At 59.1% G+C, this 57,671-nt stretch carries 43 protein-coding genes and 1 tRNA gene (1 of these 44 running past the window's edge); 15 read left to right on the forward strand and 29 right to left on the reverse strand.

What is annotated here, in order from left to right; translation table 11 throughout:
- Positions 1 to 157: 157 nt before the first annotated feature.
- The 9 genes from LAT62_RS04210 to LAT62_RS04250 form a co-directional block, all read right to left on the reverse strand.
- Positions 158 to 772 (reverse strand): sarcosine oxidase subunit gamma, encoded by a 615-nt coding sequence (locus LAT62_RS04210; RefSeq protein ID WP_293379436.1) that lies wholly within the window; start codon positions 770 to 772, stop codon positions 158 to 160.
- Positions 765 to 3,785, reverse strand: coding sequence for a sarcosine oxidase subunit alpha (locus tag LAT62_RS04215; protein ID WP_293379439.1), 3,021 nt, complete (start codon positions 3,783 to 3,785; stop codon positions 765 to 767). Before LAT62_RS04215 ends, LAT62_RS04210 begins: the two co-directional genes overlap by 8 nt.
- A 12-nt stretch (positions 3,786 to 3,797) precedes the next feature.
- Positions 3,798 to 4,079 (reverse strand): sarcosine oxidase subunit delta family protein, encoded by a 282-nt coding sequence (locus LAT62_RS04220; protein ID WP_293379442.1) that lies wholly within the window; start codon positions 4,077 to 4,079, stop codon positions 3,798 to 3,800.
- An 11-nt stretch (positions 4,080 to 4,090) separates the two neighbouring features.
- A complete protein-coding gene (locus tag LAT62_RS04225) occupies positions 4,091 to 5,344 on the reverse strand; it encodes a sarcosine oxidase subunit beta family protein (RefSeq protein ID WP_293379445.1) in 1,254 nt (417 codons plus the stop codon).
- Positions 5,345 to 5,495: 151 nt separating this feature from the next.
- Complete coding sequence (locus LAT62_RS04230) at positions 5,496 to 5,738, reverse strand: formate dehydrogenase subunit delta (protein WP_293379448.1); 243 nt, start codon at positions 5,736 to 5,738, stop codon at positions 5,496 to 5,498.
- Between the two features lie 67 nt (positions 5,739 to 5,805).
- Positions 5,806 to 6,624 carry a formate dehydrogenase accessory sulfurtransferase FdhD gene (fdhD, locus tag LAT62_RS04235; protein ID WP_293379451.1) on the reverse strand — a complete coding sequence of 273 codons (819 nt, stop codon included), beginning with the start codon at positions 6,622 to 6,624 and terminating at the stop codon, positions 5,806 to 5,808.
- Between the two features lie 7 nt (positions 6,625 to 6,631).
- The gene (gene fdhF, locus LAT62_RS04240; protein WP_293379454.1) at positions 6,632 to 9,535 is read right to left on the reverse strand and encodes a formate dehydrogenase subunit alpha; all 2,904 of its coding nucleotides are present in this window, start codon (positions 9,533 to 9,535) and stop codon (positions 6,632 to 6,634) included.
- 20 nt (positions 9,536 to 9,555) lie between these two features.
- Positions 9,556 to 11,148: an NADH-quinone oxidoreductase subunit NuoF gene (locus LAT62_RS04245; RefSeq protein WP_293379457.1), complete on the reverse strand. Its 1,593-nt coding sequence runs from the start codon at positions 11,146 to 11,148 to the stop codon at positions 9,556 to 9,558.
- Positions 11,141 to 11,653 carry a formate dehydrogenase subunit gamma gene (locus tag LAT62_RS04250; RefSeq protein WP_293379460.1) on the reverse strand — a complete coding sequence of 171 codons (513 nt, stop codon included), beginning with the start codon at positions 11,651 to 11,653 and terminating at the stop codon, positions 11,141 to 11,143. The genes LAT62_RS04245 and LAT62_RS04250 overlap by 8 nt, the downstream gene beginning before the upstream one ends.
- A 262-nt stretch (positions 11,654 to 11,915) precedes the next feature.
- Here LAT62_RS04250 and LAT62_RS04255 point away from each other — a divergent pair, with 262 nt between their 5' ends.
- Both LAT62_RS04255 and mgtE read left to right on the forward strand, forming a co-directional pair.
- On the forward strand, positions 11,916 to 13,724 hold the full coding sequence (locus tag LAT62_RS04255) for a glycerophosphodiester phosphodiesterase family protein (protein WP_293379463.1): 1,809 nt from the start codon (positions 11,916 to 11,918) through the stop codon (positions 13,722 to 13,724).
- 457 nt (positions 13,725 to 14,181) lie between these two features.
- Entirely contained in the window at positions 14,182 to 15,540 is a 1,359-nt protein-coding gene (gene mgtE / locus LAT62_RS04260; RefSeq protein ID WP_293379466.1) for a magnesium transporter, read from the forward strand.
- Between the two features lie 58 nt (positions 15,541 to 15,598).
- Here the strand turns inward: mgtE and LAT62_RS04265 are convergent, their stop codons facing one another.
- The gene (locus LAT62_RS04265; protein ID WP_293379469.1) at positions 15,599 to 16,366 is read right to left on the reverse strand and encodes a LytTR family DNA-binding domain-containing protein; all 768 of its coding nucleotides are present in this window, start codon (positions 16,364 to 16,366) and stop codon (positions 15,599 to 15,601) included.
- Positions 16,359 to 17,453 (reverse strand): sensor histidine kinase, encoded by a 1,095-nt coding sequence (locus LAT62_RS04270; RefSeq protein WP_293379472.1) that lies wholly within the window; start codon positions 17,451 to 17,453, stop codon positions 16,359 to 16,361. The genes LAT62_RS04265 and LAT62_RS04270 overlap by 8 nt, the downstream gene beginning before the upstream one ends.
- Before the next feature lie 232 nt (positions 17,454 to 17,685).
- Between LAT62_RS04270 and ilvC the strand changes: the two genes are divergently transcribed.
- Entirely contained in the window at positions 17,686 to 19,170 is a 1,485-nt protein-coding gene (ilvC, locus tag LAT62_RS04275; RefSeq protein WP_293379475.1) for a ketol-acid reductoisomerase, read from the forward strand.
- Between the two features lie 85 nt (positions 19,171 to 19,255).
- On the opposite strand, the gene LAT62_RS04280 is transcribed toward ilvC, so the two are convergent.
- The 3 genes from LAT62_RS04280 to LAT62_RS04290 form a co-directional block, all read right to left on the reverse strand.
- Entirely contained in the window at positions 19,256 to 20,500 is a 1,245-nt protein-coding gene (locus LAT62_RS04280; RefSeq protein WP_293379478.1) for an EAL and HDOD domain-containing protein, read from the reverse strand.
- 130 nt (positions 20,501 to 20,630) lie between these two features.
- Positions 20,631 to 21,128 (reverse strand): acetolactate synthase small subunit, encoded by a 498-nt coding sequence (gene ilvN, locus LAT62_RS04285; protein ID WP_293379481.1) that lies wholly within the window; start codon positions 21,126 to 21,128, stop codon positions 20,631 to 20,633.
- Positions 21,128 to 22,843 (reverse strand): acetolactate synthase 3 large subunit, encoded by a 1,716-nt coding sequence (locus LAT62_RS04290; RefSeq protein ID WP_293379559.1) that lies wholly within the window; start codon positions 22,841 to 22,843, stop codon positions 21,128 to 21,130. The genes ilvN and LAT62_RS04290 overlap by 1 nt, the downstream gene beginning before the upstream one ends.
- 530 nt (positions 22,844 to 23,373) lie before the next feature.
- Between LAT62_RS04290 and LAT62_RS04295 the strand changes: the two genes are divergently transcribed.
- Positions 23,374 to 23,844, forward strand: a complete 471-nt coding sequence (locus LAT62_RS04295; protein WP_293379483.1) for a TetR/AcrR family transcriptional regulator — start codon at positions 23,374 to 23,376, stop codon at positions 23,842 to 23,844.
- Here LAT62_RS04295 and LAT62_RS04300 read toward each other — a convergent pair.
- The 3 genes from LAT62_RS04300 to clpB all read right to left on the reverse strand — a co-directional run bounded on the left by LAT62_RS04300 (position 23,837) and on the right by clpB (position 28,948).
- Positions 23,837 to 25,072: a CaiB/BaiF CoA-transferase family protein gene (locus tag LAT62_RS04300; RefSeq protein ID WP_293379486.1), complete on the reverse strand. Its 1,236-nt coding sequence runs from the start codon at positions 25,070 to 25,072 to the stop codon at positions 23,837 to 23,839. The genes LAT62_RS04295 and LAT62_RS04300 overlap by 8 nt on opposite strands.
- A 5-nt stretch (positions 25,073 to 25,077) precedes the next feature.
- Positions 25,078 to 26,256, reverse strand: coding sequence for an acyl-CoA dehydrogenase (locus LAT62_RS04305; RefSeq protein ID WP_293379562.1), 1,179 nt, complete (start codon positions 26,254 to 26,256; stop codon positions 25,078 to 25,080).
- Positions 26,257 to 26,374: 118 nt separating this feature from the next.
- Positions 26,375 to 28,948 (reverse strand): ATP-dependent chaperone ClpB, encoded by a 2,574-nt coding sequence (gene clpB / locus LAT62_RS04310; protein WP_293379488.1) that lies wholly within the window; start codon positions 28,946 to 28,948, stop codon positions 26,375 to 26,377.
- Between the two features lie 534 nt (positions 28,949 to 29,482).
- On the opposite strand from clpB, the gene LAT62_RS04315 reads away from it, so the two are divergent.
- A complete protein-coding gene (locus LAT62_RS04315; RefSeq protein ID WP_293379491.1) occupies positions 29,483 to 30,877 on the forward strand; it encodes a pre-peptidase C-terminal domain-containing protein in 1,395 nt (464 codons plus the stop codon).
- 33 nt (positions 30,878 to 30,910) lie between these two features.
- On the opposite strand, the gene pgeF is transcribed toward LAT62_RS04315, so the two are convergent.
- Positions 30,911 to 31,675 carry a peptidoglycan editing factor PgeF gene (pgeF, locus tag LAT62_RS04320; protein ID WP_293379493.1) on the reverse strand — a complete coding sequence of 255 codons (765 nt, stop codon included), beginning with the start codon at positions 31,673 to 31,675 and terminating at the stop codon, positions 30,911 to 30,913.
- Positions 31,665 to 32,627 (reverse strand): 23S rRNA pseudouridine(1911/1915/1917) synthase RluD, encoded by a 963-nt coding sequence (rluD, locus tag LAT62_RS04325; protein ID WP_293379496.1) that lies wholly within the window; start codon positions 32,625 to 32,627, stop codon positions 31,665 to 31,667. The genes pgeF and rluD overlap by 11 nt, the downstream gene beginning before the upstream one ends.
- A 68-nt stretch (positions 32,628 to 32,695) precedes the next feature.
- Here rluD and LAT62_RS04330 point away from each other — a divergent pair, with 68 nt between their 5' ends.
- The 3 genes from LAT62_RS04330 (at position 32,696) to LAT62_RS04340 (ending at position 36,057) form a co-directional block, all read left to right on the forward strand.
- Positions 32,696 to 33,529 (forward strand): outer membrane protein assembly factor BamD, encoded by an 834-nt coding sequence (locus LAT62_RS04330; RefSeq protein ID WP_293379499.1) that lies wholly within the window; start codon positions 32,696 to 32,698, stop codon positions 33,527 to 33,529.
- 160 nt (positions 33,530 to 33,689) lie between these two features.
- Positions 33,690 to 34,283 (forward strand): cyclopropane-fatty-acyl-phospholipid synthase family protein, encoded by a 594-nt coding sequence (locus LAT62_RS04335; RefSeq protein WP_293379502.1) that lies wholly within the window; start codon positions 33,690 to 33,692, stop codon positions 34,281 to 34,283.
- Positions 34,284 to 34,374: 91 nt separating this feature from the next.
- Positions 34,375 to 36,057, forward strand: coding sequence for a L,D-transpeptidase family protein (locus tag LAT62_RS04340; RefSeq protein WP_293379505.1), 1,683 nt, complete (start codon positions 34,375 to 34,377; stop codon positions 36,055 to 36,057).
- A 28-nt stretch (positions 36,058 to 36,085) separates the two neighbouring features.
- Here LAT62_RS04340 and lpxD read toward each other — a convergent pair whose 3' ends face one another.
- Positions 36,086 to 37,117, reverse strand: a complete 1,032-nt coding sequence (lpxD, locus tag LAT62_RS04345) for a UDP-3-O-(3-hydroxymyristoyl)glucosamine N-acyltransferase (RefSeq protein WP_293379508.1) — start codon at positions 37,115 to 37,117, stop codon at positions 36,086 to 36,088.
- Positions 37,118 to 37,395: 278 nt separating this feature from the next.
- Positions 37,396 to 37,482: transfer RNA gene (locus LAT62_RS04350), tRNA-Leu, on the reverse strand.
- 302 nt (positions 37,483 to 37,784) lie between these two features.
- On the opposite strand from LAT62_RS04350, the gene LAT62_RS04355 reads away from it, so the two are divergent.
- Positions 37,785 to 39,605, forward strand: coding sequence for an EAL domain-containing protein (locus LAT62_RS04355; protein WP_293379511.1), 1,821 nt, complete (start codon positions 37,785 to 37,787; stop codon positions 39,603 to 39,605).
- 59 nt (positions 39,606 to 39,664) lie between these two features.
- On the opposite strand, the gene LAT62_RS04360 is transcribed toward LAT62_RS04355, so the two are convergent.
- The 6 genes from LAT62_RS04360 to LAT62_RS04385 all read right to left on the reverse strand — a co-directional run bounded on the left by LAT62_RS04360 (position 39,665) and on the right by LAT62_RS04385 (position 47,014).
- Complete coding sequence (locus tag LAT62_RS04360; protein WP_293379514.1) at positions 39,665 to 40,108, reverse strand: universal stress protein; 444 nt, start codon at positions 40,106 to 40,108, stop codon at positions 39,665 to 39,667.
- Positions 40,109 to 40,112: 4 nt separating this feature from the next.
- Positions 40,113 to 42,713: a TRAP transporter permease gene (locus LAT62_RS04365; protein ID WP_293379517.1), complete on the reverse strand. Its 2,601-nt coding sequence runs from the start codon at positions 42,711 to 42,713 to the stop codon at positions 40,113 to 40,115.
- A gap of 129 nt (positions 42,714 to 42,842) precedes the next feature.
- Positions 42,843 to 43,820: a TAXI family TRAP transporter solute-binding subunit gene (locus LAT62_RS04370; RefSeq protein ID WP_293379520.1), complete on the reverse strand. Its 978-nt coding sequence runs from the start codon at positions 43,818 to 43,820 to the stop codon at positions 42,843 to 42,845.
- A gap of 191 nt (positions 43,821 to 44,011) precedes the next feature.
- Entirely contained in the window at positions 44,012 to 44,548 is a 537-nt protein-coding gene (locus LAT62_RS04375; protein ID WP_293379523.1) for a DUF1566 domain-containing protein, read from the reverse strand.
- Positions 44,549 to 44,552: 4 nt separating this feature from the next.
- A complete protein-coding gene (locus LAT62_RS04380; RefSeq protein ID WP_293379526.1) occupies positions 44,553 to 45,545 on the reverse strand; it encodes a TAXI family TRAP transporter solute-binding subunit in 993 nt (330 codons plus the stop codon).
- 2 nt (positions 45,546 to 45,547) lie between these two features.
- Positions 45,548 to 47,014 (reverse strand): methyl-accepting chemotaxis protein, encoded by a 1,467-nt coding sequence (locus tag LAT62_RS04385; protein ID WP_293379529.1) that lies wholly within the window; start codon positions 47,012 to 47,014, stop codon positions 45,548 to 45,550.
- Positions 47,015 to 47,520: 506 nt separating this feature from the next.
- On the opposite strand from LAT62_RS04385, the gene LAT62_RS04390 reads away from it, so the two are divergent.
- The 5 genes from LAT62_RS04390 (at position 47,521) to LAT62_RS04410 (ending at position 53,254) form a co-directional block, all read left to right on the forward strand.
- Positions 47,521 to 48,807: an aminotransferase class I/II-fold pyridoxal phosphate-dependent enzyme gene (locus LAT62_RS04390; RefSeq protein WP_293379532.1), complete on the forward strand. Its 1,287-nt coding sequence runs from the start codon at positions 47,521 to 47,523 to the stop codon at positions 48,805 to 48,807.
- A gap of 241 nt (positions 48,808 to 49,048) precedes the next feature.
- Positions 49,049 to 50,065, forward strand: coding sequence for an amino acid ABC transporter substrate-binding protein (locus LAT62_RS04395; RefSeq protein WP_293379535.1), 1,017 nt, complete (start codon positions 49,049 to 49,051; stop codon positions 50,063 to 50,065).
- 126 nt (positions 50,066 to 50,191) lie between these two features.
- Entirely contained in the window at positions 50,192 to 51,379 is a 1,188-nt protein-coding gene (locus LAT62_RS04400; protein WP_293379538.1) for an amino acid ABC transporter permease, read from the forward strand.
- Positions 51,380 to 51,381: 2 nt separating this feature from the next.
- Positions 51,382 to 52,476 carry an amino acid ABC transporter permease gene (locus LAT62_RS04405; RefSeq protein ID WP_293379541.1) on the forward strand — a complete coding sequence of 365 codons (1,095 nt, stop codon included), beginning with the start codon at positions 51,382 to 51,384 and terminating at the stop codon, positions 52,474 to 52,476.
- 13 nt (positions 52,477 to 52,489) lie between these two features.
- Complete coding sequence (locus LAT62_RS04410) at positions 52,490 to 53,254, forward strand: amino acid ABC transporter ATP-binding protein (RefSeq protein ID WP_293379544.1); 765 nt, start codon at positions 52,490 to 52,492, stop codon at positions 53,252 to 53,254.
- 61 nt (positions 53,255 to 53,315) lie between these two features.
- On the opposite strand, the gene LAT62_RS04415 is transcribed toward LAT62_RS04410, so the two are convergent.
- Together LAT62_RS04415 and LAT62_RS04420 are read right to left on the reverse strand one after the other, a co-directional pair.
- Positions 53,316 to 55,664 (reverse strand): methyl-accepting chemotaxis protein, encoded by a 2,349-nt coding sequence (locus LAT62_RS04415; protein WP_293379547.1) that lies wholly within the window; start codon positions 55,662 to 55,664, stop codon positions 53,316 to 53,318.
- A 178-nt stretch (positions 55,665 to 55,842) separates the two neighbouring features.
- Complete coding sequence (locus LAT62_RS04420) at positions 55,843 to 56,814, reverse strand: phytanoyl-CoA dioxygenase family protein (RefSeq protein WP_293379550.1); 972 nt, start codon at positions 56,812 to 56,814, stop codon at positions 55,843 to 55,845.
- Between the two features lie 156 nt (positions 56,815 to 56,970).
- Here LAT62_RS04420 and LAT62_RS04425 point away from each other — a divergent pair, with 156 nt between their 5' ends.
- Positions 56,971 to 57,671, forward strand: the 5' portion of a protein-coding gene (locus LAT62_RS04425) for an AraC family transcriptional regulator (RefSeq protein WP_293379553.1). 208 nt of this gene lie beyond the right edge of the window; the window shows 701 of its 909 coding nt (coding positions 1–701); it begins with the start codon at positions 56,971 to 56,973; the stop codon falls past the right edge of the window.

The following is a 57,671-nucleotide window of genomic DNA, read 5'->3' on the forward strand; positions in this document are numbered from 1 at the left end:
CTGGTCCCGGTCGGGCGGGCCACAACTCGCTGTCGCTCAGACATCTGGCCCGCTGATCCTCCCGGGACTGGCGCTCGCGTCGGCGGCACCACAATAGGTTTGCTTGCCTGTTACTCATGCTCTCAAGGAACTTGCTGACATGCCAGTTGAGCGAGGGTCAGCGATACTCCCGCGAAGCATCCTCAACCCAGCGCCAGATATAGTCGGCAAAGCTGCGCCGGGCCAGTATCTCCCAGTCGTTCTGTCCGAGGCGTCGCACCACCGCCTGCGTCTTGCCGAACACAGTGGCCACCACCTTGCCCACCGGGAAATGATCGTCGTGGACATCATAGGGTATCGACTTCTTCAGCACCTGCACGGCCTGCGGGCCAGACAACTGAATCCGGGTCATACCGCCGGTATTGTTGGCCAGGGCAAAATGCCCGCTGTAGCACTCGCGCAGCTGCACCTCCAGAGCATAGGTCTGATCCGGCGGACACAGCACCCACCACTCGTCAGGTGACAGCCACAGCAGGCTGACGTCCTTCGCGGTGACAAAACTCAACGTCTTTGGCAGCGAGCACCCGAAAGTCGCCTTCACGGCGTCGGCAAACGCCTTGTCGGCAGCATTGCCGCGCAATATAAGCAGTCCGGTCAGATCATGCTCCCGATAGTGCACCTGGCCATCACCACCCGTGCGGGCAGTATGGTGCAGGGGCGTCCGGGGTGTGAGCGGCTCGCCCTGCTGCGGAATCTGATCGATGACCGCTACGCTATGCTGCACTTCAGACATTCTGGCGCTCTCCTTTCGGGTCCAGGAAGATGGTGCTGCAGATTTCCGCTTCAACCACGCGGCCATCCTCCAGTGGATAATAAACCGTATCGCCCATGCGCTCATGGCCGCCCTTGATGAAACCCAGCGCAATGCTGCGCCCCAGGAAGGCACTGTAATAGCTGGAGGTCACATGCCCCAGCATGGCCATGGGCTTGGGTTGATTGGGGTCGGCGACCGCATGCACCCCCTCGGGCAGCACAATGTTCGGGTCTTTCGTCTTCAACCCGACAAACTGCTTGCGGTTGGGTCGCACGCAGTCTTCGCGCTTCATGCCGCGACGCCCGATAAAGCTGAACGGCTTGTTCTCCCCCACGGCCCAGCCCATGCCCAGATCATAGGGGTGCACGGAGCCGTCGGTATCCTGACCGGCAATGATGAAGCCTTTCTCGGCACGCAGGATATGCATGGTTTCCGTGCCGTACGGGGTCAGATTGTACTTCTCGCCGTGCTCGAACAGACGCTCCCAGATGTACAACCCATAGTGTGCCGGCACATTGATTTCATACTGCAGTTCGCCGGTGAACGAGATCCGGAATACCCGGCAGGGCACGCCGCAGATGGTGCCCTGTCGCCAGTCCATGAAGCGGAAGGCCTCGCCGTCCAGATCAATGTCCTCGATCAGTTCTGCCAGCAACTTGCGGCTGTTGGGGCCAGCCACGCCCATGGTCGCCCAGTGGTCGGTTACTGAGTTGAAATAGACCTCGAGTTCCGGCCATTCGGTTTGATGATAGAGTTCCAGCCACTCCAGCACCCCGGCAGCACCGCCGGTGGTGGTGGTCATCAGAAAGTGGTTCTCACCCAGGCAAGATGTCACCCCGTCATCGAACACCATGCCGTCTTCACCACACATCAGACCGTAGCGGCACTTGCCCGGCGCCAGCTTGGCCCAGGCATTGCTGTAGATGCGGCCGATAAATTCCCGTGCATCCTTGCCCTGGATATCAATCTTGCCCAGAGTGGACGCATCCAGAATGCCGACGCTTTCGCGGGTCGCCAGGCATTCCCGATTGAGGGCTTCCTGCATGCTTTCGCCCGGTTTCGGATAGTACCAGGGACGTTTCCACTGGCCGACATTCTCGAATTCGGCGCCGTGCTGCTCATGCCAGGGCTGCATGGCGGTAAAGCGCTTCGGCTCGAACAGATCCCGACAGTGACGACCGGCAATGGCCCCGAAGGTAACCGGTGTATAGTTGGGTCGGAAAACGGTCGTACCTGTTTCGGGAATGGTCTGCCCCAGTGACCGGGCAGCGATCGCCATACCATTGATATTGCCCAGTTTGCCCTGATCGGTACCAAAGCCCATGGCGGTGTAGCGCTTCACATGCTCTATCGATTCGAAGCCCTCGCGGGTCGCCAGTTCGATACCGGCCGCCGTCACATCGTTCTGGTAGTCGACAAACTGCTTGGGGGCACGACTGCTGGGCTTCGGGTGCGGCACGGCAAACAGTGCCATGGGGGCGGTCTCTGCCAGCTCCGACACTGTCGGTACAGGCACGTCAGCACCGGAGAACCCGGCGTCGGTGGCGGCTTTCAGGCCGGCCGCAACGCCCTCTTTCAGGCAGTCCGTCAGGCTGTAGCTGCCGGCCACTGCGCCGGCGGTCAGCATCTGTTCACGCGATTTACCGGGCACAAAACCGATGATGTCGTCACGCCATTGCGGGCGCGCGCCGGTATGGCAGGACAGATGCACAGCCGGGCTCCAGCCGCCCGAGGTGGCCACCGTGTCACAGGTCAGCCACTGCAGGCTGCCGGTCGCCTGGGTGCCGTCTTCATTCAGCGGCACGATGGCCGCTGCCTTGACCCGCTTGCTGCCACGCACGTCGGTCACTGCGGCGCCCGTGATCAGGCGCAGACCGCGCTTGCGCGCCTCGTCCTGCCAGGCGCCCTGCGGGTTGGCCCGGCTGTCGACCAGCGCGACCACCTCATGGCCGGCATCCTGCCAGTCGAAGGCGGCCCGATAGCCGTAATCATTGGCCGTTGAAACCACCAGGCTGTGCCCCGGGGCAACCGCATAGCGGCGCAGGTAGGTCGACAGGGCCGCGGCGACGAAACAGCCCGGCACATCATTGTTGCCATATACCAGAGGCCGCTCGTGTGCGCCTGTTGCCAGCACCACCCAGCGCGCCCGCAACCTGTGCAGGCGCTGGCGGGTCATGCCGTCGGGCGCTCGATCACCTAGGTGGTCGGCACGACGTTCGTGTATGGTGAGAAAATTGTGGTCATGGTATCCATTGACCGTCGAGCGCGGCAGCAACTGGACATTTTCGCAGTCTGCCAGCTCATTGAGCACCCGAGTGACCCATACCGAGGCTGCCTCGCCGTCGATCTGGGCGGCACTGTCGAGCAGCGAGCCACCCAGCTCTTCCTGCTCGTCGGCCAGAATGACCCGGGCTCCGGTTCTGGCTGCCGCCAGGGCCGCGCCCAGACCGGCAGGACCGGCCCCCACCACCAGCACGTCGGCATGCTGATTGATGTGATCATACTGGTCGGCATCCGGCGCGCGCGGCGAGCGGCCCAGCCCGGCAGCACGCCGGATATGCTTCTCGTAAAACATCCACAGCGACTGTGGGTACATGAAAGTCTTGTAGTAGAAACCGGGAGGCATGAAGCGCCCGAACCAGCGTCCGACAAAGCCCATGGCATCAAGGTTGACGTTCGGCCAGCCATTGGTCGGCTGCGCCTCCAGGCCGTCATAGACAGCCTGCTGCGTCGCCCGTACATTGGGTATCTGGGTCGCTTCGGTGGCGCCCAGTTGCAGCACCGCATTGGGCTCATCAGCACCGGCCGCCATGATCCCGCGCGGCCGGCTGTACTTGAAGCTCCGCCCGACCACGTCGACACCATTGGCCAGCAGGGCCGAAGCCAGCGTATCGCCCTGATACCCCTGATAGCTTTTGCCGTCAAAGCGGAAAGCCAGTGGCTTGCTGCGATCAATGCGACCGCCGGTCTGAAGACGGTTTATCTGCGTCATGCTCATATCGCCTTATGCTGATACCGAGGGTTGCTCGCCAATCTTGTAGGACTCGTAAATCCGGTAACTCTGGGTATCACGCGTCACATTGAAGAATTTCCGGCAGCCCGCCGCATGCACCCAAAGTTCATGATGGACGCCGCGCGGATTCTTGCGGAAGAACAGATAGTCGCCCCACTCTTCATCAGTGCAGTTGTCCGGGTCTTCCGGCCGCGCGATATGGGCTTCACCCTTGGGATGAAATTCCTCTTCTTCGCGATATTCTTCGCAATACGGACAGTAGATATAGAACATTCACGACTCTCCTAGTGCGCAACCCCGGCTGCGCCATGTTCGTCAATCAGCGCGCCGTCATGGAAACGGAACATGGAAAACGGCTTTGCCAGCTCACTGGCTTCACCGCGCGCCAGCGTTTCCGCAAAGACATGGCCGGAACCCGGCGTAGCCTTGAAGCCTCCCGTACCCCAGCCGCAGTTGAAGAACAGATTCTCGACCGGCGTGGCTGAAATAATCGGACAGGCGTCCGGGCAGGTATCCACGATGCCGCCCCATTGCCGGTTCATGCGCACCCGGCTGAAGATCGGGAACATCTCGACAATGGCCTGCACGGTATGTTCGATGGTGGGGTAGGAGCCGCGCTGACCGTAGCCGTTGTAGCCGTCAATCCCGGCGCCGATGACCAGGTCGCCCTTGTCGGACTGGGAAATATAGCCATGTACTTGGTTGGACATAACCACGGTATCCAGTACCGGCTTGATGGGCTCCGAAACCAGCGCCTGCAACGGGTGAGATTCGATGGGCAACCGAAAGCCGGCCATCTTCGCCAGCACACCCGAGTTGCCGGCCACCACACAGCCGACCTTGCCCGCCTTGATGGTGCCATGCTGGCGGGTCTCGACACCGGTCACGGTGCCATCTTCTACCAGCAGATCGGTGACTTCACACTGTTGCAGCATGTCCACGCCCAGCGCATCAGCGGCGCGGGCGTAGCCCCAGGCCACGGCATCATGGCGCGCCACACCGGCGCGCGGCTGCCAGGATGAGCCCAGAATCGGATAGCGCGCATTGGGCGAGCAGTCCATCACCGGCACCAGTTCCTGCACCTGCTGCGTATCCAGCACCTCGCTGTCGATACCGTTCAGGCGGTTGGCGCTGACCCGGCGCTGGATATCGCGCATGTCCTGCAGGGTATGCCCCAGATTGAGCACACCGCGCTGCGAGAACATGACGTTGTAATTCAGTTCCTGCGACAGACCTTCCCAGAGTTTGAGCGCATGCTCATACAGATGGGCAGACTCGTCCCAAAGATAATTGGAGCGAACAATGGTGGTATTGCGGCCTGTATTGCCGCCGCCCAGATAGCCTTTTTCCAGCACTGCCACATTGGTAATGCCGTGGACACTGGCCAGATAGTAGGCAGTCGCCAGACCATGCCCGCCACCGCCAACAATGATAACGTCATAGCGCGGCTTGGGCTTCGGATTTCGCCACACGCGCTGCCAGTTTTCGTGGTGGCTCAGGGCGTGTTTGAGCAGCCCGAATCCGGAGTATTTCTGCATGCTGCACCTCTTCACAGTCGCGTCACCGATAGTAATGCCCGGGGAACACACCTATATGCTCGGTGACGACAGTGCGGGGTTGATTTGCGACAGCCTTCGGCTCAGCCGGGACACTAGCTTACAGAGGAGTCGGACAGGAGAAAAGCGACGCTCAGGAAGCGGTCATGTTCTGCTCAGCCTGCAGGGTTCGTACGGCCTCGAGCGCGGCGGGCTCCAGCCCTTCACCACCCTGCTCCAGATGGGCGACAATGTCTTTTTTCATCGGACGTGCCCAGAATTTTCGGATATGCCCCAGAACCACCTCTGACGAGGCCGCGACGTCTCCGTTGCAGGGATTGTTGATGGCGATCTGGTTGATCATCTTGATCAGTTGATCCAGTCTTGTGCCGCTCATGGCTGCACTCCTTTCGCGTTATTATGACGTTGACGGGGCAACAGCCGCCTTGCGGGCCGATAGCACTTCAACTGTAGATAACCTGGCGCGCAGGGCGGGCGAAACCGATCAGATTGAGCCTGCTCTGGCGGGCACTTTTGACCGCCATATGCGTTGCACCGGACACGGCAACAAGTGACGGCATGCCGGCACGCACTGCCTTGTAAACCAGCTCATAACTGGCGCGGCTCGAAACCAGAGCGAACCCATCGGCCAGTACCACGGGTTCTCGCGCCAGCGCGCCTATCAGCTTGTCCAGTGCATTGTGGCGGCCCACATCCTCACGGCTAAGCATAATATCACCGGTGCTGCTGCACCAGGCTGCCGCGTGGCAGGCACCCGATTCCTGCTGAATCGGCTGGCGCTCGGGCAGCGCCAGCAGCGCCCGCTCTACCACCTCGGGCTCGGGAGGTGCAGAACCCGCCAGCGGCTGCAATGACTGCAATACGGCGGCCAGAGAGTCCTTGCCACACAGGCCGCACCCGGTTGGCCCGGCCATGTGTCGATGCTGACGCTTCAGACGATCCAGGCGTGCCCCGTGTATATGGAGATCAACCGTGAAGCCTGCCTCTGTATCACCGGTTACGGCGATATCAAACACATCCTGCAGCGAATCGATAATGCCCTCACTGAGACTGAAACCTCGCCCCAGATCTTCCAGATCACAGGGGGTGGCCATCATGACCGCATGGCTGATGCCATTGTAGGTCAAGGCGACCGGGCATTCTTCGGCCACCAGGTCACCAGCCTGCGCACTCTGCCAGACCTGGTCACGTCGCCGCCGCTCGCTGGCCGGCACCCGAATGGTTCCGGCCGCCATCTCTTCCTCGACAGGCTGCACTGACATGGCGCCCTCAGGAGGCAGAGGCATCATCAGTGGCCTGCGCCAGGAACTGCTGCTGTTTCCTGCCGAACGTCTGAAAGCGCTGCTGCCATTCGGACGGCTGCGATACTTTCTCGAGTTGTACGGCCGTCACCTTGTACTCGGGACAGTTGGTCGCCCAGTCCGAATTGTCGGTGGTGATCACATTGGCACCGCTGCCCGGGTGATGGAAGGTGGTATACACCACGCCGGGCTGCAGACGATCGGTCATGCGGGCACGCAGCACAGTCTTGCCGGACCGACTGGTGATACCCACCCAGTCACCATTGCTGATGCCGCGTTCTTCGGCATCATGCGGATGCAGCTCCAGCACATCCTCGTCATGCCAGACCTGGTTGTCGGTGCGCCGCGTCTGCGCCCCGACATTGTACTGGCTGAGAATCCGGCCCGTGGTCAGCAACAGCGGGAAGCGCCGGTTGGACCGCTCTTCGGTTTCGATGAACTCGGTCAACCCGAAGCGTCCAAGTCCGATGGGGAAGGTCTCCTCATGCATGGTCGGAGTGCCGTCCGGGTGCTCTTCGTTGCAGGGCCACTGAATGCTGCCCAGCCGTTCGAGCTTCTCGTAGCTGACCCCGGTGAAGGTGGGCGCCAGCTGCGCGATTTCATCCATGATTTCGGAAGGATGGCTGTAATTCATCGGATACCCGAGGGCATTGGCCAGGTCCTGAGTCGCTTCCCAGTCTTCCTTGCCTGCCAGCGGCGGCATGACCTTGCGCACCCGGTTGATGCGGCGCTCTGCATTGGTGAAGGTACCGTTCTTTTCCAGGAACGAAGCCCCCGGCAGCAGCACATGAGCGAACTTGGCGGTTTCGTTGAGGAACAGATCCTGCACGATCAGGCATTCCAGCGAGGTCAGGGCCTGCTCGACATGCTGTGTGTTGGGGTCCGACTGGGCGATGTCTTCGCCCTGCACATAGAGCGCCTTGAAGCTGCCGTCGATGGCGGCATCGAACATGTTGGGAATCCGCAGACCCGGCTCGGGGTCTATCTCGACGCCCCAGACCTCGGCAAAGCGCTGTCTGATCTCGGGCACGCCAACATGCTGATAACCGGGCAGCTCATGCGGGAAAGACCCCATGTCGCAGGACCCCTGCACATTGTTCTGCCCGCGCAGCGGGTTCACGCCGACGCCTTCACGGCCGATATTGCCGGTCGCCATAGCCAGATTGGCGATGCCGATGACCATGGTGGAACCCTGGCTGTGCTCGGTGACGCCGAGGCCGTAATAGATGGCGCCGTTGCCGGCCTTGCCATACAGGCGGGCGGCTTGGCGAATGCTCTCGGCTGGCACTCCGGTGATCTCGGCCACATGCTCGGGTGAATTCTTCTCCTGCACAATGAAGTCGCGCCACTGCTGGTAGGCCTCCGGATCGCAGCGGCGGCTGACAAAGTCCTGATCCTCCAGGCCCTCAGTGACCACTACATGGCCCAGTGCATTGATCAGCGCCACATTGGTACCCGGGCGCAAAGGCAGATGAATGCCTTCACCCATGTGCGGTGTTTTCAGCAGGTCGATATAGCGCGGATCGGCGACAATCAGGCTCGCACCCTCACGCAATCGCTTGCGCAGCCGCGAGGCAAACACCGGGTGGGCATCGGTCGGGTTGGCGCCGATCACCACGATCACATCAGACTTCAGTACCGAATCGAACGTCTGGGTGCCGGCCGATTCGCCCAATGTGGCCTTCAGGCCATAACCAGTAGGTGAATGGCAGACCCGGGCGCAGGTATCGGTGTTGTTGTTGCCAAATGCAGTACGCACCAGCTTCTGCACCAGATAGGTCTCTTCGTTGGTGCAGCGCGAAGAGGTAATGCCGCCGACACTCTCGCGACCATACTTGGCCTGAATGGCCTTGATGCGATCGGCGGCGAACTGAATGGCTTCTTCCCAGCCCACCGGGCGCCAGGGCTGATCGATGCTGTCGCGAATCATCGGCTCGCGCAGACGATCCTTGTGCGTCGCATAGCCAAAGGCAAAGCGTCCCTTGACGCAGCTGTGGCCATGGTTGGCATCGCCGCCTTTCCAGGGGGTCATGCGCACCAGTTGATCACCCTTCATTTCGGCTTCAAAGGAGCAGCCCACACCGCAATAGGCACAGGTGGTCACGATGCTGTGATCGGGTTGTCCCTCGTCGATGATGCTCTTTTCCATCAATGTCGAGGTCGGGCAGGCCTGCACACAGGCCCCGCAGGAGACGCACTCGGAGTCCATGAAGGGCTCGTCCTGTCCGGCGGACACCTTGGAATCGAAGCCCCGCCCGTCAATGGTCAGCGCAAAGGTGCCCTGCACTTCTTCACAGGCGCGCACACAACGCGAACACACAATGCACTTGCTCGGATCAAAGCTGAAATAGGGGTTGGAGTGGTCCTTTTCCGCGTCCAGATGGTTTTCGCCACTGAAACCGTAACGGACTTCACGCAGACCAACCGCACCGGCCATGTCCTGCAGTTCGCAGTCGCCGTTGGCCGGACAGGTCAGGCAGTCCAGCGGGTGGTCGGATATATAGAGTTCCATGACATTGCGCCGCAGCTTGGCCAGGGCGGCATTCTGCGTGGTGACCACCATGTCTTCGGCCACCGGTGTGGTACAGGAGGCCGGCATGCCTCGGCGGCCCTCGATCTGCACAGAGCAGAGTCGACAGGAGCCGAAGGCTTCGAGGTTGTCGCTGGCACACAGCTTGGGAATATTGATACCCGCCAGAGCGGCGGCGCGCAGTACCGAGGTGCCCTCGGGCACCGTGATCGGCACACCGTCGATGGCCAGAGTGACCGACACATCGGACTCTACCAGCGGCGTGCCGTAGTCCTTCTGCCAGTCAATGCCGTTGCCACCGGCCTGGTACTGATCTGTCTTGGGGTCGAATTGCTGAATCATGGTGGTACCCCCTGCGCCGCTCATGCGGCACCTGCGGATGCATTGCTGGAGGGCTCGAAAGCCTCCGGAAAGTGCCTGACGGCACTGCGTACCGGATTGGGCGTCATGCCCCCCATGGCACATAAAGACCCGTATTCCATCGTATCACAGAGCTCATCCAGCAGCGCCAGATTGGACGTTCTGTTGACATTGTCGATAATTCGGTCGATGACCTCCACCCCGCGTACCGAGCCGATACGACAGGGGGTGCACTTGCCACAGGATTCCACAACGCAGAACTCCATGGCAAAGCGCGCCTGCTGGGCCATGTCCACCGTGTCATCAAAGACAACTATGCCACCATGACCGAGCACAGCGCCGGCTTCGGTGAAGGCCTCGTAATCCAGCGGCGTGTCCCACTGGGATTCCGGCATGTAAGCACCCAGCGGTCCGCCGGCCTGAATAGCTTTCATCGGCCGGCCGGTCAGCGTGCCGCCGCCAAAGTCCTCGACCAGCTCGCGCAGCGTGGCGCCAAACGCCAGCTCGACCAGACCGCCACGGCGAATATTGCCCGCCAGCTGGAACGGCAAGGTGCCCAGTGAGCGGCCCTGGCCATAACCGGCATAGGCCGCGCCACCGTGCTCGACGATCCAGGGCACGGCCGCCAGTGTCAGCACATTGTTGACCACAGTGGGCTGACCGAAGGCGCCCTTGAGCGCCGGCAGCGGCGGCTTGGGTCGCACCATGCCGCGCTTGCCTTCCAGGCTGTCGAGCAGCGAGGTTTCCTCGCCGCAGATATAAGCGCCGGCGCCCAGGCGGACTTCCAGATGGAAGTGCTTGCCCGAGCCGCGAATGTCCGACCCCAGCCAGGATTCGGCCTCTGCCCGCTCAATCGCCTCGTTCAGGCGCTGCAGGGCGATCGGATATTCCGAGCGCAGATAGATGAAACCATACTCGGCACCCACGGCCAGACCGGCGATGATCATACCTTCGATCAGCAGATAGGGGTCGGCCTCCATGACCAGCCGATCGGCAAAGGTACCGGAATCACCCTCGTCGGCATTGCACACGATGAATTTGCGCCCCGACTGTGGGTTGCCAGGGTTGTCGGCCGAGGCCTCCAGCACCGTGTTCCACTTGATGCCCGCCGGGAACGCCGCACCGCCCCGTCCACGCAGGCCAGACGCCGTGACTTCGTCCACCAGTTGGCGAGGACTCATGGCCAGTGCCTTCTCCAGACCGGCAAAGCCGCCATGCGCCTGATAATCATCCAGCGACACCGGGTCGATAATGCCCGCGCGGGAGAATGTCACCCGCTGCTGCTTCTGCAACCAGGGAATCTCGTCGGTCGGGCCCAGATACAAGGCGTGATCAGGCCGAGCTTCCAGCAGCCCGGCAGCCAAAAGACCCGGAACATCGTCCGGACTGACCGGACCGTAGGCCACACGCCCGCTGTCGGTCTCCACCTCGACCAGTGGCTCCAGCCAACAGGCACCGCGCGAGCCGTTACGCACCAGTCTGATATCCGCCTGTTGCTCGCCGAGCGCCCGGCCAATCTGACGCGCCACATCTTCGGCACCCAGTGACTGGGCCGTGGTGTCATTGGGAACATAAATCGTTCTTACTTCAGCCATGAGGCGCCTCCGTCATGAGGCCGCTGATATTGACCGGTTCGCGCTGCAGGTCATCCAGCAGGGTGCGCATGCGGTCCGGTGTGACGCGTCCAAGAATGGCATCATCAATGCGCACCGCCGGGCCGGTGGCACAATTACCCAGGCAGTAAACAGGCTCCAGAGTCACCATGCCATCGGCCGACGTGTCGTGCCAGTCGATACCGAGGTGCTCACGCACGGCCGCCTCCAGTTGCCGGCCACCCTGCGCCTGGCAGGCCTCGGCACGGCAGACCTGCACCTGATGACGTCCACCGGGTGTGGTGCGAAAATCGTGATAAAAGCTGATCACGCCGTGAATTTCCGCGCGGGTCAGCGTCAGTGCTTCGGCGAGCAGCGGCACGGCCTCGTCCGGAACGTATCCCCACTGGGCCTGCAGGTCGTGCAGGATCACCAGCAGCGGGCCGGGCTTGCCGCGATGCCTGTCGACGCTGCCTTGTATTACGCTTTCCAGTGCCGCCCGATTCATATCCGGACTCTCTGGTGATACCTGTCTGCTGGTGTTGTTCATGGTGTCCGCATATCCGGTACTGTCTTGAGAACGATCAGCCCGCCCACACTGAGGGGAGCCTGTTAAACGTAGCTTAAAGCGCCACCGAGTGCACGATGGTTCATTGTGCGACAGCAGCAGGTCTGGAAGCGACAGTGAACACCCGGACGGGAAATCGACGTGTGGTTCACGACAGGCTAACATGGAAAACTCGGATGGTTGTGCGTCAAGGAGTGCATGAATGGTATACCACCCCCGGCTGATGACGGCAGTACTGGGCTGCCTGCGCGCCCGGTGGCGCTCACTGCTGGTGTTGCACCTCTTTTTCGCTGGCCTTGGGGTGGCCGCTTTCATACCCCTGACGACGGTTCTGGCCAACCAGCTGATTGCGGTGACCGGCCAGCCGGTCATCAGCAACGAAGACCTTCTGCTGCTCGCTTTCACGCCCCGTGGCTGGCTTCTGGCGCTGGGGGCAGGCAGCCTGGCGCTGACGCTTATGTTCGTGCAGACGGCCGGTATACTGCTGACCGTTGAAGTTCATGGGCATCATCGTTACCACGCCGCCATGTCGGCCCTGGTGCAGGTGCTGCGCCACCTGCCGCGTATCCTGGTGCTCGCCCTGCTGCAGGTCGCGTCCCACCTGATCGCGGCCTTGCCCTTTATGCTGCTGATTGGCGGGCTGGGCTGGTTTCTGCTCAGTGGCTATGACCCCTATTATCTGGTCAACGAATGGCCGACTGCCATGTGGCTGTTTGCCGGTGGCGCGGGTGTTCTGCTGTGCGGCATGATTCTCGGCAACGGTGCACTCTACCTGCGCTGGGTTCTCGCCCTGCCATCCCTGCTGTTCGAACAGCTGTCACCCTGGACGGCATTGCGCCGCAGCCAGGCCCTGACACGCGGCTATCGCTCCGGTATCGCATTGCTGTTGCTGGCCAGCGCCCTGCTGACGCTGCTGCTCCCACTCGGGTTCACAGTGCTGTTTCGCGACGGAGCAGCCCTGGCTCTGAACTGGATTCCGGCACAGATGGCCCTGGTGGTCACGGTCATGCTGCTCGTCATCGTCAGTTACCTGCTGCTCGGCACACTGCTGACATTTCTTGCCGTCTCCTGGAACAGCCTGCTGATCCGCCAGCTCTATCTGCGCGCCGTTGGCATCCGCAAAACAACATCGCCACAACCTGCCGGAAAACTGACCGGCTGGCTGAGCTGGGGCGCCGAAGCACTGATTCTGCTGTTTGTTCTCGGCCAGGCAGGCCTGCTGATCAACGACTTCCTGAGCCAGGAAGAGGATGTGCTGGTCATCGCCCATCGCGGCAGCTCCATCAATGCACCGGAAAACACCCTGAGTGCCATCGAGCTGGCTATCGCCGAAGGGGCCGACTATGTCGAAGTCGATGTCCGGCAAACGGCTGACGGTGCGCTGGTGCTGCTGCACGACCGGGACCTGCGGCGCCTTGGCGGCCCGGGCACACCGGTGTGGAACCTGACGCTGGAGCAGGTGCAATCGGTTGATGTGGGACGCTGGCACAGCACCGACTTTGCCGGCGAGCGAGTGCCTACTCTGGAGGAAGTAATAGACGCCGTGCGCGGCCGCGCCGGTCTTTACCTGGAAATCAAACCCGGCCCGCAATCACCCGATCTGACCGCAGATACCCTGGCCCTGCTGGCCGCCGAAGACATGCTGGACGACACCATTCTGGCGGCACTGGACAAGGCACTGCTGCAAAGGGTTCAGGACCGCCAGCCGGACTTGCGGCGCGCCGTGTTTGTGCATTCAGTCGTCGGTCGTCCGGACTACAGTTCTCTGCACGCAGTGGGCAAACGAGCGGCGCTGGTCAACCGCAGCACGGTGACCAGAGCTCGCCGCAATGGCCATGAACTGCATGTCTGGACGGTCAATGACGAAACCGATATGGGCCGTTTTATCGATATGGGGGTGGACGGCATCATCACCGATCGGCCGGATGTGCTGACCCGTGTATTGACGGAGCGGGCGGACCTGTCGCGGCCGGAATTGCTGCTGTTGAAGCTCGCCAACTGGCTACGCTGACCGCCAGCCTGCGAGGACTTATGAGCTCACGGAATCAATCAATTGAGAACAACTCGCATTGACCTCTCTAGCCCAGCGGCTATACTGCGCCGCGTTATCAGCAGAATAGGACACCTCCATTGGACTCCAGCAGTTGCAGGCGACAATTCGCCAGACAACCAACAGCAGTCCGCGCGGCAGGTTGACCGATAAAGCAGTTCCTCCACGACGCTCAGCGTCTTCCGCTTTAACGACTCACTTCCGCCGACTGCATCTGCGGAAAGTGAGCCGACTCTCATCAGGGCACCGTATCGAGCCAAAGCGCTTTTCAGCTCTTTGTGCCTGCAAAACGTGATCCTTTGTCCTGCACCGACCAGAGTAGCTGTCAGGTGCAGGGCGATAACGACTCGGCCCTTTCCTGAATCATAATGGCGACTCTGAGCACCAGAGGGCGCCGGAATGCACAAGGAATATCGACATGAGCAATACCGAACACGACAACACACCCGTACAGCATGTACTGAAGGATCTGATTGCTCAGGACCTTTGGGAAGAAGTACCTGCACAACTCGATGAAATGCATGTGCAGGACATCGCCACGGTTCTGGATGACCAGGACAATGACACCGCAGTGCGAATTCTCAAGCTGCTGGCAGAAGAGCGCCAGCTTGAGGTTTTCTCCTACCTCAAGGTGGAAAACCAGTACGCAGCTTTGGCGGCAATGAGCAACGCCATAAGTCGCAAGCTGCTGCAGAGCCTGTCTTCGGATGACCTGACAAGGCTGCTCGAAACACTGAAGCCGGAGCAATCGGAGCCGCTGCTCAAGCTGCTGACTTCGAAAGAGGTCAAGGCGGCGCTGAAGATTCTGGGCTACCCCGAGCAGAGTGCCGGGCGTCTGATGAACACCGAGTTTGTCACCATAAGGCCCGACTGGACAGTGCGCGATGTACTCAAGCATGTGCGCAGTCAGGACAGTGCCGAAGAAACCATCAACACCCTGTACATTACCGATGAACAGGGACACCTGCTGGGCACTGCGGGCATCAAGCGCATGGTGCTGTCGGACCCTGACACCCGGGTGGAAACCATGATTTCGAGCCCGCTGGTCAGTGTGCAGGCGAGTGATGACCGGGAAGAAGCGGTGCATCAGATCCAGCACTACGACATCAATGCGCTGCCGGTGTTGAGCAAGGAAGGCATTCTGCTCGGGGTGGTCACAGTCGATGACGTAATGGACGTAATCGAGGAAGAAACCACAGAAGACTTTCACAAGATGGGGGGTACCGGCTCACTCAACCTCAGCCTGCGCGATGCGCGCCCGTCTCTGCTGTATCGCAAGCGGGTCGGCTGGCTGGTGTTGCTGGTCTTCATGAACATCTTCGGCGGTGCGGGCATTGCCTATTTCGAAGAGACCATCGAGGCGGTGATTGCGCTGGTTTTCTTCCTGCCGCTGATTGTGGACTCGGGCGGCAATGCCGGTTCGCAATCCGCCACACTGATGGTACGTGCTCTGGCAACCGGTGACGTCAGATCGAAAGACTGGCTGCGCCTCTGGGGCAAGGAACTGGGCGTGGCCATAGCGCTGGGTATTACCATGGGCCTCGCGGTCTGGGGGCTGGGCATCTGGCGCGGTGGCCCTGAAGTGGGTCTGGTGGTCGCGATGGCGATGGTCTGTGTGGTGACTTTCGGCAGCATGGTCGGCATGGTACTGCCGTTCGTGCTCGACCGGCTGAAATTCGATCCTGCCACGGCCAGTGCGCCGCTGATCACGTCTATCGCCGATATCTGCGGTATTCTGATCTACTTCTCGATCGCCACCGCAGTGCTGACGATCTGATAATGCGGCAACATGACAAGGGCGCCCGAGGGCGCCCTTTTTTATGGTCGGTATAAACCTACATCTGCCGAAAGCGATCGGCAAAGCGGCGGCTGACCGGCTGCGGTTTTTTCAGCCCCCTGATGTGGATCTTCAGGCCGCCCGACAGATCGCGCCGCACCCGCTCGATGGCCGGCACCCGCACAATGGCACTGCGGTGCACCCGCCAGAACGCATCCGGATCCAGCTCTTCCTCCAGCTGTTTCAGCGACTTGCGGATCAGGTACTCACCGTCGGGTGTCACCACAGTCGTGTATTTGTACTCCGCCCGGAACAGCAGTACGGACTCGACCGCGATTACATGGATGTCCTCGCCCTGCTGGGCATTGATCCACTTCAGCCAGTCACCGCGCTCCCTGCCGACCCAGCGCTTGAGATCGCTGAGGTCCGCCAGCACCGGCTCCGGTGCCCGCAGCCGCTCCTGCAGTCGCGTAATGGACTGCAGCAGACGCTGGTCATCGACCGGCTTCAGAACATAGTCAACTGCTTCGCGCTCGAAGGCCTGCACCGCATAGTCATCATAGGCGGTGAGAAAAACGACATGACTGGCCCTGGTCAGACCTTCTTGCTGCAGCCGCTCCGCCACCTCGATCCCGGACAGCCCCGGCATTCTGATGTCGAGAAAAATCGCCTGAGGTCGGATGGACCGGGCCATTTCCAGGGCTTCTTCACCATTGGCGGCAGTCAGTACCTTGTCGATTTCCGGCCACAAGTCTTCCAGCATCTGCTGCAGATGGAAACGCAGCATGGGTTCGTCATCAGCAATCAGCACTCTAAGTTCACTCATTGGATTCTGGCTCTCCCGCAACAGGGTCAGTCAATTGCTGTGGCAGCAACAGGGTCAGATGAAGCCCACCTTGATCAGCAGTGCGCATGCTCAAATCGGCAGCATCGCCGTACAGACTCTGCAGACGCAGCTTCAGGTTGCTCAGACCCACACCTTCACCCTGAGTCTGGGCCAGAGCGTCCAGGCCCAGGCCCGAATCGATCACTTCCAAGTGCCAGCGGTTATCCTGCGCACCCAGATACGCTGCCCGCACCTGAATGTGTCCGCCTTCACGCTTGGGCTCGATCCCATGGCGCACCGCGTTTTCCACCAGCGGCTGCAACAGCAGTGGCGGCAATGGCAGTGAAGTCATGGACTCCGGCACGTCAAAGCCATAACTCAGTCGATCACCCATGCGGATGGATTGTATTTCAAGATAGCTGCGTGCAATGGTCAGCTCATCACCCAGCGTGGTCGTATCCGACCTGACGCGGCTCAGATTGGCGCGCAGCATGGTGGTCAGCGCCTGGATCATCGCCTTCGCTTTCTCGGGCTCCGCGGTGATCATTGCCTGTACATTGGCCAGCGTATTGAACAGAAAATGCGGCTCCATCTGACTCTGCAACACCTTGAGCCGACTGAGGGTCAGGGCCTGCTCGCGCTCTGCCTGCAGCCGCCGCTGCTCGCTGACCTCGGTACGCAGCAGTTGCAGTCTGTACAAGGCATAGAAGAAAAGCACACCGATACAGCCAAAGAAAAGCCCGATACCGATATTCGACAATACCGCATCAGGCTGCATGACGAATTCAGACAGGCCACCCGTGAAGTACAACATCAGCATCAGGTTCAGCATGCCAAGCACAACGCCACTGACGAGCCCAAGCAGGTTGGCGACCAGATCCGGCCAATCGGGGCGCAGTGTGGTGATCAGCATGATACTCAGCACAATACTGATCCCATACCCCTGCGACACCCAGAGGTTCTCCAGATACCCATGATCATTCAACGCTCGCGTCAGCAGCGCGATAACGGCACACAGCACAACTGTACCAGCCAGCGTGCGGCCCCAACTCGACCAGTAGGCGCCTTCTCGATTCACCACGGGCATGCAGACTCTCCAACCTGATCCGACACCTTATCCTGACGCAGATTGCCACAGCCCTCAGACCTTTGCGACAGGCGGCATTCATCGGGCATGAGTGAACCACAGGTGGGCTGAAAGGTCAGTATTCCATTTTATGCAACATAATATTTCAAACAATTCATTTTGTAACACAGTGGTCTGGCGTTACCATGGCCGGGTTTCCAATCCAATCACTGTTTATGAAGGACCGGACATCATGTCTGCAAACTATTTCAATACGCTGAACCTGCGCCAGCAGCTCGACCAGTTGGGTCGCTGCCGCTTTATGGATCGCGACGAATTCGAAAACGAGTCTGACTACCTGAAAGGCAAGAAAATTGTCATTGTCGGCTGTGGTGCCCAGGGTCTGAACCAGGGCCTGAACATGCGCGACTCCGGCCTGGACGTGTCCTATGCCCTGCGCCAGGCTGCCATTGACGAGAAGCGCCAGTCCTGGAAGAACGCCAGCGAAAACGGCTTTGTCGTGGATGCCTATGAAAAGCTGATCCCGGAAGCCGATCTGGTGGTCAACCTGACTCCGGACAAGCAGCATTCCAACGTGGTCGAAACCATCATGCCACTGATGAAAAAGGGCTCGGCACTGGGTTATTCCCACGGTTTCAATATTGTCGAAGTGGGCGAAAAAATCCGTGCAGACATCACTGTCGTCATGGTGGCACCCAAGTGCCCGGGTACCGAGGTGCGTGAAGAATACAAGCGTGGCTTTGGCGTACCCACCCTGATCGCAGTGCATCCGGAAAATGACCCCAACGGCGACGGCCTCGAGATTGCCAAGGCCTGGGCCGCAGCCACCGGTGGTCACCGTGCCGGTGTACTGGAGAGCTCTTTTGTTGCCGAGGTCAAATCCGACCTGATGGGCGAACAGACCATACTGTGCGGCATGCTGCAGGCCGGCTCCATTCTCTGCTACGAAAAAATGGTTGCCGAAGGAATCGACCCCGCCTACGCCGGCAAGCTGGTGCAATACGGCTGGGAAGTGGTTACCGAAGCGCTCAAGCTGGGCGGCATCACCCACATGATGGATCGGCTGAGCAACCCTGCGAAGATTCGTGCCTTCGAACTCTCCGAAGAGCTGAAAGAGCTGCTGACGCCCCTGTTCCAGAAGCATCAGGACGACATCATCAGCGGCGAGTTCTCGCGCACCATGATGGCCGACTGGGCCAATGACGATCGGGATCTGCTGCGCTGGCGGGAAGAGACCGGCCAGACCGCTTTCGAGAATGCCCCTGAATACAAGGGTGAACTGAGCGAGCAGGAATACTTTGATCACGGCATTCTGATGATCGCCATGGTCAAGGCGGGCGTCGAGTTGGCCTTCGAGACCATGGTGGTCTCCGGCATCATCGAAGAGTCTGCCTATTACGAATCACTGCACGAGCTGCCGCTGATTGCCAACACCATTGCGCGCAAGCGGTTGTACGAGATGAATGTGGTGATTTCCGACACAGCGGAATATGGCAACTATCTGTTTGCCAACGTCGCCGTGCCGCTGCTGCAGAAAGAGTTCATGCCCAGAGTCAGCGCCGATGTCATCGGCCGGAGCCTGGACAGCAAGGACAACTCGGTCGACAGCCTGCGTCTGATTGAAGTCAATGAAGCCATTCGCAACCACGACATCGAATGGATCGGTGCCGAACTGCGCGGCTACATGACGGACATGAAGCGTATCGTCGGCGCCTGACGACTGTTCGTTTCCTCTCGGGCGTTGGAATCTGACGCCCTTGCCGGGCAGCCCGCCTTTCGCGCGGCTGCCCTCTTTTGTGCCTTCAGGCAGCGCCCAGAGCGCGCTGTACTTCACGGGCCTCCAGCAGCGCCTGTTGCTGCAGGTGGCGCAGCTGATCGCGAGTAATATCGAGCTGTTGCAGGGCCCGGTCTGACACCTTGTCGACCGGATTGCGCTCCAGAAAGCGGGCCAGGCGTAACCAGGCACCGAGACGACCTCTGCTCTCCAGCAAGGCGGTATTGAGCAGCGCATCCAGTGGCAGGTGGTCGAGCAATTCCTTCATTGGGCGATCAAAAAAGGCATCCAGACAACTCAAAAGCCCGACCGTGAAGGCGGCATTCTCCATCGGTGGTCGGGTTTCCTGCGCCAGATATTGGCAGAAATGTGCATTGAACAGGGTGACATCCTGCAAGGCCTTGCCCCGATCCGAGTGATTGTCCATCAGCAACAGCGTGATCCAGCTGCGCAACCGGTTCAACCCCAGCAGAGCAATCGCCTGCTGCAAAGACTTGATGTTGCGCTGGCGACGATAGAGCGCAGAGTTCACCAGGCGCAGCAGCTTGATCGACAGCGACGGGTCGCGCTCCAGAACGCGAACCACATCCTTGATATCGACTTCAGGCTGATAGAGGGTGCTGATCAGGTCGAGCACGACGGCGCGGTCTGTGCCCAGGGCTCTTCCGGAGACGATCTGCGGCTTGCTGAAGAAATAGCCCTGATACATTTCAAAGCCCAGCTCACGGCATTGCTCGTACTGCTCGAGGGTCTCCACCTTCTCGGCCAGCAACTGAACATTGTAGGGCTCCAGTTCGTCGATTACCCGAGGCAACTCGGCCAACGGCAGATGAATGAGATCCACCTTGACGATATCGATCAGGTTCAACAGGTCTGCCGGGTACTTGCGCGGGCCATAGTCATCTACCGCGATAGTGAACCCCCGCGCCTTCAACTCCTGCAACTTGTCGAGCAGATGAGGCGTGATGGGTATATCTTCCAGCAGTTCAATGACCAGATGTTTCTTGGCGAAGTCTGGCGCTGCCGACAGCATGTCGAGGGTAAAATTGACGAAGGCCCGTTTGCCGGCAACGATGTCCAGCAGGTCCACTTCGGTCAGGGCATTGATCAGCACTCTGGCTGAAGCACCGGAGCCGTCGCTGAACGCCGCAGTATTGCCGCCTATCAGGCCTCGATAGAGCAATTCATAGCCCACAATGCGCAGGTCAGCATCAAAAATAGGCTGACGAGCGAACAGCGGAACCATGTCTTCAGCGGGACTTTCCTGTGTCACACTCAACGTCCTATTGAGGAATGCAGTTAAAGCATAGTCGATGCTCTGCCTGTGTGCCTATCCTGACATTTTATCCAGTAGTCGCCTGTCAGGGGCAGTCGCGCAATCGGACCGCCCCTGACGGACAACTTCAGACGCTCAGCGTCTTCTCGCCCCGGGATATCCCGGACACACCGGAACGCACGACTTCCAGTACCGAAGCCTGAGCCAGGGCATCCAGGAAAGCATCCAGCTTGTCGCTGTGTCCGGCGACCTGAATGGTGTAGGTATTGGGCGTGACGTCGATCACCTGACCGCGAAAAATATCGGCAGTCCTTTTGACTTCCTCACGCTGTGCGCCCGCTGCCCGCACCTTGACCAGCAACAGTTCGCGCTCCACATGCACGCCTTCGGTCAGATCGACCAACTTGACCACCTCGATCAGCTTGTGCAACTGCTTGGTGATCTGCTCGATCACCTGATCGGTGGCCTGAGTGACCAGCGTCATGCGCGACAGGGTAGGATCCTCCGTGGGGGCTACCGTCAGCGAGTCGATGTTGTAGCCGCGCTGCGCGAACAACCCAACTACCCGTGCCAGCGCGCCCGATTCATTTTCCATCAGTACCGAAATGATACGCCGCGTGGTCATCAGGTTCTCTCCGTCTTGCTCAGGAACATGTCGCACATGGCACCACCGGGCACATGCATGGGGTAAACGTGCTCTTTGGGGTCGACCAGTACATCCATGAACACCAGCCGGTCTTTCATGGCAAAGGCCTCTTTCAGCGCCGGCTCCAGATCCGAAGGTTTCTCGATGCGCATGCCGACATGACCATAGGCCTCGGCCAGACGGACAAAGTCAGGCAGTGAATCCATGTAGGAGTTCGAGTAGCGGGACTCATAATTCATGTCCTGCCATTGTTTGACCATGCCCAGATAGCCGTTGTTCAGATTGAGAATCTTGACCGGCAGGTTGTACTGCTTGCAGGTCGACAATTCCTGAATGTTCATCTGAATCGAGCCTTCTCCAGTGACGCAGACCACATCGTCATCCGGGAAGTTCAGCGCCACGCCCATGGCGGCTGGCAGGCCGAAGCCCATGGTGCCCAGCCCGCCGGAGTTGATCCAGCGGTTGGGCTTGTTGAACCGGTAATATTGCGCCGCATACATCTGGTGCTGACCAACATCACTGGTCACAAAGGCATCGCCACCGGTGGCGCGCCACATGGCTTCGATGACAAACTGCGGCTTCATCATCTGGCTGTCGTCCGTCTTGTAACGACCGCCATGACGACCCCGCCATTCGTTGATCTGCGACCACCAGATACCCAGCGCTTCCCGATCGACTTCCAGTTTGCTCTCGTCGATGGCCTTGAGCATTTCCGCAAGCACCGATTTGACTGGACCGACGATGGGAATATCCACCCGCACTGTCTTGGATATCGATGTGGGGTCAATGTCGATATGGATGATCTTGGCGTTGGGACAGAACTTGCCCGTATTGTTCGTTACCCGGTCATCAAAGCGCGCGCCGATGGCAATGATGACATCGGCATTGTGCATCGCCATGTTGGCTTCATAGCTGCCATGCATGCCCAGCATGCCGACAAACTGATCGTCGCCACCGGGGAACGCACCCAGTCCCATCAGGGTATTGGTCACCGGATAGCCCAGCGTTTTACCGAGCTGCGTCAGCAAATCGGATGCTTCACCCAGAATGACGCCGCCACCACTGTAGATCATGGGTCGCTTGGCCTGCAGCAGCAGATTGACCGCCTTGCGGATCTGGCCGGCATGCCCCTTGCTGACCGGATTGTAGGAGCGCATCCGGACTTCTTTCGGATAGACGTAGGGAAACCGCTCGTTCGGCATTGTCATATCCTTGGGGATATCCAGTACCACAGGTCCCGGGCGGCCGCTGCTGGCGATGTAGAAGGCTTTCTTGACCATGGCCGGGATATCGGCCGGGTTGCGCACGGACATGTTGTGCTTCACGACCGGACGGGAGATCCCCATCATGTCGGTTTCCTGGAACGCATCGTCACCAATCAGATGGCTCATGACCTGGCCGGTGATCACCACCATGGGGATCGAGTCCATGTAGGCTGTCGCCAGTCCGGTAACCGCGTTGGTCGCGCCAGGGCCGCTGGTGACCAGCACCACACCGGGCTTGCCACTGGCTCGGGCATAGGCGTCTGCCATGTGGGTGGCCGCCTGTTCGTGCCGCACCAGAATGTGTTTTACATCCTCCTGATTGTGCAGCGCGTCATAAATATGGAGCACCGCACCACCGGGATAGCCGTAAACGTATTCAACCCCTTCATCTTTCAGGGCACGCATCAGCATCTGCCCGCCGGACAGCATGGGTGGCTTGGTCTTGCTTTCGGGTTTCTCTTTCAGCTCGGTCATGTCCGTGTCTCACTCTGCCAGGCGCATGGTCGGGCCATTGCTGCGCCAAAAAAAGGGGAGACTGACAAGCATTACGCAGGGCGTGCGCTGAAAGCACACAGACGACAGTGGTCAGGAAAGGATAAGGCAGGACGCAGAGCGCTGCGGACTATCCTGTGCCAGCATTTTTGCGGTAACAAAAAAACTCACCGGACCAAGAGTCGCCCCTCGACCAGGACACCTGTCTGCAGCCAGTGGGCTGATCATCATGCTCACCGAACGCTACCTTTTGGGTAACGTCCAGAACATCGGTATGACCCGCTCATGCTGACTGTGGACGCTTGCCATGAGGCCGAAGCAGTCGAAACTTGCACAGTCACCAACGACCAATACAGTCGTCGATAAGGGCTATTGTCGCTGCACACGGCGGAAAGTCAACCACTGGCTGGCCCCCGCGTTGTTATACGGGCATACTTTACCCTTGGTAAAGTCTGGAAGTGAGCGGTATGGCACGGGCGTCGAAGAAGGATCACATCATCGAACAGGCAACAGGGCTGTTTCTGGAGCAGGGCTTCAAGGGCACGTCCATCGATCTGGTGGTGACCACCTGCGGCGTCTCCAAGCCGACGGTCTACAAGCATTTTCCGGACAAGACGATTCTGATTGGCGCCGTCATGGCGCACTGGCTGCAGGGCCGGGTACAACCTCTGGCCAGCGACTGGTCACTGACCGACGTCTGGCACCATCTGTGTCAGCACTGGTGGAGCCCCGAGCCGATGCACATGTATCGACTGGTGATCAGTGAAGGGTGGCGTTTCCCGAAGGCTGCAGAGGCCTTCTGGACAGAGTTCGACGCCGCCTGGTGGGCCCAGGCCGACGCCTGGCAGGCTCAACAGTCCGATATCGAAGCCGCCGGGTTGCAGCTGCGTCTGCAGGCTGAGCTCTGGCGGCAGCTGGTGCCCCAGTCGGTCAAATGATGCCTGCTGCACGCAGGCTGCTCAACTCCTGCTCCGACTTGTCGAGCAACTGCTGCAATACCGTCGTCGTGTCCGCACCCAGCATAGGTGGGGCGGTTTCGGCGTTCATCGCCTGACCATTCAGCTTAACCGGATTTCCGACCATCCTGACGCCGTGCCCGTCTCCGTACGCTGACGGATCAGCCGGTGCTCTGTGGCGCTCGATCAGCAGTTCCCGGTGCTCGACCTGCGGGTCGGCAAACACCCGATCAATTGTATTGATCGGGCCGCAGGGCACACCTGCGCCTTCCAGCAACTGCACCCAGTGATCCGTGGATGCCTGCAGAAACAGCGGCTCCAGCAGCGGAATCAGTTCACGGCGATGAGCCACCCGGCTGGCGTTGGTTACAAACCGCTCATCCTGCGCCAGTTCAGGCTCACTCAGGGCTTCGCAAAGGCGCCGAAACTGATCATCATTGCCGACGGTGAGAATCATGTGCCCGTCCTGCGTGGCGAAGGCCTGATAGGGCACGATATTGGGATGCGCATTGCCCATGCGCTGCGGTACATCACCCGACGTCAGATAGTTCTGTGCCTGGTTGGCCAGCACCGCCACCTGCACATCGAGCAGACTGATGTCGATCCAACTGCCCTCTCCGGTGCGGTCTCTCTGTACCACGGCTGCCAGCACGGCATTGGCCGCATACATGCCGGCAAAGATATCGGTCAGCGCCACGCCCACCTTGACCGGACCGCCACCGGGTTCATTGTCCGGCTGGCCGGTCAGACTCATCAGCCCGCCCATGCCCTGCACCAGAAAGTCATAGCCGGCGCGATGCGCGTAGGGGCCGGTCTGACCAAAACCGGTGATGGAGCAGTAGATCAGATCGGGTTTTATCTGCTGCAGGCTGTCGTAATCCAGTCCGTACTTTTTCAGACCGCCCTGCTTGAAGTTTTCCACCAGTACATCGCACTGCTGCACCAGTTCTCGCACCAGTTGCTGGCCTTCCGGTGCGGTTATATCAATGGCCACGGACTGTTTGCCCCGGTTGGCCGACAGAAAGTAGGCCGCCTCACCACTGGCCTCATGCCAGGGCGGCCCCCAGCCACGCGTGTCATCACCTCGCCCGGGGCGCTCCACCTTGATCACCTCCGCGCCCATATCGGCCAGCCACTGGGTTGCCCAGGGGCCGGCCAGAATGCGCGACAGGTCCAGTACGCGCAATCCATTCAGCGGCCGAGTGTTCACAAGGCTTACCCGAAGGCCTGCAGACCGGTCTGCGCACGGCCCAGGATCAGTGCGTGAATGTCATGCGTGCCTTCATAGGTGTTCACCGTTTCCAGATTCACCATATGGCGCATCACACCATACTCTTCCGAAATCCCGTTGCCACCGTGCATGTCACGGGCGACACGGGCGATATCCAGAGCCTTGCCACAGTTGTTGCGCTTGATCAGGGAGACCATTTCCGGTGCCCAGTTGCCACTGTCCATCTGCCGGCCCACCTGCAGCGCTGCCTGCAGGCCCAGAGTGATCTCGGTCTGCATGTTAGCCAGTTTGAGCTGCACCAGCTGAGTGGCGGCCAGTGGGCGACCAAACTGCTTGCGATCCAGCGTGTATTGCCGGGCGGCGTGCCAGCAGAACTCGGCCGCCCCCATGGTGCCCCAGGCAATGCCATAGCGCGCCTTGTTCAGGCAGCCGAAGGGACCGGCCAGGCCAGACGCTTCCGGGAGCAAATTGTCTTCCGGCACGAATGCCTCGTCCAGCACGATTTCGCCGGTGATAGAGGCGCGCAGGGACAGCTTGCCCTTGATCTGCGGGGTGCTGAACCCTTTGGTGTCACGTTCGACGATAAAGCCCTTGATCTTGCCGTCATGGGCTTCCGATTTGGCCCAGACCACGGCCAGATCGGCAATCGGACTGTTGGTAATCCAGGTCTTGGCGCCAGTCAGCTTGTAACCGCCATCGACTTTCTTGGCGCGGGTCTCCATGGAGCCAGGATCAGAGCCGTGATTGGGCTCGGTCAGGCCGAAACAGCCGATCAGTTCCCCAGTGGCCAGACGGGGTAGATATTTCTGTTTCTGCTCCTCTGTGCCGTAGGCCTCAATCGGGTACATGACCAGGGAGGACTGCACGCTCATCGCCGAGCGGTAGCCGGAATCGACCCGCTCGACTTCGCGCGCAATCAGTCCGTAGGCGACATGGCCAATGCCAGCGCCGCCATACTGCTCGGCAACCGTCGGCCCGAGCAGGCCGAGGTCACCCATTTCAGTCATGATGGCGCGGTCAAAGTGCTCTTCACGCGCCGCCACCATGACTCTGGGCTGCAACTGCTCCTGGCAGTAGGATTGCGCAGAGTCACGGATCATGCGTTCTTCATCGGTCAGTTGCTGTTCAAGCAACAGGGGGTCACCCCACTGGAACTGGCTCATAACGGCCTCGCTGTCTTTGGCTGGTGCTGAGCGCATTCAACGGATCACTCCATTAAACGACTCGATTAAATGTCTACATTTTGGTAAACCATAGACTAAAAAAGGCTGTTATGCACGCTCAGTTTGAAAAAATCAGCTTCCCATCCTGTTCATCCACGTGGACAGTATCCCCGGCCTTGTACTCGCCTTTCAGCAGCGCCGTGGCCAGCGGGTTTTCCATTTCGCGCTGAATGGTGCGCTTCAACGGCCGTGCACCGTAGACCGGGTCATACCCGGCCTCGCACAGCAACTCCAGAGCATTGTCACTGACCACCAGCCCCAACTCCTGATCACCCAGCCTCTGGCGCAGCAGGTTGAGCTGGATGTCCGCAATACCGCGGATCTCGGCGGCCTGCAGCGGGTGGAAGACGACAATTTCGTCAATTCGGTTGATGAATTCAGGCCGGAAGTGCTGACCCACCACATCGATCACGGCCGTTTTCATCTGGTCGTAGTTTTCTTCACCCGACAGCCGCTGAATGTGGTCACTGCCCAGGTTGGACGTCATGACGATCACGGTATTGCGGAAGTCCACCGTCCGGCCCTGGCCATCCGTCAGCCGGCCATCATCAAGTACCTGCAGCAAAATGTTGAACACGTCCGAGTGCGCCTTCTCCACCTCATCGAGAAGAATGACGCTGTAGGGACGCCGCCGCACCAATTCGGTCAACTGCCCACCTTCTTCATAGCCGACATAGCCCGGAGGCGCCCCGACCAGGCGGGCCACCGAATGCTTCTCCATGAACTCGGACATGTCGATACGAACCATCGACTCCTGGGTATCGAAGAGGAACTCTGCCAGCGCCTTGCACAGTTCGGTCTTGCCCACCCCGGTAGGACCGAGAAACAGGAAAGACCCGTTGGGCCGGTTGGGGTCGGACAGCCCTGACCGGGACCGACGGACCGCGTTAGCCACTGACACCACCGCCTCATGTTGGCCGATGACCTTGGCATGCAGAGCTTCTTCCATGCGCACCAGCTTGTCGCGCTCGCCTTCCAGCATTTTCTCCACGGGAATGCCGGTCCAGCGGGATACCACCTTGGCTATCGACTCTTCGGTAACCCGGTTGTGCAGCAGTTTCATGTCCATCATTTCGGCCTGGCTGGCCATGTCGAGCTGGCGTTCGAGCTGCGGTATCAGCCCGTACTGCAACTCCGACATTTTGGCCAGATCGCCTTTGCGGCGAGCCGCTTCAATCTGCTTGCGCGCGTCTTCAAGCTGCTCTTTTATCCGCTGCGTGCCTTGCAGCGCGGCCTTCTCGGTGTTCCAGATTTCTTCCAGATCCGCATACTCGCGCTCGACCTTTTCCAGGGTCTTGTTGAGCTCCTCGAGACGCTTCCTGGTCGCGGCATCCGTCTCTTTCTTCAGCGCCTCGGCTTCGATTTTCAACTGGATACGACGGCGGTCCAGACGATCCATGGACTCCGGCTTGGAGTCAATCTCCATGCGAATACGGCTCGCCGCCTCATCCATCAGGTCTATGGCCTTGTCAGGCAGTTGCCGATCGGTGATATAGCGCTGCGACAGTGTGACCGCCGAAATCAGAGCAGAATCGGTAATCTCTACCCCGTGATGCACTTCATAAGGCTCTTTCAGGCCACGCAGTATGGCAATGGTGTCTTCCATGCCCGGCTCCGCCACCAGCACCTTCTGGAAGCGGCGCTCCAGAGCACCGTCTTTTTCGATGTGCTGACGGTATTCGTCCAGTGTAGTGGCACCGACACAATGCAATTCACCCCGGGCCAGCGCCGGTTTGAGCATATTGCCTGCGTCCATGGCGCCTTCGCCCTTGCCGGCACCCACCATGGTGTGCAGCTCGTCGATGAACAAAATGATCTGGCCTTCCTGCTTGGCCAGCTCATTGAGCACGGCTTTAAGTCGCTCTTCAAATTCGCCGCGATATTTGGCCCCGGCCAGCAGTGCCCCCAGATCCAGTGACAGCACCTGCTTGCGCTTGAGGCCTTCCGGTACTTCACCATCCACTATGCGTTGGGCCAGCCCTTCGACAATCGCGGTCTTGCCGACGCCGGGCTCGCCTATCAATACCGGGTTATTCTTGCGCCGCCGCTGCAGCACCTGAATCGTGCGCCGTATTTCGTCGTCACGGCCGATGACCGGGTCCAGCTTGCCCTGGTGGGCGCGCTCGGTCAGGTTGATGGTGTACTTGTCCAGAGCCTGACGCTGGTCTTCGGCATTCTGGCTGTTGACCTTCTCGCCGCCGCGCACCTCTTCAATGGCCTTGTTCAACGCCTCTTCAGTGACCCCGGCATCTTTCAGAATCCGGCCGACAGGCCCCTTGTCCTGCACCATGGCCAACAGCACCATTTCACTGGTAATGAACTGGTCGCCCTGTTTCTGCGCCAGCTTGTCGGCCTTGTTCATGACGCGACCCAGATCCGGGGCCATGCCCAGCTCTCCGTCATGGTCCGGCTGCCGCGCCAGGCTGTCGAGGCGTTCTTCAGTGCTCTTGCGCACTGCACCCACTTCAACGCCGGCCCGCTGCAGCAACGGGGTAAGCCCGGAACCCTGCTGATTCAGCATGGCCAGCAGCAGATGCGCCGGATCTATCTGGTTGTGGTCACGGCCCAGGGCCAGCGACTGTGCATCAGCAAGTGCCAGTTGCAACTTACTGGTCAGTTGATCGATTCTCATGGTCTCTCGGTCTCCCGTATTCTGGCTGATTGTTTCAGCATTCTCTTAACTTCATTAATGGGGGATGCCACGGAGAATTCAATCCAGCCAGGTTGCTTGACATAAAGCGCTCAAGCAGCAAAGCTTTAAGTTAACGGTCAAGGCAACGAATGGAAGGTTCATTGGTTTACGACAGGTCGCTACAGACAATGTCATCCCGCCAGCAGAGTCACCCCCGACTCTCGCGCATCCTCCGCCTCTGCCCGAAGAAGCACCCCTGCTCCACTGACTTTCACCTTTCCGAATGGTTCGACGAATAGCCGAATCCCTGCGTCTGCCCGGGTTGTGCCGGGACATGATGCTCGGACCACGATTGAGCGCGCTCGTTCTGTTCTGATTGCGGTGCACAGAGTCTGACCATCATCTACCCACATCTCATGGCCCCTGATTGACGCAGTGTCTGCTGCCCCATCCGCTCGCTGCGATCGGCGACGGATTCCGGCTTCATCCCGGTGAAGCCACTTCCGCTGACAACAATATAAGAGGATATACCTCATGAAGAAGACACTGATCTGTCTGGTCACCCTGATGTGCTGCAGTGCAGCCTCGGCTCTGGCCTGCATCACGGAAGAATCCGAACCCAACGACACTGAAGTCAATGCCAATGGCCCGGTGTGCAGCGATACGCCGGTCAGCGGCAGCATCCGCAATCGTCATGATGTCGACTGGTTCTACCTGAACCTGGAGGAAGAAAGCGACATCCAAGTCAACCTGAGCCATGCCAGCAATGCCGACCTGGACTGGTTCCTTTATGGCGACACCGGTGGTGTGCTGGCCAGCGGGGAAACCAGCAACAATCCGGAAACCGGCTCCCTCGAAGATGCCGCACCCGGTACCTATTTCATCCGCGTTGAACCCTGGTCGGGTCGCGGTGATTATGAACTGACCGTTACCTTCGCCGAGGCCGACAACGGCGGTGGCGGTAATGGCGGCGGTTCGGGCTCTGCCTGCGACTATGGTGACCGGCCGAATGCCCCCTCCGGGCTCACGCAATGGCTCACTGGTTCACCGACACCTACCTGCGTCGACCTGAATGACCCTGCAGCCCTGCTGATGGGCGGCGGCGCTGATGTGGATGATGCGTTCAGCCAACGCGTCGCGCCCCATATTCAAGGCGGTGACGTTGTCGTTCTGCGGACCTCCGGGACAGACGGCTACAATGACTATCTGATGAACCTGACGCAGGCCAACTCGGTTGAAACCCTGGTCGTTGATACCCGCAGCCTGGCGGACTCCGACTATGTGGATTGGGCCATCCGCTCTGCCGAATTCGTGTTCATCGCTGGTGGTGACCAGTCGGACTACCTCAATCAATGGCTAAACACCCGTCTGCAGGATGCCGTGCAATCGGTATGGGACAAGGGCGGTATTGTGGGGGGCACCTCAGCCGGCAATGCGGTACTTGGCGAGTTCATCTACGACCCGGACGGTGTGCCGGGGGCGGTCAGCGACGAAGTGGTTGAAGACTTCTGTCACAATACCATCAATATCAGTGAAGACTTTCTGATTACTGATCCGTTGTACAACGTCATTACCGACACACATTTCTATGAGCGTGATCGCATGGGCCGCCTGATGGTGTTTCAGGCGCACCTGTTCACCAGCACGCGTGGCATTGGCGTGTCAGAGGAAACCTCTCTGTTCGTGTCAGCCTCCGGCGAGGCCGTGGTGGATGGGCGATATGAGGTGTACATTCTGCGCGGCGACGGCCAGACAGACTATGTACAGACTGCCTGTGGCGAACCGGTAATCATTGAAGACCTGCTGCGCTACCGACTGCTGAGCGGGGATATCTACAATCTCGATAACGATACCAGCTCCGTATCCCCGATCCGGATTGGTGTGGACGGCCGCTTCAGCGACTACTACACACCCGCTGATCCCTACTGAAAGTAACCCCGGGGGTGGACAAGCCGCCCCCGCTCAACCGGCAGCGCTGGCCTGACGCCAGATCAGCGCTGCCATTCTCCCCGTCTGCCCATCGCGCCGATAGGAAAAGTACTGCGCCCGCTCCGTCACGGTGCAGAAGCCACCTCCGGCAACACGGGTCACCCCCGCTCTCGCCAGCCTCTGGCGCGCCAGTTGATAGATGTCTGCCAGCCAGCGGTCTCCGTCACCCGGGGTGAAGGCAGATTCAGCTTCGGCAGCCTGCTCGACAAAGGCGGCTTTGACCTCTGGGCCCACTTCGAACTGCTGTGGCCCGATCGCCGGCCCCAGCCAGGCCAAAAGATGCTGTGGCGAAGCGCTGAACTGTTGCAGCAGATTTTCCAGAACCCCATGACACAGGCTCCGCCATCCGGCGTGTGCTGCACCGACTTCCTGCCCGTCCCGGTCGGTGATCAATACCGGCAGACAGTCTGCGGTAAGAATACACAGTGGAACTCCGGCACAGCGGGTATAGGCCGCATCGGCCTCGCCTTGCACAGGCTGCCCCGGCGTCTCGATACAGGCCACTTGCGTGCCGTGCATCTGATTCAGCCACACCGGCTCTGACGGCAGCGACAAACGACTCATGACGCGCTGTCGATTGGCCGCCACAGCCTGCGGGTCATCCCCCACATGCACGCCCATATTGAGGCTGTTCCAGGGGGGCCGGCTGACCCCGCCCTCGCGCAAGGTGACCGCCACCTGCACCGATTCAGGCTGATCGGGCCAATCGGGCACCTGAATCGACGGTTCAGTACTCATCAGCCGGGCTCTCCTCTTCCAGCACCTGCAGTAGAGCCTGCATATCCTCTGGCAGGTCGATTTCCCAATGCATCCACTGGCCGGTGGCCGGGTGCGGAAATCCGAGCGCCTTGGCGTGCAGCGCCTGGCGCTGGAATCCCTGCAGGGCTTCGCGCAGCAGGTCCGGACACTGACGGGGCAGGGAAAACTGTCCGCCATAGACCGGATCGCCAACCAGCGGATAATGAATGTGGTCCATGTGGACGCGAATCTGATGGGTACGCCCGCTTTCCAGCTTGAGGCGAACATGGGTGTGGTGGGCAAAGCGTTTCAATACCCGGTAGTGGGTCAGTGCGGGCTTGCCGCCGGGGCGCACCGCCATCTTAATGCGCTGAGTCGGGTGACGGGCAATGGGCTCCTCTACTTCACCGCCACCCGTCATCACGCCCTTGCAGACGGCTTCATATTCGCGGTCTATGTCGCGAGCCTGAAGGTAACGCACCAGCTCTGTGTGAGCCTCTACCGTGCGCGCAACCACCATAAGTCCGGTGGTGTCCTTGTCCAGTCGATGCACAATACCGGCCCGGGGCACCGCAGCCAGATCCGGATCATAATGCAACAGGCCGTTGAGCAGGGTGCCATTCGGGGTGCCGGCTCCCGGGTGCACGGTGAGGCCGGCCGGCTTGTTGACCACAATCACGTGTTCATCGACGTAATGAATGGGAAAATCCACTGGCTCGGCCTGCCATTCGGTGAATACTTCCAGCTCGGCTTCCAGACGCAGCCACTCGCCGCCCACGACCTTCTCCCGGGGCTTGACCTGGCGGTCGTCGAGCAGCAACTGGCCGGCCTTGATCCAGCCTTGCAAACGGGAGCGCGAGTACTCGGGGAACAGTTGGGCAGCCACCTGGTCCAGACGCTGGCCACCCAGCTCCAGCGGAACCTGGGCGTCCATTTCTATCATTTCATGCATGGGTGTGCGGCCCCGAATATGGTTTAATGGGCGCCCATTGTATTTGATCGAACCGTTTAGGGAAAAAGATGTTAGCGAGACTGTCTGTTCACACGCCCGCTATCGTGGCTCTGCTCTCCATTTTGTTGCTTACCGGTTGCGGCCTGTTCGGCCCGCAAACCCGCATCACCACTGAGGCTGACAGCTATGCCCGGGCGCAGGATTTCCTTGAAGCCGGCAACTACAACCTGGCCATCGAGCAACTCGAAGCCATGGAAAACAGATTTCCCTTCGGTGCCTATGCAACCCAGGTTCAACTTGACCTGATTTACGCCCACTACGAGCGTCGGCAATATGATCGTGCCATGCGTCGGGCCAATCGCTTTATTCGCCTGCAGCCCGCGCACCCGCGGGTGGACTATGTCTACTACATGCGCGGTCTGATCCGTTTTGGCATGGCAGAACGCACAGCCAGCCTGCTCAGCACCCGTAACCCGGTTGACCGCGACGTCAGCGGCTATGACGAGACTTTCCAGTTGCTGGACGAATTTCTCGATCGCTTCCCGAACAGCGACTACCGCGACGACGCCAAAGGCATCATGCAGGTGGCCCGCACCCGCATGGCGGAGCACAGCTTCAATGTAGCCCTCTATTATTACCAGGTTGATCGGCCCGAACCCGCGCTGACCCGCCTGCAGAAGCTGCTCTCCGAGTTCCCCGGCGAGCCGGTGCAGGACAATGCGCTGGCACTGAAAATCCGCACCCATGAAAAGCAGGGAGACGAGGCATCTGCCCGGAATACCGAAGACCTTTTACGCACAGAGTTCCCGGACAGCGAGTTTCTGGTCAGTGATGAACTGGTAGCCGACTTCCGCTTCCGGCGCCCCTGGTATTTCTGGCTGACACTGGGTCTGGTGGGGTAATTGGTCGACTGGCATTAGACAACCGAGCCACTCGCGCTATAATCCATCCCCTCCACCCAGACGTAATTCCATCTGGTCTGCAGCAGCGCTGGCGCTTTAACCTGCCTGGTCTGTCGCAGTTTAGCGGTGGATACCCGTAGTCAGCCCGGGAGCATTCGGCATGATGTGGAATGAACGATACTCTACTCAGGAATATGCATACGGGAAGGAGCCCAACGATTTTCTCAGACGCACCGCAGACGACATTCTGCCCGGTGACGTGCTGTGCATTGGTGAAGGCGAAGGCCGCAATGCGGTGTTCCTGGCCCAGTTGGGTTTCAATGTAACGGCAGTTGACCTGTCTGAAGTCGGGTTGGCCAAGGCGCAGCGACTCGCAGCCGAGCGCGGTGTCACCATTACCACGATTCAGGCAGACCTGGCAGACTATGTGATCGAGCCGGGGCGATGGAGCGCCATCGTCAGTATTTTCTGCCATCTTCCACCGGAAATCCGTTTACCGCTCCACCGCAAGGTGGTTGCCGGATTGCAACCTGGCGGCACCCTGGTTTACGAGAGCTACCATCCGGAGCAGATCGAGCGCGCCACCGGCGGACCTTCCGACCCTGCCCTGCTGCCGGACCTCGGGCAATTGCGCGAAGAACTCAGTGGCCTCAACATGCAGTGCATGCAGGAAATGGAGCGCCCGGTGAGTGAAGGCATTTACCACCAGGGCGACAGCATGGTCGTTCAGATCATGGCCTTCAAGCCCTCCTGACCAGCAGGCAGGCCTCACAACTCGCTTTTCTTTGGGCATTCCCCTATAGTGCGACGATATACCTTGGCAGTCAGAAAGGAAGAAAAGGCGGGTGCTTTGCCGAACAGCCAGACCATCAGGAAGTCAGATTCCGGCCAGGTTCGCGGGCTATGCTGCGCTCATCCTGTGGACTCTGCTGCTGGCCTCCTGTGCCGGCCGCTCTGATCCTCCTGACGACAGCCCGGAACAGTCCCGGATTCAGGACACGGTGGAGCGCCAGCTCGATTTGCTGCTGGATTCCGTCGCCCCGGTGGGCGGCCAGGCCCTGCCCGATGACAGCCTCCTTGCCTTCTATGAACAACGCAACTATCGACCCCTCTGGCTTGATAACCATGACGCACTGGATGATCTGCTGAACCAGTTGCAACGGGCCGGCGAGCACGGCCTGAATCCGGTGGATTACCACATCGACGCCCTGCGCGGCTATCGCCGGCTTGCACGCCCCGATCGGCGGCAACAGGCAGAAATGGATGTATTGGCCACCATGGCAATGCAGGCCTATGCGCATGATCTGAGCAGCGGTCGCTTTGATCCTTCCCTGATTGACACCAACTGGCAGATGGACCTCCCCAACGGGGACTGGAAGACCCTGCTCGATCTGGAATCGGCACAGCAGATGGTCGACACATTGCCATCTCTGGCGCCTCAACATCCGCATTATCAGGCGCTGCAACGCTGGTTGGCCTATTACCTCGAACTGGACCGCCGGGGTATCGAAATCCGGGTGCCGCAGGGCGAGCTGCTGCTACGAGGCTCGAATGGGGCGAGAGTCTCCCTGCTGCGCCAGCGCATGCAGCAATTGGGTGATCTGCGCGGGCCGGAACGCCCCCAGAACCCCAATCAGTTTGATGCCGCCCTGGAAGAGGCTGTGCGCAATTTTCAGTCGCGCCATGGCCTGGACGCTGATGGCCGCGTAGGCAGCCAGACACTGGCCGCCATCAATGTGCCGATTGCCGAGCGTGCCGAACAGATTCGGCTCAATCTCGAACGCTGGCGCTGGCTGCCGGCTGAACTGGAAGAGGATCGTATCTGGGTTGATCTGACCGCCTATGAAGTCCACATGCACCTGCATGGCGAGCATCACAGCATGCGCGCGGTTATCGGCAAGCCGGACCGCATGACAAGGGTGTTTCGCGGTGAGATGACCTACATGGAGATCAACCCGACCTGGCGGGTACCGCAACGCATTGCGCGCGAGATGCTGTTGCCTCAGGTGCAACAGGACGCCAACTATCTGCAACGCAACAATTATCGGGTGTTCGAGGGCTGGCATTCCGGTGCGGCAGAAGTCGACCCTGACAGTGTCGACTGGCTCGCCATGCGCCCGGAAGACCTCGGCTACCGCTTTGAGCAGATGCCGGACCCGGGTAACGCCATGGGGCAGTACAAGTTCATGTTCCCCAACCGAAATGCCATCTATCTGCATGACACCCCGTCACAAGCCTATTTCAATCAGGCAGATCGGGCGCGCAGTGCCGGCTGTGTGCGTCTGCATGACCCGTCATTCTTTGCCGATCTGCTGGTGCGTGAGGACATCGGTGCACGGGACAGGCTGAACATGGCGCGGCGCGTCGACGACCCGACTGTGGTGTCCCTGAACGAACCTGTGCCCATCTATCTGGTTTACTTTACCGTCATGGTGGACAGTCGCGGGCTACCCGAATTCCGCGAAGACATCTACGACCGGGACCCGCTGATGCGGGAGGCCATGCAATATCGGGCATTTGGCGGTTGACCGGCCGGGTTACCGCCGACAAACCGGTTCAGGAGCGCTGCTGCTTTTCCAGCGCCCGCACACGCGCGTAGAGGTCATCCAGCTTCATCACCCGAGCCACATTGCGGCGCCATCCCTGCACGGCACGTGCAGGCAGCCCTGAAGCGTAGGCGCCGGGCTCCTTGATCGAGTTGGCGACGCCGGTCATGCCCATGATGGTGACCTCATCGCAGATCTCGATATGGCCGTTGATCGCGCACTGGCCAGCGATCACACAGCGCGCACCGATGGTGGTGCTGCCGGCAATCGCCGTGCCGCCGGCAATCGCGGTGTGTGGCCCTATCCGCACGTTGTGCGCAATGTGCACCAGGTTGTCCAGCTTGACGCCGTCACCGATAATCGTATCTTCCAGCGCCCCCCGGTCGATGGTGGTATTGGCGCCAATCTCCACATCATCGCCGACCTGCACATTGCCCAACTGCGGCACCTTTTTCCAGCCCGCCTTGCCGGGTGCAAACCCGAAACCGTCAGACCCGATCACCACACCGGCGTGCAGGATGGCGCGCGCACCAATGTGACACTGATCGCCGACATACACCTGCCCGGCCAGAATCGAACCCGCCCCGACAAAGGCATCTCGGCCCACAAAGGCACCCGGGCCTACCTCGCACCCGGGCTCGATAATCGCCCCGGCACTGATTACCGCAGCGGCGCCGATATAGACATCTTCACCAATCTGCGCAGTCGGATCGACAACCGCCGACTCCGCCACCGTGCGCGCATACTGAACACGCGGATGCAGCAGGTTGGCCAATTCGGCGTAGGCAAAATAGGGGTCCGCAACGATCAGCGTACTGACGGGACAGTGCGACGCATGCTGCTCGCGCAGCAACACCGCGCAGGCACGGGTGTCCTTCAGCAGGTCCAGATAGCGATCAGAGGTACAGAACGCCAGTTGATCAGGTTCGGCGCGGTCAAGGCGGGCGACGCTGTGCACCCGCTGCTCGGCATCGCCGATCAACTGGGCACCGACACGCTCCGCAAGATCGGCCAGGGTATAGGTTTTGGGTGGCATGGGCATGGGTAGAATTCCTTCTTCGGACCAGCCCGACCGCGTTGCGGCTGGCATTCCCGGTGTCTTGAAGAATACCCTGCAAACCGGCTTGTGCAGAAGAGGAAATTTAACCTTTGGTGAAGGAGATACAAAAACCCGACCAGCGTGAACTGATCGGGTTCATTTAAATTTGGTACCAGAGGCCGGGATCGACGGTCCGACGTTTCGGCCGGCACGGGGGAGTGCCGGTTCGAACGGTACAAAAAAGCCCGAGATGACTTTTCACCTCGGGCTATCTTAAAAGCTGGTACCAGAGGCCGGACTCGAACCGGCACGGGTTTTACCCCGGCGGATTTTGAATCCGCTGCGTCTACCAATTTCGCCACTCTGGCTTTGAAACTTTGCGCATTCTACTAGAACGGACGGCCAGCGCAAAGTTTTCTCTGATCAATCAGACAGTTGAGCAGAACACCTCAACAAGTGCCCCAAAAACGACCGATTTTATCTGTACAAAAACCGGCCAATAACACTGTTAAAAGATGTAATTCTGTGGGCCAGTCACATTGACTTAACCGATTAAGTGTATAAATATCGTCCACTCTCGAAAGGCATTCAAAAAGGAGCCATTTCCGCTGGATGTCGGTTGGCTTTGACGCACTCACCCAGACACTCACTGCAGTCGGGTTCGCTTTTTATGATAACAAGAAAAGAGGTTCTGCCGACTACCGAAGATGGCCGGGACGGCTCACTTCGACAGCTCAGGTTGGACACCAGGCTGGATGATCACGATGCGATGACCGTGAGGGCGATCATTGAATGTGGTATCCGTTCTCTGTACCAGCCCATTATCGATCTGACGCAGAACGATATCATCGGGTATGAGTGTCTGTCACGGGGTCCGGATGGGCACGTACTGGAACCCCCCATCGACCTGTTTCAGGAGGCTCATCAGTTGGACCTGTTGCCGCCTCTGGAGACAGCCTGCAGACGGCTTGCGATTGAACGGTTCAACGAGCGCAACCTGACCGGTCAGCTGTTTCTGAATTGCGCTCCGGATGCCTTTCTCCATCCGGGTTACCCCAAGGGCTTCACACTGGATCAACTGGCGCAGTCGGGGTTGAAACCGGACAACGTGGTGATCGAATTGACGGACACCCGTTTTCGGGAAGATTTCAGTGCGTTGCAGACGGCCTGTCATCACTACCGCAAGATGGGTTTTGGTGTTGCCATTGCCGATTTCGGCACAAGCTACAACGGTCTCCGGCTCTGGTCCGAGCTGGAGCCAGACTATATCAAGCTGGATCCTCATTTCACGCACAACATCCAGCGCTCACATATCAAGCAGGCGTTCTTGCGTGCGCTGGTGCAGCTTTGCGAAGAACTCAGATCCAAGTTGATCGTGACCGGTGTGGAGTCGGTAGAGGAAGTCGACATGCTGCAGGAGCTTGGCGTCTATTTGATGCAGGGTTTCTACTATGGCCATCCGGCCGAGAAGCCGGTGCGGCCCTCTACCCTGGCCATTGACGCGCCGCCGCGCCGCCGTGCAGAAGACTTTCAACAGGCCAGGGGATTTGCCCGCTGGGTGGAGCCCATCGGCCCTGACACGCTGCTGGAGCAACTCTGGCAGCGTCTGGAGGCAGATCCGCAGGCGCCGGTCATTCCGGTGGTCAATCAAGGCATGCCGCTGGGCTTGATCGAACGAACCACCGTCTATGAGTTGCTGGCCAGACCTTCCGGCCGCACTCTGCATGCCCGAAGCCCGGTTCATCAGCATATGTCGCCGCGCGCCCTGATTGTCAGCCACACCACCTTGCTGACAGACCTCAGCCGCATGGTGACCGCGCAGAACGACCTGCAGGTTCGGCAACACTTCATTGTGACGGGGCAGAATGGTCAGTACATGGGCGTAGGGCGCTCAAGCGATCTGCTGCGGCATATCTCGGAGCATCGTCTGCGTACCGCACGGCATGCCAACCCCCTGACTCATCTTCCGGGCAATGTGCCCACCAACGAACACCTGCTGGAGCTGATCCGTCAACAAGGTGCTTTCAGTGTCGCCTATGTCGATATCGATGCGTTCAAGCCCTTCAATGACACCTGGGGTTATCACATGGGTGACCGCGTGATCATGCTGTTGGCTCGACTGCTCCGTGAGCGCCTGCGCGATCGCAAATTCTTTATCGGTCACATTGGGGGCGACGATTTCGTTGTGGTCTCGACAGCCAGAAATCCCGAGCCGCAACTGCGCCTGCTGCAGTTACTGTTTGCGGAAGGCGTGCGGGAACTGATGATGACTGCGGGAAAAAATGCGACCAGTTATCCGGCTGTCGACCGGCATGGTGTGCAGCGCCAGTTCGCACTGCCCAGAGTGTCGATTGGTGTAGTCACCGTCCGCGAGCAGCAGGTAACATCTCTGGACAGCCTGTCACCCGCATTGAGCTCTGCCAAGTCAGCCGCTAAAAAGCTGGGTGGTCAGGGGATCTACAGCATGAAATGGCAACCCGGCGCGGATTGACCCGCCAGGCCGCCATTTGGTTGTAACTGTTGCAACCTCCTCTGTACCGAACGACCCTGTCAGGGCAACTCGGGTCGCACGACCAATACCGACACTTTTGATCGTTCGACCACTCGGGCCGCGACGGAACCGAGCAGCGTCCGCTCCATTGCATTGTGAGAGTGACTGGGTATCACTATCAGGTCCGCGCTGATGCGCTCGGACTCCTGCAGGATGCGCTTATACGGCGTGCCATCAAGCGCTTTCAATTTGACATCCACGCTGTCGGGCAATACCGGCTTGACGATGTCACGCAACTGCTGATACGCCTCATCCTTGATCTTGTTCATGTCCGGCTTGGGGAAGTACCCGGCCACCCATGGGGAGCCGAACCCAGGCATCACCGTGAGGATGTGCAACCTGGCAGTGTGAAGTTGGGAAAGCGTGATAGCAGCGTGCAATGCACGCTGTGTCTGCACCAGTTCCGCAGAGAGCGATACAGGCACCAAAATTGTCTTGAACATCGTCTTACCCTCCTTGTTGCGCAGTCGCCAGTTGCTTTCTGCGACGCCCTATTTGCAACAATGCAACCAGCCCCAGCAGCAGCAGTGCGGGGATCCACATCAGCTCTTGCGGCGGCCTTTCGGCTTCCAGCTCGACGTAATTGATGCGCCAGCCGAAGTCCAGCCCTTCTCCTCTTGCTACTGAACCGAACTGTACCGCATTGATCGCCAACCGGCTGCCATCGGCACTGACACTGGTCAGCCCCTGATTGGCCAGTCTCTCTTCACCTGTTTCGGCACGCTCGCCCAGCGGGAAGAGCTTGTAGGTTTCCACGTCATCGCCCGCCATGGTCATGCCACTGACATGCATGCGCAGTTCATGGCCATCGGGCAGATCTTCAATCACTTCGGCAATGTTGGCGCCATCGAAGCGATCCAGTGGATCATAGATCATGTCCCACCAGAAGCCGGGCCGGAAAAGTGTGAATGCGATCAGCAACAAGGCGGCCGTTTCCCAAATGCGCGTTCTGGTCAGCCAGTAGCCCTGTGTGGCGGCGGCGAAAATCAGCATGGCAGCCAGAGCCGTTGCGATCACACCCGCCAAATGCCAGATGCTCTCTATGTCGATCAGCAGCAGGTTGGTGTTGAAGATGAACATGAAGGGCAGGATAGCCGTCCGAATATCATAGGCGAAGCCCTGTACACCGGTCATGATCGGGTCCGCTCTGGACACGGCCGCAGCCGCGTAGGCCGCCAGACCTACCGGTGGCGTATCGTCAGCCAGAATACCGAAATAGAACACGAACAGGTGCGCCGCGATCAGCGGGACCACCAGGCCATTCTGTGCGCCCAGCGCCACAATGACCGGCGCCATCAGCGTAGACACCACAATGTAGTTGGCTGTTGTCGGCAGGCCCATGCCCAGGATCAGACTCATGATGGCGGTAAACAGCAGCATCAACATCAGGTTGCCACCCGACAGGAACTGCACAAAGTCTGTCATCACCAGACCGATACCCGTGAGGGTCACCGTGCCAACCACGATACCAGCCGCCGCTGTGGCCACACCAATGCCGATCATGTTGCGCGAACCGCTGATCATGCCCTGGTAGAGATCGGTCAGGCCTTCCCAAAGCCGCGCTGGCACATCACCGCTGCGCCGGAAAAAGGCCTTCAGCGGACGCTGGGTCAGCACGATAAAGATCATGAACATGGTCGCCCAGAACACGGACATCCCCGGAGAGCGTCGCTCAACGGCCAGGAACCAGACCAGCATGACCACGGGCAGAATGAAATACAGCCCGGACTTGACGGTGGGCCCCACCTCGGGCAACTCGGTAATGGGCTTGTTCGGGTCATCCATGATCAGATCCGGGAACTGACAGGCATACCAGATCAGGCCAATGTAGGAGGCCAGCACCAGTACCATGATCAGCGGCGTTGCCGCAGGCCCCATCAGTACACGTATCCAGCCAATGCCGTAATAGACGATAAAGGTCAGAATGGACAGCCCGATAAATACCGTCAGGAAACTGATCGCGGAGCGCATCAGCGTCGTCGGCTGACGGCGGGGGATGCCCTTCATGTCGGCCTTGACCGCTTCCAGGTGCACCATGTAAATCAGGGCAACGTAGGAGATGAGTGCCGGCAGAATGGCGTGGGTAATGACTTCAATGTAGGAAATACCCACATATTCCACCATCAGGAAGGCTGCGGCCCCCATGATGGGCGGCGTCAACTGGCCATTGGTGGACGAGGCCACCTCGACCGCACCGGCCTTGGTGGCCGGAAAGCCGACCCGCTTCATCAGCGGAATGGTAAACGTACCCGTGGTCACCACATTGGCAATGGAAGAGCCGGAAATGATACCGGTGGCGCCGGACGCCACAACCGCGGCCTTGGCCGGGCCACCGCGCATGTGGCCCAGCAACGAGAAGGCCACCTGAATGAAATAGTTGCCCGCCCCGGCTCTGTCGAGCAGAGAGCCAAACAATACAAAGAGGTAGACGAAACCGGCGGAGACGCCAATTGCCACCCCGAAAACACCTTCTGTGGTCAACCACTGATGCGACATGATGCGCCGGAAACTTCGGCCGCTATGCTGTATCACTTCAGGGAAGTAGGGACCAAAATAGGTATAGGTCAAAAATACAATAACCACGATGACGAGGGGCTTGCCCAGCGCCCGGCGCGTGGCCTCGAGCAGCAGCACCATACCTATTGCCCCGAACACCAGGTCCATGGTGATGGGCCGGCCAGGGCGAATGGACAGAGCGTCATAATTGACCACCAGGTACAGGGCTGAAGCGCTGGCCATCAATGCCAGTATCCAGTCGTACCAGGGTACGTGAGTCTGTGACCCCCGCTTCATCGCAGGGAAGGTCATGAATGCAAGAAACACCGCGAATGCGAGGTGAATAGGTCGCACAAGCGTGGTGGAAATCAGTGAGAATGGCGATGCGTTCCAGAGCTGAAACAGCGCCCAGGCCAACGCGACCGCGATAATGATTTTGCCGGTTATACCGCCTGGCCAGCGAGCGCCGCTTTCTCTCTCCAGCAGCTCCTTGATCTTGGTATCGTCCGGTTCTTCAATCTGAATATTGTCTGCCGATTTAGGTTCCGTCATGGTAGCCCTGCATGATCCGTACTTTTTCTTGTTGCCCTATAAAACGCCGGGTCCGACGACCGTCGGACCCGGCTGCATGGGATCGGGTGTCTGTTTCCATGATCACCCGAAGTACATGGTAAGCGTCGGTTACATCATACCGGCTTCACGGTAGTAGCGCTCGGCACCGGGGTGCAGGGGCGCAGACAGGCCTTCGCTCATCATGCTTTCGGCATCAAGCGTGCTCAGTGCCGGGTGCAGATCCTTGAAGGAATCCAGGTTTTCGAAGACGGCCTTGGTAAGTTCATAGACCACATCGTCAGAAACGCTGGCTGCTGTGACCAGAGTCGCACCAACACCAAAGGTTTCGATGTCGTCAGGGTTGCCAGAGTACATGCCGCCCGGGATGGTGGTAGCCGCGTAGTACGGGAACTCGTTGAGCATTTGCTCAACAGCGGAACCCGTCACGTTCACCAGCTTGCCGGGGCAAGAAGTAGTGGCTTCTTCAATCGCACCGCTCGGGTGACCAACCACGTAGATGATGGCATCTACCTGATTGTCACACATGGCGGCCGCCATCTGGGAAGCGACCAGGTCGGAGGCCTGAGAATAAACACCGAAGTCTTTATCCTGCAGTTCCAGCAGTTGCTCAAGGGTAGCGCGCTGGCCTGAACCCGGGTTACCCACATTGACGCGCATGCCTTCCAGCTCGTCAAACTCGGACACACCGGCATCTTCACGAGCCACTACAGTAAACGCTTCAACGTGCAGCGCGAAGACAGCCCGCATGTCTTCATACGCGTCGCCCTCGAACTGGACTTCACCATTGATGGCGTTGTACTGAACGTCGCTCTGGACGATGCCGAAATCCAGCTCACCATCACGGATCGTGTTGGTGTTGAAGATGGAGCCGCCTGTGCTTTCTACACCGCAGCGGATTCCATGTTCGGACCGATTGGCGTTGACCAGTCGACAGATGGCACCACCCACTGGGTAGTAAACCCCGGTGACACCACCGGTACCGATGCTGATGAATTCATTGGCAGCAGCGTTTCCAGCCGCCAGCCCCATTGACATGGCGAGACCAACTGTTGCCAGTTTGGCCATTGCAGATTTTCTAGTTTTCATGGGTTGCTCCGTTTTATTTTGATATCAGGGTTCTACCGTGAACCGTTTTCGACTGCGGGCTCACGCAATTTCAAGAATACTACCAAGCAGTCATTTGGCAAGTGACTTCAAATGGTGCAGTGCGTGGTCGGGTCCTCCTCTGTTCTGGTGAATTGAAAATCGAGAGCGGGGCCTGCCCCGCTCGCGGGTATTCAGTTACTGCCCGCCCGCCTGACCAGGCGAACTCTGCTGTAGTTGTTCTGGTCATCGTGCCGGACCTCTCCGGTACCGGAATAGAGGTACATAAACCGATAGGTACCAAACCGAAACGGCGTGGTAGACGCATAGAAGGAAACAGGCGTATTGGGGAACACGTCCAGACTGACGACGGGATAGCTGCACTCGCTGTCCACCAGAGTCTCCAGTTCGTCGATGGTTGGAACGCGCCAATCCGAGTAACCACCTATGTCTGCACTGCTGGCCAGTTGCCGTGCCTGGGCAAGACTATGAGCAGAGGCAGTTCCTGTGCACTGGTTGTCAGTGTAGGTCTGCCCCAGACTGCAGCGGCTCCACATCAATTGAGTGCGATTATCGAGCACTACAGGCCCCTCGGCACTGTAGCGCCCGGCATCGGTGCGCTGACAATTGGCCATCGAGCCGGCCGCCAGAGCCGAGATGATCACACCGACAACCAGGCCCTGCAGATTTTTGCGCGCCACACTGTATGAGTTATTGCCTTCAGAATTCATTCGTTTAGTCCTCCAGCAAGCCGACTTCACGGAAATAGCGGGCCGCACCGGAGTGCAGCGGTGCGGTCAGGCCATCGCTGACCATCTGCTGCCGATCAAGGGTCACCAGTGCCGGGTGGAGGGTCGAGAAATCGTCAAAGTTTTCGAATACCCGCCGGGTCATTTCGTACACCAGGGTTTCTTCAGTCTCGGCCGCGGCAACAATGGTCGCGCCTACACCGAAGGTGGTTACCGCCCGGTCCTGCCCTTCATAAAGCGAGGCAGGCAAGGTGATGGAACGGAAATAGGGCAACTGGCTGATCAGGGAATCGACCGCTTCGTTGTCTATGGATACCAGTACACCATCACAGTCGCTGATCGCGCTGGCGATGGCTGAACTGGGGTGGCCAACGGTGTAAACAATGGCGTCGACCCGGTCTTCACACAGCGCCCGGGCCTGCTCTTCCGGACGCAAGGTATTCAGTGAGTCGAAGTCCGACTCTGCCAGGCCCATGGCGTCCATCAGCACACTAAAGGTCGCATTGGTGCCCGAGTTGGCCGGGCCTATGTTGATCCGGCGACCCAGCAACTCCTCAATCTGCTGCGCGCCCAACTCACGGCGCGCAACAATGGTGATCGGCTCCGCATGCACGCTGAACATGGACCTCAAGCCGCCATGAGCGCCCTGGTCGGCAAACCGCCCTTCACCATGATAGGACTGATAGTGCAGATCGGATTGCGCGATACCCACGCGAAAGGTGTTGGAGCGCAGGCCATTCAGGTTATGCACCGAGCCTCCGGAACTCACCACGACACACTCATGTCCATGCTCATGGGTGTAGGCATTCATCAGTCTGCAGATGGCGCCCGTCACCGGAAAATAGACACCATTCACACCGGCAGAGCCGAACAGAAACTGACGCCCGTTGCTGTCAGCCAAAACGGTACCGGACAGCGCCATGCAGGACAGTACCACCAGGCCCAGGAACGTCTTGAGATATTGTTGTATTGTCATCATCTTCAGACCTTGAAATTCCCCACGAGTTTACTGAGTTCGTCAGCCAGGGCTGCCAGGCCATCACTGGCCTCCTTCATGACGCGCGTTTGCGCATCGGTATCACTCGCAATCTGAGCGATCTCATCCAGAGACTGGCCGATTTCATGCGCCACTGAAGACTGCTCGGTGGCCGAACTGGCAATCTGGCTGTTCTTGTCGCTGATCTGTTCTATCGCTTCGGAGATGGTATCCAGCAGTCCGTCGGCACCATTGGCCTGCTCGACCGTCGAAACGCCCTTCTCACGGCCCACTTCCATGGCCCGCACTGCATCCTGTGCGCGATGCTCCAGTTGTTCGATCATGTTGTGGATTTCTTCCGTGCTGGACTGGGTCTTGCTCGCCAGTGAGCGAACTTCATCGGCGACCACGGCGAAGCCTCTGCCGTGTTCGCCGGCGCGCGCGGCCTCGATTGCCGCATTGAGCGCCAGCAGATTGGTTTGCTCGGCAATACCGCGAATTACATCCAGCACCGTGGTGATCTGGTTTACCTCGTCTTCCAGCGCCCCGACGGCCTTGGCACTGACTTCGATCTCGTCAGCCAGGTTGACCATGGCCGCCACGGCGCTGCCAACGATTTCCCGCACCTTGCGTGCTACGTCGTTGGCGTTTTGCGTCTCGGCAGCGGCCACTTCGGAACTTTCGGCAACATTCTCTGCGGCTATATTCATCTGGTGCATGGACTCGGCAACGCCATCTATCTGCTGGCGTTGCTGACGCACACCGGTTTCAGCCGAGTCCACAGTAGCCTGAGTCTTCTGAATAGCTTCGCCGGTCTGCGCCACCAGTTCTATTACCTGCGCCACCAGTTGATGAATGGTCTGTACGAAGAAATTGAAATTGGTCGCCAGTTCACCGATTTCGTCCTTCCGGCGAACCTTAAGGCGATGCGTCAGATCGCCCTCACCGCGCGATATATCCTGCAGGGCGGCGTTGACCTCTGCCAGGGGCTGAATGACCAGGCGGCGGGTCAGCAGATAGACGCCGACAACGAGCAGACCCAGCAATATCAGGTTCTGCAGCACCGTACGCACAAGGGATTCGGCCAGGGCCTGTTCAATAGCTGTTTCATCCGTGGCCAACTGGATAAAGCCGACCGGGTCGGAGCCGAACATCAATTCAAGCTCAAGAAGCCGCTCCGGATCCACGCCAACCAGAGCTTCCGGGTCTTCGGTGCGCGACGGTTCTCCTTCATCGTCGGTCACGACCGCGGTGAGCAGCACCTCGAACTCGTCCTGAACCGCAATGCCGTGAATGGCGGCTGCCCGGACTTCGGACTCGACAATCAGGATGACCTGACTTGGGTTGAAGTTCCAGATGGCGGTCGGAAGGCTGCGCGTGATGCGCTCTATCACGGCGTCGACCTGCTGCTGGTGCTGGTCACGCAGTGCGGTTTCGGTGGCCCGGTGGTTGTAAAGCGAAAACGCGGACATGAGAACGGCCGCACCGGCGAGCAGCAGGGCGGTAAATCGAAAACTGATTCTACGCGTTAATGGAACCAAACTGATGCTCCCGAATCGACTGCAAACGTCCAGCGCACTCGCAACCCGTCCAAATTTCAGTACCCACACGGATACCTTGACACCCTTCTTTTCCGGCGAAGGGTGTGGACCAGACCAAGTTCAGGCCAAGACCCGCCATCACTGTCACATGCGGCCATGTCTTAGCTTTCAGCGCTTTCCGGTTCGTCGTAGGAGCCGGTTTTTCGCTTCTGTGTGAAAAGCTTTGCTCTTGTTATTGAAGGGTTTCAGCGCCCTCTGTTCGGAGCTTTTTGCTGAAACGCCCCTTTGTTTTAATACAACCGACTATCAAATGCAAAACAATTTGCAGCCGATTCAGTCAAAATGGAACACCGTGTGATCCTCGCCATCAAATAATACTTCAAGCATTACTGTCTCCGGATTTACACTGAGACCACATCATCAGGGAGCCCTCAACCATGCTCAGGGAAGACCAGCTTCGATCATTACCCCACTCCGAAACACTGCTGATCAATGAAACCTCCGAACGGCTGGCGCAACAGCGCCCCGTGGTCAGGTTCGGCTTCGGTCAGTCGCCATTCCCGGTACCGGAAAGACTGCATGGTGCCCTCGCCCGTCATGCTCACCAGAAGGCCTACGCGCCAGTTCAGGGCCTGCCTGAATTGCGCGCCGCTGTGGCAGCTTTTCACCGGAAAGAAGATGGCGTGGACTGGCAACCCGAGCGGGTGCTGATCGGCCCCGGCAGCAAGCTGCTGATCTATACCGTGCTCGCGGCGGTGCGGCGAGCCACAGTCATGCTGACCGGGCCAAGCTGGGTGTCCTATGAGCCCCAGGCGATCCTGGCAGGCCACCCGGTGACCCGACTGCCCACCAGGGCTGCGGAACAATGGCGCCTGCAGCCGGACACGCTCGACGCTGCCTGCCGTGAAGCTCGACTCGAAGGGGATGACCCCTGTGTGCTGATCATCAATTCGCCGAACAACCCCTCCGGCACCAGTTATGGCGCAGCGGATCTGCAGGCTCTGGCCAGCGTTGCCCGGCGCCACAACCTCATTGTCATCAGTGATGAGATATACGGCCGCCTGCATCATACCGGCGAGCACCAGTCGTTCGCCCGCTTCTATCCGGAAGGCACGCTGGTCACCGGAGGACTGTCCAAATGGGCTGGTGCCGGTGGCTGGCGGTTGGGCATACTGCACATCCCCGAGGCTCTCGACGCCGTCCTGAAGCCCAGCCTGCTCGGCATTGCTTCCGAAACCTGGTCCTGCGTCGCCACCCCGATTCAGATGGCGGCTGTCGAAGCCTATGGCCGGCACCCGGACATAGAGGCATATGTAGATCGACAGCGGCGGGTACTGCACACCATCGGTCAACAGTCTGCCGACCGCCTGCGTAGCTGCCATATTGCCACCGCAGAGCCCGAAGGGGGTTTCTATCTGTTTCCAGATTTTGAATATTGGCGTGCTGATCTGGCCGATCGAGGCATTGCTACTGCCGCTGAACTCTGTGATCGCCTTCTTGCAGAAGCCGGTGTCGCTCTGCTGCCTGCCAGTGCCTTTGGCATGCCGCAGGACTTTCTTGGTGCACGACTGTCCTATGTCAATTTCGATGGTTCCCTTGCGCTCGACGAAAACGCGGACATGGATAGCGCAACAGCACCGGTGCGGCAGGGAATCCAGTTGATCGACAATTGGCTGCAGAAGAAAGTCAGACTTTCAGCTGTCTCGCACCAAATTGGCCTGTAAATATTTCTGAACGCCCAATTCTGGTTCAAAAAATGAGAAATGCATTTGTCAGCAGGACAATTTCCTCTATAGTCGATGAGCGCTGTTTGCTCGTAAATCGAGTGTCAGCATGGTCTGCCGGACTACCCGGCTCAGTTGGGTCATCATAACAATAACAGTTGGCCTACCAATTGCTTTACCGATGCCAGCAGACTGTCTAAGGACTGCGCTAAGAAGACCAAAAAAGTCAATGGAGCACGACATGAAAAAACTATCAACCATCGCTGCCGGCCTTGTTGCCGCAACGGCGTTTTCCGCCTCTGTGCAGGCATCCACCCTCGACGACGTACAATCCCGTGACACGCTGCGTTGCGGTGTCAGCGACGGACTGCCCGGCTTCTCGGTAACCGACTCTGATGGCAACTGGGTTGGCCTCGACGTCGACACCTGTAAAGCAGTGGCTGCCGCCGTTCTGGGCGACGCGGAGAAAGTAGAATTCGTTTCGCTGACTGCAGTCGAGCGTTTCACCGCGCTGCAGTCCGGTGAAGTTGACATGCTGTCACGCAACACCACCTGGACGACTACCCGTGATGCGTCTCTGGGTATCAACTTCACCGGCACCAACTACTATGATGGTCAGGGCTTCCTGGTCAGCACAGATCTGGGTGTCACCAGCGCCACTGAACTGGACGGCGCGGCAGTCTGTGTTGCCTCCGGTACGACTACCGAGCTGAACCTGGCCGACTATTTCGAAGCTCAGGGCATGGGTTTCGAGCCGGTTCTGTATGATACGTCCGATCAGACCGTGGCCGGTTTCGAAGCTGGACGTTGCGACGTTCTGACTTCTGACACCTCTCAGCTGGCTGCTCTGCGTATTCAGCTGAGCGATCCGGAAGGCGCTATGATTCTGCCTGAAATCATTTCCAAGGAGCCTCTCGGCCCAGCCGTTCGCCAAGGCGATGATCAGTGGTTCAACATTGTGAAGTGGGCACTGTTCCTGCAGGTCAATGCAGAAGAATATGGCGTCAGCAGCAGCAATGTGGATGCCATGATGGACTCTGAAGATCCCAACGTCAGCCGTATCGTCGGCACCTCTGGCGACCTGGGCTCTCTGCTGGGTCTGCCGTCTGACTGGGGTTACCAGATCATCAGCCAGGTCGGCAACTATGCTGAAATGTTCGAGCGCAACGTCGGCCCCGACACCCCGCTGGAACTGGAGCGCGGCACCAACGCACTGTGGACTGACGGCGGCATCATGTACGCCCCGCCGGTACGCTAATCAGTCTCGATTCATGACTGACTGATAACAATGCCGGAGTCTGCTGCCCTGTAGGCTCCGGCATTTCTCGTTGCGCCTTGTACAAAGCGCAGCAGACAGTGTATCCAGAGAGCGATCTTCTCAATCATGAAACACAAATCCGATCTCACTCAGGGCGGCTGGCTCAACCTCAACAACCCCAGGGTGCGCAGCGTTGTTTACCAGATCCTGATTATCCTCGGGGTAGTCTGGGCTGTTGCCACCATAGCGGGCAATGTTGTTGCCAACTTGGAAGCACGCGGCATCGCAACCGGATTCCGGTTTCTCGGCGAGCGGGCTGGCTTTGGGGTATCCCAGGCGTTAATCGACTATTCCTCCAACTCAACCTATTCCCGAGTTTTTTTCGTCGGCCTGCTGAACACTCTGCTGGTATCGGCCATGGGCATTGTCGCGGCTACCTTTCTCGGCCTTTTTGTCGGACTGGGTCGGCTGACACCCAACTGGCTGGTGCGCAAGATCTGTATGGTCTATATCGAGATATTCCGCAACGTGCCGGTGCTGCTGCAGATATTTTTCTGGTACTACGCGGTGCTGCAGACACTGCCTCGACCCAACCAGAGTATTACTCTGTTCGGTGACCTCTTCTTTATCAATGTCCGCGGCGCTTATGCGCCCAGACCGGTACTTGAAAGCGGCATTGGCATCCTGACGACCCTGCTCATACTGGCCATCATTGCCGTCATCGCTCTGACCATCTGGGCGCGTCGCCGCAAGCGCGATACCGGTGAAGAGTTTCCCGTCTTCTGGGCGTCACTAGGCATTCTGGTGGGCACCATGACGGTGGGCTATATCGCCACCGGCCAGCCGCTGGTGTTCGATATACCCGAACTGCGCGGTTTCAGCTTTGACGGCGGCATGCGTCTGCGCCCCGAGTTGCTCGCTCTCTGGGTGGCACTGACCGTATATACCTCCACCTTTATCGCCGAGATCTTCCGGTCCGGCATTCAGTCAGTGTCACACGGTCAGTCTGAAGCGGCTCGAGCCCTGTCGCTCACCGAGCGTCAGCGCATGAAGCTGGTCGTGTTGCCCCAAGCGTTGCGGGTTATTGTGCCCCCGCTGACCAGCCAGTACCTGAATCTGACCAAGAACTCGTCGCTGGCGGTGGCGATCGGTTATCCGGACCTGGTGTCCGTCTTCCAGGGCACAGCGCTGAATCAGACGGGGCAGGCCATCGAAATTGTGGGCATGACGATGGCGGTCTACCTGATTATCAGTCTGCTGGTATCGGCCTTCATGAACTGGTTCAACAAGCGCGTTGCGCTGGTGGAGCGTTAATTATGGCTTTTACTCCCACACCTGCGCGCCAGGCACCGCCCACCGAAATCGGCGTACTTGGCTGGCTGCACAAAAACCTGTTCTCGAGCATACCCAATGCCATTCTGACCCTGATAGCCGCCTACATTTCCATACAGGGGCTCTACTGGATCATCAGCTGGGCCTTTATCAATGCCGACTGGGTGGGCACCAGCCGCGACGACTGCACCAGTGATGGCGCCTGCTGGGTGTTTGTCAGCGTGCGCATCAATCAGTTTATCTACGGGTTCTATCCACCCGTGGCACGCTGGCGTCCCAACCTCACCTTTGCCTTGCTGGTCGGCTTCCTGATCTGGCTGGCCGTGCCACAAATCCCCTACAAGAAGCTGGGTGCCATTCTTTCTCTGACGGCTTTCCCTGTGGTGGCCTACTTCCTGCTGTATGGCGGCGCGTTCGGTCTTCCGGTCGTTCCGACCAGCCGCTGGGGTGGCCTTATGCTGACCATTGTCATTGCCGTTATTGGCATAGTGCTGGCCATGCCCATCGGCATTGCACTGGCGCTTGGCCGAAGAAGCGATATGCCGGCAGTACGACTGGTCTGCACCATCTTCATCGAGTTCTGGCGCGGCGTGCCATTGATCACGATTCTATTCATGGCGTCCGTCATGCTGCCTCTGTTCTTCTCGGAAGGGGTATCCATAGACCGGCTGGTTCGGGCATTGATCGGCATTACGCTGTTCCAGTCCGCCTATATGGCAGAAGTAGTCCGCGGCGGCCTGCAGGCACTGGGCAAGGGGCAATATGAAGCCGCTGACGCGCTGGGACTGAGCTACTGGCAGAAGATGAATCTGGTCGTATTGCCACAGGCGCTCAAGATCATGATCCCCGGGATCGTCAACACCACCATTTCACTGTGGAAAGACACCAGTCTGGTGGTCATTATCGGTTTGCTGGAGGTGCTGGGCCAGGTACGCCAGGCGCTGGCAGATCCGAACTGGCTGGGCTATCCCGCAGAGGGCTATATTTTTGCAGCGCTGACCTTCTGGGTCTTCTGTTTCAGCATGTCGCGCTTCAGCCAATATCTGGAACGGCGTCTCGACACTGGCCACAGGAATTAACGGAGTATCACTCATGACAACGAATGAAAATACGGAGTACACAGGCCCGGCCGTTGAAATCAAGGGCATGAACAAGTGGTACGGTGACTTTCACGTCCTGAAAGACATCAACCTGGAAGTGGGTCGTGGCGAACGTATCGTCATCTGCGGCCCTTCAGGCTCCGGGAAGTCGACATTGATCCGCTGCATCAATCGACTGGAAGAGCATCAGGAAGGCGACATTATTGTCGACGGCATTCCGCTGCTGAATGACCTGAAGAAAATCCATGCCATCCGCAAGGAGGTCGGCATGGTGTTTCAGCATTTCAACCTGTTCCCGCACCTGACGGTGCTGGAGAACTGCACGCTGGCGCCAATCTGGGTAAAAAAGATGCCCAAGAAAGAGGCAGAAGCCATTGGCATGAAATACCTCGAGCGTGTGAAGATTCCAGAGCAGGCCCAGAAGTTTCCGGGACAGCTTTCCGGGGGTCAGCAACAGCGTGTGGCCATCGCCCGCAGCCTGTGCATGAGCCCGCGCATCATGCTGTTCGATGAGCCCACCTCGGCACTGGACCCGGAGATGATCTCCGAGGTGCTCGATGTAATGGTGGAACTGGCCCGGGAAGGCAGAACCATGCTCTGCGTAACGCATGAGATGGGTTTTGCCAAAAAGGTGGCAGATCGGGTTATCTTCATGGATGGCGGCGATATCGTTGAGCAGAACGAGCCCAATGAATTCTTCAACAACCCGCAGGAAGAACGCACCCAGCTGTTCCTCAGCCAGATCCTGGGCCACTGAGTCCGGCGTCTCTGCTGTGCCCGACCACCTTGGGGTGGCCGGGCACAGTCCTCTTTAGAGTCTAGTCATCAACCCGCCACTTGTTGGCACTGGCGCGCAGTTCCTTTGCCATGTCCCGCAGACTGTGACAGGCCCCGGCGTTGTCCCGCGCCTTCTCCTGCAGTCGCTCTGCAGCCAGAAAGGCCGCCTCCATGCTTTCCGCCAGTTCACGTGTTGATTGGCTCTGATCATCTGACAGGGTTGTGATTTCCCGGTTTGAAGTCGCCACTGCGTTCAGGGACTGGCTGATGCTCTCAAGCGCGTTTTGCGACGTTTCAGCAGTTTCAGTCAATTGCTGCGAGCGCTCGAACTCGGCCTGCATCTGTTGACGTGCGTTGTCGGCACGTTCGCTCAAACCTTCTATGATGCCGGCAATTTCCCGGGTTGCTTCAGTTGAACGCTGCGCCAGTTGACGCACCTCGTCAGCCACCACAGAAAACCCGCGGCCGTGATCACCCGCCCTGGCAGCTTCAATGGCCGCGTTCAGAGCCAGCAGGTTGGTCTGGTCAGCGATCTGGGTTATGACGTCCAGCACGCGCTGAATCTGCGTGAACTCGCTGGTCAGTGTTTCAACAGTATCCGTGGTCTGGCGAACGCCCTCCGCCATCTCGTGCACACCCTCAATGACCTGCTGAATAGTCTGCCCGCTGGTAGTGACGGTTTGGCTGGCTTCGTCGCTCCGCTCGGCGGCCACATGAGCCTGCTCGCGGACACTGCCGGCACTGGAGACCATGCGTTCCAGCAATGCCTGAACCTCATGGTTGCGCTGATTTTCCTGCTCCAGCATGTTCAGCGTATCCTCAGAACCTTCATTCAATACACTCGAGGCCTGGTCCACGGTATTGGACGCCTCTCGAATCAGGCGAACAGACTCGCCTATGCTGTCGAGCAGGCTGTTGAAAGCACTGGAAATCCGACCAATTTCATCCTTGCCCATGACCGGGCTGCGCTGACTCAGATTGTGACTGTTCTGAATCGAGGTCATGCTGTCTTCGAGCATGGCCACCGGGCGGCTCAGCGAACGAGCTACCCAGAGTGCGGCCAGGCCCGCCAGCACCAGAATGGCCAGTGTTACCAAAGCGGCAAAGCTCAGAATCTGGTTGCGCAGGTCCTGCCCCGCAGCCAAAGCCTCGCCGGCTTCCAATTCGGTTAGCAGAACCCATTCCGATCCGCCCGCGGTGAACGGCTGAAAGCTGCCCAGAACCTGCCGATTCAGAGGGTTGATATAGCGGCCAACCCCGCCCTGACCGCCCAGTGCCTGTTCAATCCCGCTGCTACTCAGCCTGACACGACCAGCGGCAGATCCACTGACGCGCATTGCTTCTGCCTGATCTGCCGGCAGGTCCGGCAACTGACTGAGGAAACCATCCGGGTCTCGCTCAAACTCCCGCTTGCCGGTGACCAGCAATCCGCTGGGGTCGACCAGATAGGAGTCACCCGTTTCGCCCAGGCCAAGGTCGGCTCGTGCGCCGCCATTCGACAGGACTTCATGCAGTTGCGCAGAGGAAACACGAGCCACGAAAACACCATAGAGTTCAGCCTCGTCTTCGGACAAATCGTACATGGGCATGGCCATGAAGGCGGTGAACTCGCCCAGCGCTGGTGCATAGGCGCTGAATGGGGTCAAAACAGGGTCGTCATCGGGCCCCAATTCCAGCGCCTGCTCGAAGGCAGTGTGCAATCCGGTACCCTGCAACCAGGGGTCTTCCACATTGGCGGCAAACTCCGGCAATTTGCGGGCGCTATAGAACACGTCCCCATTCAGGTTGAGAATGTAGCTGTCGGCGAAATCATAAAAGGTCATCAATTCCCGCACCAGCGGATGCAGGCTTCTGTGGGCAATCGTGTAGCGGGTGCGGTCCTCGACATTGGTGAGGCTCAGCTTGTCATCCCAGTCACCGGGAGAGTCCACCAGGTAATAGTACTTCAGTACGGTGTGGGGCCAGCTTCTGCTTTCCACCAGACTGTTGGCATCAAAATCCGCGCCCGGCATCTGCGCCTCCAGGGCGCTGCCGAACCCGGAGTCCCAGTAGTCACGTAGTGCTGCGCGAACCTCGGCTTCTTCATCTGACAAGGCATTCACGACAGCATTGAGTTGATACCCCCCAAACGCAGAACTCATGTTGCCCGTCGATTGCCTGACCTGGGCATTGCGCGTGAAGCCCAAAACCTGCTGTTGCAGGTTCTGCAGGTAATCCTGCAAGCGACGCTGCTGAGCTTCACTGATCAGCTCGATGCGCAAGTCCGCCTGCTCAGACAGCAGCGCCTGCCCACTCCTGAGACTGACTGAACTGATCAGCACACTGGCTGTCACAGCCGCCAGCAATGACAGCCCCAATACCACTAATAGCAACTTCTGTTTCAGGTTCATGTCGGTACTTCGCCCCGGAGTGATCGCTTGCAGACTGTTCAAAGGCGGCGCGTCATGGCTCAACCTTCATTTGTTCCAAATTTCTATGCCAATACTGTGCCTATCGGCCGGTGGCGCTGAAACTTTGGTCCAAAGATCCTGCAAAAAGACGGGGTTGTGTAAGCTGACATGAACGATGTCAGGTCGATGCTTTCCACTGGTCCAGACCCAGCAGGCGACGGCCCAGAGGTGACAGCTCGGCGCGTGGATAGCGGCTCTGTTCCCAGCCGCGCGGATCACCCGGAAAGGCATAGCCTTCTGGCGCCACACGATCACGCCAGGAACGGATGCGCCATTCCCGCACCACCTCGTTGTCCTGCTCCGCCGGCACCATGGCGATGTACTGAGCCATCCGCACCTGATCCGACCGGTTCGGTTTGATGCCGTGGGCCAGCAGGCTGTTGAAGATCAGCAGGTCACCGGCCTGCATGGGCACGAACTCGACCGGATAGCCGCCGTCGGTCCCGGGTGAAAACGGATCCCGGTCTGAAGGCTGGCGCGACCGCCAGTCTCCAAAGTGATGGAACAGCTGCGGCACACACTGAAAGCCACCCGTGTCCGGCGAAGTGTCGGACAGCGCCAGCACTCCCTGCACATTGACCGGCAGCGGGTCCAGCTTGGTGTTGGCGTCCCAGTGGATAAAACCGTCGAAATCCCGTCCCGAGCGATTGGGCGGGTTCAGATTGGCGCGGTCTATGGTGACCCAGAGGTCCTCCCGGTCCCAGATATCGACAAAGGCATCATACACTCGCGGTGTCTGTCGGTTGTCCCACAGCACCTGATGGTTGTAGCACTCCACCATGCCACTGTTGTTCAGCTCCTGCATGGCATGGTCGCGCAACTGTGGGCGATACCAGCCGTCCGGGTCATCCGGCGACATCTCCTGAAACTCCCACAGCAGGCTGCGGGTTCGTTCAACCTGTTCCGGAGCAACGGCCTGACGCACCACCACATACCCGTAGCTCTGCCAGAATGCCCAGTCCGCCTCCGACAGCACGCGCAGCGGGCGCGTCTTGCGTATGTCCGCCAGCTGCGTGCTGCAGGTATTGGAAACACTGTTGTTGCCGGGCTGGCCCTCACCAAAACCATAGCGATTCTTGACGGTTTGCATGCCTTGTGTCCTCTTTTGTGTCAGTGCATGACCTGATGGTACTGACGGCGCGAGACGCAGGTGATGGAAACGGCTCCAATAATGATGAATTTCGGTCAATCTGTATGAACATCCTGCGTCAATGCTATGATCACCATTCTTCTCGGGAGTCATGAAATGAAAGCCCAGTTCGAAACCGTTCGCCACAGCCCCGATACCTCATGGCGTTTCTTTCTGCGTGAACTGGATGAGCTGCCCTTCGAATGGCATTACCACCCCGAGTACGAACTGACCCTGACCGTCAACAGCAGCGGTGAGCGCTATGTGGGCGATCACATCACGACCTATCAGAGTGGCGACCTGGTGTTGCTGGGCCCCAACCTGCCACACAGCTGGGCATCCCGTCGCCGCGACGATGAACGCCAGCCGCATAGGGTGTATGTACTCTGGTTCCGCCAGGACCTGATGGACCGCCTGACCGGCTCCTTCCCCGAATTTGCCAACTGGCAGTCACTGTTGTGGCAGTGTCGTCGCGGGCTGGCCTGGCCAGCCTCCGTGGCCCGCGATCTGGAACCCCTGTTTCAGCAATTGCCGACAGCCGACCCGGAACAACGGCTCATTGTACTGCTCGATATCCTGCGCCACCTGCACAAAGCAGAGGCCAGAACACTGGCCTCGACCGCCTTCGACAGCCAGACCCGCCCGGGTACCGAGCAGCGTCAGCTCAGTGCCCTGCTGGACACCCTGCACCAGCAGTTCCTGGAACCATTAACCACGGAGACTCTGGCTCGCGAGCACCATATGAGTGTCAGTAGCCTGAACCGCTTTTTTCGCCGTCAGATGAATCAGAGCCCGCACCAGTATCTGACGCAGGTCCG

Source organism: Natronospirillum sp., assembly GCF_022565775.1.
Taxonomy (GTDB): Bacteria; Pseudomonadota; Gammaproteobacteria; order Pseudomonadales; family Natronospirillaceae; genus Natronospirillum.

Coding starts and splice junctions, on each gene's coding strand:
- LAT62_RS04405 (WP_293379541.1), top strand. CDS start 51,382: ATGGCTTTTACTCCCACACCTGCGCGCCAGGCACCGCCCACCGAAATC.
- LAT62_RS04220 (WP_293379442.1), bottom strand. CDS start 4,079: ATGTTCTATATCTACTGTCCGTATTGCGAAGAATATCGCGAAGAAGAG.
- LAT62_RS04230 (WP_293379448.1), bottom strand. CDS start 5,738: ATGAGCGGCACAAGACTGGATCAACTGATCAAGATGATCAACCAGATC.
- LAT62_RS04265 (WP_293379469.1), bottom strand. CDS start 16,366: ATGAGTGAACTTAGAGTGCTGATTGCTGATGACGAACCCATGCTGCGT.
- LAT62_RS04290 (WP_293379559.1), bottom strand. CDS start 22,843: ATGCTGTCCGGCGGGCAGATGCTGATGCGTGCCCTGAAAGATGAAGGG.
- LAT62_RS04355 (WP_293379511.1), top strand. CDS start 37,785: ATGATAACAAGAAAAGAGGTTCTGCCGACTACCGAAGATGGCCGGGAC.
- rluD (WP_293379496.1), bottom strand. CDS start 32,627: ATGCATGAAATGATAGAAATGGACGCCCAGGTTCCGCTGGAGCTGGGT.
- LAT62_RS04375 (WP_293379523.1), bottom strand. CDS start 44,548: ATGAATTCTGAAGGCAATAACTCATACAGTGTGGCGCGCAAAAATCTG.
- mgtE (WP_293379466.1), top strand. CDS start 14,182: ATGAGCAATACCGAACACGACAACACACCCGTACAGCATGTACTGAAG.
- pgeF (WP_293379493.1), bottom strand. CDS start 31,675: ATGAGTACTGAACCGTCGATTCAGGTGCCCGATTGGCCCGATCAGCCT.
- LAT62_RS04410 (WP_293379544.1), top strand. CDS start 52,490: ATGACAACGAATGAAAATACGGAGTACACAGGCCCGGCCGTTGAAATC.
- ilvC (WP_293379475.1), top strand. CDS start 17,686: ATGTCTGCAAACTATTTCAATACGCTGAACCTGCGCCAGCAGCTCGAC.
- fdhF (WP_293379454.1), bottom strand. CDS start 9,535: ATGATTCAGCAATTCGACCCCAAGACAGATCAGTACCAGGCCGGTGGC.
- LAT62_RS04315 (WP_293379491.1), top strand. CDS start 29,483: ATGAAGAAGACACTGATCTGTCTGGTCACCCTGATGTGCTGCAGTGCA.
- lpxD (WP_293379508.1), bottom strand. CDS start 37,117: ATGCCCATGCCACCCAAAACCTATACCCTGGCCGATCTTGCGGAGCGT.
- LAT62_RS04305 (WP_293379562.1), bottom strand. CDS start 26,256: ATGAGCCAGTTCCAGTGGGGTGACCCCCTGTTGCTTGAACAGCAACTG.
- LAT62_RS04210 (WP_293379436.1), bottom strand. CDS start 772: ATGTCTGAAGTGCAGCATAGCGTAGCGGTCATCGATCAGATTCCGCAG.
- LAT62_RS04215 (WP_293379439.1), bottom strand. CDS start 3,785: ATGACGCAGATAAACCGTCTTCAGACCGGCGGTCGCATTGATCGCAGC.
- ilvN (WP_293379481.1), bottom strand. CDS start 21,128: ATGACCACGCGGCGTATCATTTCGGTACTGATGGAAAATGAATCGGGC.
- LAT62_RS04360 (WP_293379514.1), bottom strand. CDS start 40,108: ATGTTCAAGACAATTTTGGTGCCTGTATCGCTCTCTGCGGAACTGGTG.
- LAT62_RS04245 (WP_293379457.1), bottom strand. CDS start 11,148: ATGGCTGAAGTAAGAACGATTTATGTTCCCAATGACACCACGGCCCAG.
- LAT62_RS04295 (WP_293379483.1), top strand. CDS start 23,374: ATGGCACGGGCGTCGAAGAAGGATCACATCATCGAACAGGCAACAGGG.
- LAT62_RS04420 (WP_293379550.1), bottom strand. CDS start 56,814: ATGCAAACCGTCAAGAATCGCTATGGTTTTGGTGAGGGCCAGCCCGGC.
- LAT62_RS04380 (WP_293379526.1), bottom strand. CDS start 45,545: ATGATGACAATACAACAATATCTCAAGACGTTCCTGGGCCTGGTGGTA.
- LAT62_RS04270 (WP_293379472.1), bottom strand. CDS start 17,453: ATGCCCGTGGTGAATCGAGAAGGCGCCTACTGGTCGAGTTGGGGCCGC.
- LAT62_RS04395 (WP_293379535.1), top strand. CDS start 49,049: ATGAAAAAACTATCAACCATCGCTGCCGGCCTTGTTGCCGCAACGGCG.
- fdhD (WP_293379451.1), bottom strand. CDS start 6,624: ATGTCAGTGCAGCCTGTCGAGGAAGAGATGGCGGCCGGAACCATTCGG.
- LAT62_RS04365 (WP_293379517.1), bottom strand. CDS start 42,713: ATGACGGAACCTAAATCGGCAGACAATATTCAGATTGAAGAACCGGAC.
- LAT62_RS04255 (WP_293379463.1), top strand. CDS start 11,916: ATGGTATACCACCCCCGGCTGATGACGGCAGTACTGGGCTGCCTGCGC.
- LAT62_RS04330 (WP_293379499.1), top strand. CDS start 32,696: ATGTTAGCGAGACTGTCTGTTCACACGCCCGCTATCGTGGCTCTGCTC.
- LAT62_RS04250 (WP_293379460.1), bottom strand. CDS start 11,653: ATGAATCGGGCGGCACTGGAAAGCGTAATACAAGGCAGCGTCGACAGG.
- LAT62_RS04385 (WP_293379529.1), bottom strand. CDS start 47,014: ATGTCCGCGTTTTCGCTTTACAACCACCGGGCCACCGAAACCGCACTG.
- LAT62_RS04370 (WP_293379520.1), bottom strand. CDS start 43,820: ATGAAAACTAGAAAATCTGCAATGGCCAAACTGGCAACAGTTGGTCTC.
- LAT62_RS04335 (WP_293379502.1), top strand. CDS start 33,690: ATGATGTGGAATGAACGATACTCTACTCAGGAATATGCATACGGGAAG.
- LAT62_RS04390 (WP_293379532.1), top strand. CDS start 47,521: ATGCTCAGGGAAGACCAGCTTCGATCATTACCCCACTCCGAAACACTG.
- clpB (WP_293379488.1), bottom strand. CDS start 28,948: ATGAGAATCGATCAACTGACCAGTAAGTTGCAACTGGCACTTGCTGAT.
- LAT62_RS04400 (WP_293379538.1), top strand. CDS start 50,192: ATGAAACACAAATCCGATCTCACTCAGGGCGGCTGGCTCAACCTCAAC.
- LAT62_RS04225 (WP_293379445.1), bottom strand. CDS start 5,344: ATGCAGAAATACTCCGGATTCGGGCTGCTCAAACACGCCCTGAGCCAC.
- LAT62_RS04415 (WP_293379547.1), bottom strand. CDS start 55,664: ATGAACCTGAAACAGAAGTTGCTATTAGTGGTATTGGGGCTGTCATTG.